The organism is Microbacterium sp. JZ31 (assembly GCF_016805985.1).
Taxonomy (GTDB): domain Bacteria; phylum Actinomycetota; class Actinomycetes; order Actinomycetales; family Microbacteriaceae; genus Microbacterium.
The window spans coordinates 3,110,129-3,165,424 of sequence record NZ_CP017661.1 but is presented as its reverse complement, the minus strand read 5'-3'; the positions used below and the strand labels follow the sequence as shown (position 1 = coordinate 3,165,424).

The 55,296-nt window shown below is 70.3% G+C and carries 54 protein-coding genes, 2 tRNA genes and 6 pseudogenes (2 of these 62 only partly in view); 32 read left to right on the top strand and 30 right to left on the bottom strand.

The window, feature by feature from the left end; all coding sequences use genetic code 11:
* Together BJP60_RS15035 and pknB are read left to right on the top strand one after the other, a co-directional pair.
* On the top strand, window positions 1–567 hold the 3' end of the coding sequence (locus BJP60_RS15035; RefSeq protein WP_203136716.1) for a serine/threonine-protein kinase. The gene continues 1,272 nt to the left of window position 1, outside the view; 567 of the gene's 1,839 nt are visible here — the last part of the coding sequence; its start codon lies off the left edge, out of view; its stop codon occupies window positions 565–567.
* Window positions 568–626: 59 nt separating this feature from the next.
* On the top strand, window positions 627–2,387 hold the full coding sequence (pknB, locus tag BJP60_RS15030; RefSeq protein WP_203136714.1) for a Stk1 family PASTA domain-containing Ser/Thr kinase: 1,761 nt from the start codon (window positions 627–629) through the stop codon (window positions 2,385–2,387).
* Here pknB and BJP60_RS15025 read toward each other — a convergent pair.
* Window positions 2,384–2,539, bottom strand: a complete 156-nt coding sequence (locus BJP60_RS15025) for a hypothetical protein (RefSeq protein WP_203136712.1) — start codon at window positions 2,537–2,539, stop codon at window positions 2,384–2,386. The two genes, pknB and BJP60_RS15025, sit on opposite strands and share 4 nt — an antisense overlap.
* Complete coding sequence (locus BJP60_RS15020; protein ID WP_203136710.1) at window positions 2,539–3,303, bottom strand: class E sortase; 765 nt, start codon at window positions 3,301–3,303, stop codon at window positions 2,539–2,541. The genes BJP60_RS15025 and BJP60_RS15020 overlap by 1 nt, the downstream gene beginning before the upstream one ends.
* 37 nt (window positions 3,304–3,340) lie before the next feature.
* Between BJP60_RS15020 and BJP60_RS15015 the strand changes: the two genes are divergently transcribed.
* Window positions 3,341–3,595, top strand: coding sequence for a cell division protein CrgA (locus BJP60_RS15015; RefSeq protein ID WP_203136708.1), 255 nt, complete (start codon window positions 3,341–3,343; stop codon window positions 3,593–3,595).
* A gap of 145 nt (window positions 3,596–3,740) precedes the next feature.
* Here the strand turns inward: BJP60_RS15015 and BJP60_RS15010 are convergent, their stop codons facing one another.
* Window positions 3,741–4,616 (bottom strand): rhomboid family intramembrane serine protease, encoded by an 876-nt coding sequence (locus tag BJP60_RS15010; RefSeq protein ID WP_203136707.1) that lies wholly within the window; start codon window positions 4,614–4,616, stop codon window positions 3,741–3,743.
* A gap of 37 nt (window positions 4,617–4,653) precedes the next feature.
* Window positions 4,654–5,211, bottom strand: coding sequence for a peptidylprolyl isomerase (locus tag BJP60_RS15005; RefSeq protein WP_203136706.1), 558 nt, complete (start codon window positions 5,209–5,211; stop codon window positions 4,654–4,656).
* A gap of 146 nt (window positions 5,212–5,357) precedes the next feature.
* Here BJP60_RS15005 and BJP60_RS15000 point away from each other — a divergent pair, with 146 nt between their 5' ends.
* On the top strand, window positions 5,358–5,870 hold the full coding sequence (locus BJP60_RS15000; protein WP_203136705.1) for a DNA helicase: 513 nt from the start codon (window positions 5,358–5,360) through the stop codon (window positions 5,868–5,870).
* Window positions 5,870–6,355: an aminoacyl-tRNA deacylase gene (locus tag BJP60_RS14995; protein WP_203136704.1), complete on the top strand. Its 486-nt coding sequence runs from the start codon at window positions 5,870–5,872 to the stop codon at window positions 6,353–6,355. The genes BJP60_RS15000 and BJP60_RS14995 overlap by 1 nt, the downstream gene beginning before the upstream one ends.
* Here BJP60_RS14995 and aroQ read toward each other — a convergent pair.
* Both aroQ and BJP60_RS14985 read right to left on the bottom strand, forming a co-directional pair.
* Entirely contained in the window at window positions 6,345–6,785 is a 441-nt protein-coding gene (gene aroQ, locus BJP60_RS14990) for a type II 3-dehydroquinate dehydratase (RefSeq protein ID WP_203136703.1), read from the bottom strand. The genes BJP60_RS14995 and aroQ overlap by 11 nt on opposite strands.
* A 13-nt stretch (window positions 6,786–6,798) precedes the next feature.
* Window positions 6,799–7,227, bottom strand: coding sequence for an NUDIX hydrolase (locus BJP60_RS14985; protein ID WP_203136702.1), 429 nt, complete (start codon window positions 7,225–7,227; stop codon window positions 6,799–6,801).
* 68 nt (window positions 7,228–7,295) lie between these two features.
* Here BJP60_RS14985 and BJP60_RS14980 point away from each other — a divergent pair, with 68 nt between their 5' ends.
* The 3 genes from BJP60_RS14980 to BJP60_RS14975 all read left to right on the top strand — a co-directional run bounded on the left by BJP60_RS14980 (window position 7,296) and on the right by BJP60_RS14975 (window position 9,595).
* Window positions 7,296–7,853, top strand: coding sequence for a TetR/AcrR family transcriptional regulator (locus tag BJP60_RS14980; protein ID WP_203136701.1), 558 nt, complete (start codon window positions 7,296–7,298; stop codon window positions 7,851–7,853).
* A 43-nt stretch (window positions 7,854–7,896) separates the two neighbouring features.
* On the top strand, window positions 7,897–8,019 hold the full coding sequence (locus BJP60_RS15430; protein ID WP_257793731.1) for a hypothetical protein: 123 nt from the start codon (window positions 7,897–7,899) through the stop codon (window positions 8,017–8,019).
* Between the two features lie 148 nt (window positions 8,020–8,167).
* A complete protein-coding gene (locus BJP60_RS14975) occupies window positions 8,168–9,595 on the top strand; it encodes an MFS transporter (protein ID WP_238439464.1) in 1,428 nt (475 codons plus the stop codon).
* Between the two features lie 63 nt (window positions 9,596–9,658).
* On the opposite strand, the gene BJP60_RS14970 is transcribed toward BJP60_RS14975, so the two are convergent.
* Entirely contained in the window at window positions 9,659–9,832 is a 174-nt protein-coding gene (locus tag BJP60_RS14970; protein WP_203136700.1) for a CsbD family protein, read from the bottom strand.
* A 172-nt stretch (window positions 9,833–10,004) separates the two neighbouring features.
* On the opposite strand from BJP60_RS14970, the gene BJP60_RS14965 reads away from it, so the two are divergent.
* Window positions 10,005–10,988 carry an endonuclease/exonuclease/phosphatase family protein gene (locus tag BJP60_RS14965; protein ID WP_238439463.1) on the top strand — a complete coding sequence of 328 codons (984 nt, stop codon included), beginning with the start codon at window positions 10,005–10,007 and terminating at the stop codon, window positions 10,986–10,988.
* Between the two features lie 5 nt (window positions 10,989–10,993).
* Here the strand turns inward: BJP60_RS14965 and BJP60_RS14960 are convergent, their stop codons facing one another.
* From BJP60_RS14960 to BJP60_RS14940, 5 genes are all read right to left on the bottom strand, one after another.
* Entirely contained in the window at window positions 10,994–11,560 is a 567-nt protein-coding gene (locus BJP60_RS14960) for an HdeD family acid-resistance protein (RefSeq protein WP_203139447.1), read from the bottom strand.
* A 141-nt stretch (window positions 11,561–11,701) separates the two neighbouring features.
* On the bottom strand, window positions 11,702–12,508 hold the full coding sequence (locus BJP60_RS14955) for a hypothetical protein (protein ID WP_203136695.1): 807 nt from the start codon (window positions 12,506–12,508) through the stop codon (window positions 11,702–11,704).
* Window positions 12,509–12,618: 110 nt separating this feature from the next.
* Window positions 12,619–13,581, bottom strand: coding sequence for a hydroxymethylglutaryl-CoA lyase (locus BJP60_RS14950; RefSeq protein ID WP_336244353.1), 963 nt, complete (start codon window positions 13,579–13,581; stop codon window positions 12,619–12,621).
* On the bottom strand, window positions 13,578–14,804 hold the full coding sequence (locus BJP60_RS14945) for a CaiB/BaiF CoA transferase family protein (RefSeq protein ID WP_203136692.1): 1,227 nt from the start codon (window positions 14,802–14,804) through the stop codon (window positions 13,578–13,580). The genes BJP60_RS14950 and BJP60_RS14945 overlap by 4 nt, the downstream gene beginning before the upstream one ends.
* Window positions 14,801–16,243: a GntP family permease gene (locus BJP60_RS14940; RefSeq protein ID WP_203136691.1), complete on the bottom strand. Its 1,443-nt coding sequence runs from the start codon at window positions 16,241–16,243 to the stop codon at window positions 14,801–14,803. Before BJP60_RS14940 ends, BJP60_RS14945 begins: the two co-directional genes overlap by 4 nt.
* A gap of 119 nt (window positions 16,244–16,362) precedes the next feature.
* Between BJP60_RS14940 and BJP60_RS14935 the strand changes: the two genes are divergently transcribed.
* On the top strand, window positions 16,363–17,136 hold the full coding sequence (locus BJP60_RS14935) for an IclR family transcriptional regulator (RefSeq protein ID WP_203136689.1): 774 nt from the start codon (window positions 16,363–16,365) through the stop codon (window positions 17,134–17,136).
* A 76-nt stretch (window positions 17,137–17,212) separates the two neighbouring features.
* On the opposite strand, the gene BJP60_RS14930 is transcribed toward BJP60_RS14935, so the two are convergent.
* Window positions 17,213–17,285: transfer RNA gene (locus tag BJP60_RS14930), tRNA-Ala, on the bottom strand.
* Window positions 17,286–17,402: 117 nt separating this feature from the next.
* On the opposite strand from BJP60_RS14930, the gene BJP60_RS14925 reads away from it, so the two are divergent.
* Complete coding sequence (locus tag BJP60_RS14925; protein ID WP_203136687.1) at window positions 17,403–17,786, top strand: META domain-containing protein; 384 nt, start codon at window positions 17,403–17,405, stop codon at window positions 17,784–17,786.
* A 66-nt stretch (window positions 17,787–17,852) separates the two neighbouring features.
* Here the strand turns inward: BJP60_RS14925 and BJP60_RS14920 are convergent.
* The 8 genes from BJP60_RS14920 to dnaA form a co-directional block, all read right to left on the bottom strand.
* Window positions 17,853–17,929, bottom strand: a tRNA-Ile gene (locus BJP60_RS14920).
* An 85-nt stretch (window positions 17,930–18,014) separates the two neighbouring features.
* Window positions 18,015–18,419 carry a DUF3566 domain-containing protein gene (locus BJP60_RS14915; RefSeq protein WP_203136686.1) on the bottom strand — a complete coding sequence of 135 codons (405 nt, stop codon included), beginning with the start codon at window positions 18,417–18,419 and terminating at the stop codon, window positions 18,015–18,017.
* On the bottom strand, window positions 18,416–20,986 hold the full coding sequence (gene gyrA, locus BJP60_RS14910; RefSeq protein ID WP_203136684.1) for a DNA gyrase subunit A: 2,571 nt from the start codon (window positions 20,984–20,986) through the stop codon (window positions 18,416–18,418). The genes BJP60_RS14915 and gyrA overlap by 4 nt, the downstream gene beginning before the upstream one ends.
* A 95-nt stretch (window positions 20,987–21,081) precedes the next feature.
* Window positions 21,082–23,139, bottom strand: coding sequence for a DNA topoisomerase (ATP-hydrolyzing) subunit B (gene gyrB, locus BJP60_RS14905; RefSeq protein WP_238439462.1), 2,058 nt, complete (start codon window positions 23,137–23,139; stop codon window positions 21,082–21,084).
* A gap of 122 nt (window positions 23,140–23,261) precedes the next feature.
* Complete coding sequence (locus BJP60_RS14900) at window positions 23,262–23,750, bottom strand: DUF721 domain-containing protein (RefSeq protein WP_203136682.1); 489 nt, start codon at window positions 23,748–23,750, stop codon at window positions 23,262–23,264.
* Entirely contained in the window at window positions 23,747–24,928 is a 1,182-nt protein-coding gene (gene recF / locus BJP60_RS14895) for a DNA replication/repair protein RecF (protein ID WP_203136680.1), read from the bottom strand. The genes BJP60_RS14900 and recF overlap by 4 nt, the downstream gene beginning before the upstream one ends.
* Before the next feature lie 78 nt (window positions 24,929–25,006).
* The gene (dnaN, locus tag BJP60_RS14890) at window positions 25,007–26,149 is read right to left on the bottom strand and encodes a DNA polymerase III subunit beta (RefSeq protein ID WP_203136678.1); all 1,143 of its coding nucleotides are present in this window, start codon (window positions 26,147–26,149) and stop codon (window positions 25,007–25,009) included.
* Window positions 26,150–26,712: 563 nt separating this feature from the next.
* Window positions 26,713–27,984 carry a chromosomal replication initiator protein DnaA gene (dnaA, locus tag BJP60_RS14885; RefSeq protein ID WP_442923427.1) on the bottom strand — a complete coding sequence of 424 codons (1,272 nt, stop codon included), beginning with the start codon at window positions 27,982–27,984 and terminating at the stop codon, window positions 26,713–26,715.
* Window positions 27,985–28,466: 482 nt separating this feature from the next.
* On the opposite strand from dnaA, the gene rpmH reads away from it, so the two are divergent.
* The 14 genes and pseudogenes from rpmH (at window position 28,467) to BJP60_RS14815 (ending at window position 37,351) form a co-directional block, all read left to right on the top strand.
* A complete protein-coding gene (gene rpmH, locus BJP60_RS14880) occupies window positions 28,467–28,604 on the top strand; it encodes a 50S ribosomal protein L34 (protein ID WP_043595303.1) in 138 nt (45 codons plus the stop codon).
* Window positions 28,543–28,965: a ribonuclease P protein component gene (rnpA, locus tag BJP60_RS14875; protein ID WP_336244352.1), complete on the top strand. Its 423-nt coding sequence runs from the start codon at window positions 28,543–28,545 to the stop codon at window positions 28,963–28,965. Before rpmH ends, rnpA begins: the two co-directional genes overlap by 62 nt.
* Window positions 28,962–29,312: a membrane protein insertion efficiency factor YidD gene (yidD, locus tag BJP60_RS14870; protein ID WP_203136672.1), complete on the top strand. Its 351-nt coding sequence runs from the start codon at window positions 28,962–28,964 to the stop codon at window positions 29,310–29,312. Before rnpA ends, yidD begins: the two co-directional genes overlap by 4 nt.
* Window positions 29,313–29,318: 6 nt before the next feature.
* Window positions 29,319–30,385: pseudogene (yidC, locus tag BJP60_RS14865) on the top strand (membrane protein insertase YidC).
* A gap of 49 nt (window positions 30,386–30,434) precedes the next feature.
* The gene (locus tag BJP60_RS14860) at window positions 30,435–30,926 is read left to right on the top strand and encodes a Jag family protein (RefSeq protein ID WP_203136670.1); all 492 of its coding nucleotides are present in this window, start codon (window positions 30,435–30,437) and stop codon (window positions 30,924–30,926) included.
* Window positions 30,923–31,563: pseudogene (rsmG, locus tag BJP60_RS14855) on the top strand (16S rRNA (guanine(527)-N(7))-methyltransferase RsmG). Before BJP60_RS14860 ends, rsmG begins: the two are co-directional and overlap by 4 nt.
* 281 nt (window positions 31,564–31,844) lie before the next feature.
* Window positions 31,845–32,334 (top strand): annotated as a pseudogene (locus BJP60_RS15575) (acylglycerol kinase family protein); the annotation flags it as partial.
* Window positions 32,316–32,993, top strand: a pseudogene (locus tag BJP60_RS15570) (hypothetical protein). The pseudogenes BJP60_RS15575 and BJP60_RS15570, both read left to right, overlap by 19 nt.
* Window positions 32,994–33,536: 543 nt before the next feature.
* Window positions 33,537–34,468: pseudogene (locus BJP60_RS14840) on the top strand (ParA family protein).
* Window positions 34,468–35,451 carry a ParB/RepB/Spo0J family partition protein gene (locus BJP60_RS14835; protein WP_203136665.1) on the top strand — a complete coding sequence of 328 codons (984 nt, stop codon included), beginning with the start codon at window positions 34,468–34,470 and terminating at the stop codon, window positions 35,449–35,451. The pseudogene BJP60_RS14840 and the gene BJP60_RS14835 overlap by 1 nt, the downstream one beginning before the upstream one ends.
* 107 nt (window positions 35,452–35,558) lie before the next feature.
* On the top strand, window positions 35,559–36,443 hold the full coding sequence (locus BJP60_RS14830) for an SDR family oxidoreductase (protein ID WP_238439461.1): 885 nt from the start codon (window positions 35,559–35,561) through the stop codon (window positions 36,441–36,443).
* Window positions 36,443–36,700 (top strand): DUF7218 family protein, encoded by a 258-nt coding sequence (locus BJP60_RS14825; protein WP_203136664.1) that lies wholly within the window; start codon window positions 36,443–36,445, stop codon window positions 36,698–36,700. The genes BJP60_RS14830 and BJP60_RS14825 overlap by 1 nt, the downstream gene beginning before the upstream one ends.
* A 99-nt stretch (window positions 36,701–36,799) precedes the next feature.
* The gene (locus BJP60_RS14820) at window positions 36,800–37,147 is read left to right on the top strand and encodes a tryptophan synthase subunit alpha (protein WP_203136663.1); all 348 of its coding nucleotides are present in this window, start codon (window positions 36,800–36,802) and stop codon (window positions 37,145–37,147) included.
* Window positions 37,148–37,168: 21 nt separating this feature from the next.
* Window positions 37,169–37,351, top strand: coding sequence for a hypothetical protein (locus BJP60_RS14815; protein WP_203136662.1), 183 nt, complete (start codon window positions 37,169–37,171; stop codon window positions 37,349–37,351).
* A 123-nt stretch (window positions 37,352–37,474) separates the two neighbouring features.
* On the opposite strand, the gene trxA is transcribed toward BJP60_RS14815, so the two are convergent.
* The 6 genes from trxA to BJP60_RS14785 form a co-directional block, all read right to left on the bottom strand.
* The gene (trxA, locus tag BJP60_RS14810) at window positions 37,475–37,798 is read right to left on the bottom strand and encodes a thioredoxin (RefSeq protein WP_203136661.1); all 324 of its coding nucleotides are present in this window, start codon (window positions 37,796–37,798) and stop codon (window positions 37,475–37,477) included.
* A 62-nt stretch (window positions 37,799–37,860) separates the two neighbouring features.
* Entirely contained in the window at window positions 37,861–38,829 is a 969-nt protein-coding gene (trxB, locus tag BJP60_RS14805) for a thioredoxin-disulfide reductase (protein WP_203136660.1), read from the bottom strand.
* A gap of 90 nt (window positions 38,830–38,919) precedes the next feature.
* Window positions 38,920–39,378 carry a DUF4383 domain-containing protein gene (locus BJP60_RS14800; RefSeq protein WP_203136659.1) on the bottom strand — a complete coding sequence of 153 codons (459 nt, stop codon included), beginning with the start codon at window positions 39,376–39,378 and terminating at the stop codon, window positions 38,920–38,922.
* Window positions 39,379–39,556: 178 nt separating this feature from the next.
* Window positions 39,557–41,152: a murein biosynthesis integral membrane protein MurJ gene (murJ, locus tag BJP60_RS14795; protein WP_203136658.1), complete on the bottom strand. Its 1,596-nt coding sequence runs from the start codon at window positions 41,150–41,152 to the stop codon at window positions 39,557–39,559.
* Window positions 41,145–43,370: a DUF6049 family protein gene (locus tag BJP60_RS14790; RefSeq protein ID WP_203136656.1), complete on the bottom strand. Its 2,226-nt coding sequence runs from the start codon at window positions 43,368–43,370 to the stop codon at window positions 41,145–41,147. The genes murJ and BJP60_RS14790 overlap by 8 nt, the downstream gene beginning before the upstream one ends.
* Before the next feature lie 121 nt (window positions 43,371–43,491).
* Entirely contained in the window at window positions 43,492–44,457 is a 966-nt protein-coding gene (locus tag BJP60_RS14785) for a LacI family DNA-binding transcriptional regulator (protein ID WP_203136655.1), read from the bottom strand.
* 86 nt (window positions 44,458–44,543) lie between these two features.
* Between BJP60_RS14785 and galT the strand changes: the two genes are divergently transcribed.
* Both galT and galK read left to right on the top strand, forming a co-directional pair.
* Entirely contained in the window at window positions 44,544–45,731 is a 1,188-nt protein-coding gene (gene galT / locus BJP60_RS14780; RefSeq protein ID WP_203136654.1) for a galactose-1-phosphate uridylyltransferase, read from the top strand.
* A complete protein-coding gene (gene galK / locus BJP60_RS14775) occupies window positions 45,728–46,936 on the top strand; it encodes a galactokinase (protein WP_203136653.1) in 1,209 nt (402 codons plus the stop codon). Before galT ends, galK begins: the two co-directional genes overlap by 4 nt.
* Window positions 46,937–47,126: 190 nt before the next feature.
* Here the strand turns inward: galK and BJP60_RS14770 are convergent, their stop codons facing one another.
* Window positions 47,127–47,561, bottom strand: a complete 435-nt coding sequence (locus tag BJP60_RS14770; protein ID WP_203136652.1) for an Hsp20/alpha crystallin family protein — start codon at window positions 47,559–47,561, stop codon at window positions 47,127–47,129.
* 198 nt (window positions 47,562–47,759) lie between these two features.
* Between BJP60_RS14770 and BJP60_RS14765 the strand changes: the two are divergent.
* Window positions 47,760–49,297 (top strand): annotated as a pseudogene (locus BJP60_RS14765) (DUF7059 domain-containing protein).
* Between the two features lie 16 nt (window positions 49,298–49,313).
* Here the strand turns inward: BJP60_RS14765 and BJP60_RS14760 are convergent.
* On the bottom strand, window positions 49,314–50,156 hold the full coding sequence (locus tag BJP60_RS14760) for an EamA family transporter (protein WP_203136651.1): 843 nt from the start codon (window positions 50,154–50,156) through the stop codon (window positions 49,314–49,316).
* A 79-nt stretch (window positions 50,157–50,235) separates the two neighbouring features.
* Here BJP60_RS14760 and BJP60_RS14755 point away from each other — a divergent pair, with 79 nt between their 5' ends.
* From BJP60_RS14755 to BJP60_RS14745, 3 genes are all read left to right on the top strand, one after another.
* Window positions 50,236–51,663, top strand: a complete 1,428-nt coding sequence (locus tag BJP60_RS14755) for a CCA tRNA nucleotidyltransferase (protein WP_203136650.1) — start codon at window positions 50,236–50,238, stop codon at window positions 51,661–51,663.
* 124 nt (window positions 51,664–51,787) lie between these two features.
* On the top strand, window positions 51,788–53,020 hold the full coding sequence (locus tag BJP60_RS14750; protein ID WP_203136649.1) for a glycosyltransferase: 1,233 nt from the start codon (window positions 51,788–51,790) through the stop codon (window positions 53,018–53,020).
* A gap of 18 nt (window positions 53,021–53,038) precedes the next feature.
* Window positions 53,039–54,247 (top strand): glycosyltransferase, encoded by a 1,209-nt coding sequence (locus tag BJP60_RS14745; protein WP_203136647.1) that lies wholly within the window; start codon window positions 53,039–53,041, stop codon window positions 54,245–54,247.
* 4 nt (window positions 54,248–54,251) lie between these two features.
* Here BJP60_RS14745 and BJP60_RS15425 read toward each other — a convergent pair whose 3' ends face one another.
* Window positions 54,252–54,377, bottom strand: a complete 126-nt coding sequence (locus tag BJP60_RS15425) for a hypothetical protein (RefSeq protein ID WP_257793730.1) — start codon at window positions 54,375–54,377, stop codon at window positions 54,252–54,254.
* A gap of 99 nt (window positions 54,378–54,476) precedes the next feature.
* Between BJP60_RS15425 and BJP60_RS14740 the strand changes: the two genes are divergently transcribed.
* Window positions 54,477–55,296: the 5' portion of a GlxA family transcriptional regulator gene (locus tag BJP60_RS14740; protein ID WP_203136645.1), read on the top strand. The gene runs 173 nt beyond the window's last position; the window shows 820 of its 993 coding nt (coding positions 1–820); its start codon is at window positions 54,477–54,479; the stop codon falls past the right edge of the window.

Sequence of the window (55,296 nt, the reverse complement as noted above, 5' to 3'; positions counted from 1 at the left end):
CGCATCCTGACCGAGGCCGGCATGGGCGTGAGCTGCACCACGGGTGATCCCGCTCCGGCCGCCGAGGACGTCGGGCTCGTCTACAGCGTCAGCAAGTGGGGAAACCTGCCCGCGGGCACGCAGATCGACCTGCTCGCCTACGGCGAGGTCCCGCTCGTCGAGATCGGTGCCCCGGCGGCTCCGACCTTCACGCTCGAGGACGGCACCGCGCCGCAGAGCGTCGAGCCCGAGACCGACGCGCTGGTCAACTGGTCGTTCACGTGCCCGGCGGGAACCGGCGAGGTCACCGGCTACCAGCTCAAGCTCAACGCCGCCCTGTTCCTCGGCCTCGGCAGCAGCAGCGCCGAGTTCGGTCCGGACGAGACGTCGGCGGGCATCCGGATCAAGGGCCAGCCCGGCCAGAACGTGACCGCAACCGTCGTGGCGACCTGCTCCGGAGAAGACGGCGCTGAGCCTCGCGCATCCGAGACGTCGCCCGAGGGCAGCATCCTCGTCGCCAACGCCCCGCAGGACGGCGGGAACGCTGGCGACGCCGAGGGCGAGGCGGACACCGGAGAGAACGGCTGACGCCGTCGGGAGCCTGCGGCTCCCGGGAGACGTAATTCATGTCCGATTCGGGGAGATTCATGACCGACGAGACGAGCTCCGCGCGAAATCGTCTCGGCGATGAGCGCGCGGATGGCGGCCGGGTCCTTGCCGGCCGGTATCGCGTGGGCGAGCTGATCGGCCGTGGCGGCATGGCGAGCGTGTACCGCGGCTACGACCAGACACTGGGACGCGACGTCGCGATCAAGATCCTGAAGCGGGATCTGGCGAGCGACAGCGGCTTCCGCACGCGCTTCCGCCTCGAGGCGCAGGCCGCCTCACGCATGGCGAACCAGGCGATCGTCCGCGTCTTCGATGCAGGCGAGGACGTCGCGGCCGACGTGAACGGCGAGCGGCCCGTGCCGTTCATCGTGATGGAGCTCGTGCACGGCACCCTGCTGAAGGACATCGTCGCGCGCGGGCCGGTCCCTCCGGCGGAAGCCGTCCGCTACGTCGACGGCATCCTGGAGGCCCTCGAGTACTCGCATCGCGCGGGTGTCGTGCACCGCGACATCAAGCCCGGCAACGTCATGATCACCGACGCCGGCCAGGTGAAGGTCATGGACTTCGGGATCGCGCGTGCGGTCTCCGACAGCTCGTCGACCGTCGCCGAGACCACGTCCATCCTGGGCACCGCCGCGTACTTCTCGCCCGAGCAGGCGAAGGGCGAGCCGGTCGACGCGCGCGCCGACGTCTACTCGACCGGCATCGTCCTCTACGAGCTGCTGACGGGCCGGCCGCCGTTCCGCGGCGACTCCCCCGTCGCCGTCGCGTACCAGCACGTGAGCGAGACGCCCACCCCGCCGTCGCAGGCGAACGAGGCGTCTCCGCGTGCGTTCGACCCCGTCGTGCTGCGCGCGCTCGCGAAGGACCCGTACCAGCGGTACCCGGATGCCGCGTCGTTCCGCGAGGCGCTCGACGCCGCCTCGGACGGCAAGGCGCCGTCCAAGCGCGAGCTCGGCGCGCTCACCAGCGAGCTCTACGGGCCCAACCCCCGCCAGGCGGCGGAGACGGCCCGGTCGCTGCGTCAGCTGTCGACCGACAACACCATGACGCGCACGCAGTCGGGCCCGCCCGTCGCCTGGATCTGGGCCGGGGTCGCGCTGCTCGCCGTGCTCGTCGCGTCCGTGCTGTTCTGGGTGGTCACGTCCCGACCGTTCGAGGCCGTGCCCGCCAGCAGTCGCATCGTCCCGGACGTCAGCGGGATGACGCTCGAGCGGGCGACGACGGAGCTTGAGGGCGAGGATCTGTCGGTCGTCTCAGAGGCCGAGCCGAGCGACACGGTCGCCGAGGGCATCGTGATCGAGACCGAGCCGGGGGCCGGCGAATCCGTGTCGCCGGAGACCGACATCACGGTCGTCGTCTCCGAGGGGCCGAGGGTCTCGACCGTGCCGGCCCTCGAGGGGCTGACCGAGGAGAGCGCGCGACGCGCGATCCAGGAAGCCGGGCTGGTAGTCGGCTCCATCACGCCTCAGAACGACCCCGAGCTGCAGGCCGACACGGTCATGGCAGCAGATGTCGCGGGCGAGGAGGTGGCCGAAGGCGAGGAGGTCCCGGAGGGGTCGACGGTCAACCTCACGGTGGCATCCGGCCGCGTCACGATCGTCGACTATCGCGAGAACGGCACGATCGAGTTCGCCAAGGGCGAGCTGGAGGCGCTGGGCCTCACGGTCGAGGTGATCGAGGACGCGTCCTGTCCCGCGAACGACGCCCAGGTGGTGAAGTCGCAGACGCCGAGCGCGGGCGACGTGCCGGTGCGATCGACCGTGGAGCTCACCTACTGCGTGGGCGAGGCCGGCTAGGAGACCGTGACCTCGTCCGGCACGAAGGTCATCGCGACCCACGGGTAGACGTAGACGAACAGCCCGTAGAGCACCGCCGCGACGAGCGCGAGCAGGATGAGGACGCGCACCCACCACGGTCCGGGCAGCACTCGCCACAGGGCGGCGTACATCAGATCAGCTCCTCGGACAGGGCCGCCGGCTGCTCGCCGGTCGCGCGGGGCAGGTAGGACTCGAACACGCCGTATCCGACGAGCCGCTCCGTCATCGCATAACGCGGCGAGCACGTCGTGAGGGTGATGTAACGCTCCCCCGCCGGCACGTCCGGCGAGCGCGGCACGTCGGCCAGGGCGTCGTACGCCGACGGTTCGACGTACTCCAGGGTGCGGAACCGGTACGTGTACCAGCCGTCCTCGGTCTCGATCACGATGGGATCGCCGATCCGCAGGCTCTGCAGATCCGAGAACGGCTTGCCGAACGTCGTGCGATGCGCCGCGAGGCCGAAGTTGCCGACCTCCCCGGGCATCTCCGTGTCGAGGTAGTGTCCGATGCCGATGCTGTCGAGCGTCCCCGAGCGCGTCACGCCGCCGGCGATGTTCACGGCGTAGTCGTCACCCCAGCGCGGAACCCGCATGATGGCGAACAGCTCCTGGTCGGCGGGCTGCGGAAGGATCACGGGCTCGTACTCCGGCGTGCCCTCCACCGGATCGACCGTCGGCTCGGGCGCCGGCGCGGCCGGCGCGGCCGATGCCCACTCCCGCGACTGCGCGGCCGCCTGGGCGTTGTGCTGCGCCGAGTAGATGACGTCGCCGATCCAGAGCTGCCACGCCACGTACAGGAGGACGACCGCACCGAGCGTGAGCAGGATCTCGCCGAGCACGCTCGTCACCGTGGCCCGGCTGCGTGGCCGGCGCCGGCGCATCTGCACCGTCGTCATCACAGTGTCAGGGTACCCGGGCCGATAAGATGTCCCCATGGCCCGATCCCACAAGCCCACCCGCCAGAACGGCGACGACGAGGGCGTCGAGCGCCCCGCCGCGGACGCCACACCGAATCCCGTCTGGTTCAAGCCGGTGATGATCGGCTTCATGCTCATCGGGCTCGTGTGGATCCTCGTGTTCTACCTCTCGGGCCAGGCCTTCCCGATCCCCGGCATCCAGGCGTGGAACCTGCTGATCGGCTTCGGCATCGCGTTCATCGGCTTCCTGATGACCACGCGCTGGCGGTAGCACTCTTCTCCTGCGCGAAGCGCCCGGCGACCTGGTCGCCGGGCGCTTCTGCATCCGATGTCCGAGCGGGAATTACACCCGTGTCATTCATCCCCAGCCGGGGATAAACCTGTGGATAACTCCGGTCGTGCGGCGGATGCCCGTGTCAGGCGTACAGGAAACCCGGCACGGCGAGCAGGGCGATCAGCGCGACGACGACCACGCCGAGCAGCACGAGCTGCCGACGGGACTGATCGGCTCGCCGCGTCACGCTGAAGACGAGTCCGACGGCCGTGCCGGCGAGCAGGCCGCCCACATGCGCCTGCCATGAGATGCCGCCCAGGAAGAAGCCCACGACAAGGTTGATGCCGAGGATGATCAGGATGCCGCGCACGTCGCCGCCCAGCCGACGACCGATCACCACGAGTGCGCCGAGCATGCCGAACAGCGCGGCCGACGCGCCCACCACGGGCGTGGTGAACGCGAGCAGCGCCGCGACCGCGGCACCGCCGAGACCCGAGATCAGGTACAGCGCGAGGAAGCGCCATCGTCCGAGCATGGGCTCGAGCAGCCGGCCGAGCATCCAGACGGACAGCAGGTTCAGCCCGACGTGGATGAAGGAGCTGTGGACGAGCAGCCACGTCACGACGCGCCACGGCTCGAATGCGCCGAACTGTGGATAGAGCCGCGGCGCGAAGAACGCCAGCCACTGCGCCAGCGAGACGCCGAACTGCTGCAGCAGCAGGTCGAGCAGGAACATGCCGCCCGTGATGCCGACGATCCAGTTGGTCAGCGGGGCGGAGCCCGCCCGCACGGCGACCGCACCGCCGCGCCCCCACCGGCGCTCGGCGCGCTTCTGCGCGGGCGTGCGCGACTTCTGCTGATCGCGCAGGCACTCCGGGCAGATCACCCCGACGGCGCCCTGCGTCTGGCACTCCGGGCAGATCGTGCGCTGGCAGCGCTGACACAGCGCGAAGCTCATCCGGTCCGGGTGCCGGTAGCAGAAGTTCTCGGGATTGCGGGAGAAGTCGGTGGTGGTCACAGCGGTGGCGGCGCCGATGCGGGGTGCGCGTCGGTCGTCAGACCGCGGCGATCTCGACCGACTGCAGGACGACCGGCTCGAGCGGCCGGTCCTGGGCACCGGTCGGAACCTGGGCGATCGCGTCCACGACGGCCTTCGAGGCGTCGTCGACGACCTCGCCGAAGATCGTGTGCTTGCCCATCAGCCAGGGCGTCGGGTCGGTCGTGATGAAGAACTGCGAGCCGTTCGTGCCGCTCAGGCGGCCCGTGATTGCGTTGGGGCGCTTGCCGGCGTTCGCCATGGCCAGCTTGTACGGCGCGTTGAAGTCGAGCTCGGGGCTGATCTCGTCGTCGAACGTGTAGCCGGGGCCGCCGACGCCCTGACCGAGGGGGTCGCCGCCCTGGATCATGAAGCCGGGGATGATGCGGTGGAAGATGATGTCCTTGTACAGCGGGCCTTCGCCCGGCTGACCCGTGGCGGGATCGGTCCAGGATCCGGATCCGTCGGCGAGGCCGATGAAGTTGCGGACGGTCTTCGGGGCGTGGTCGCCGAAGAGGTTGACGACGATGTCGCCGTGGTTGGTGTGCAGGGTGGCGACGGCGGTGTGCTGAGGCATTTCCTCATTCTCTCAGAGACCTGCGGAGGCGTGATCTTTCAGAGGGAACGCACGGTTGTCAAGACTCCGAGAACCCCCTGCCGCCCAGCGGGTGATCTGGCAGGATGAGGGGAACACCACACCCCGGCGACAGGGAGGGCACCAACATGAGCCTCAGCAGGAAGCGCAAGAAGGAACTCCACAAGCTGCAGAAGTCGGCCACCAAGCTGTGGGAGGCGCAGCAGGTCGTCATGGCCGGCGCTTCGGACGTCGCTCGTGAGGCAGGTCGCCAGCTCGGCCACCTCAACCGGGAGCAGGTGGCTCCGGTGATCGACCAGAAGTACCACCAGTACCTCGAGCCCGTCGTCGACCGGGTGTCGCCCTACGTGGACTCCAGCCGCAAGGCCTCGAAGCACTTCCTCGACCACACGGTCGTGCCGGTCGTCGGCGGCGCCGTGGGCAAGGCCCTGTCGGCCATCGACGCCGCGAACGAGGCGGGCGCGAAGTTCGTCAAGCGCAATGCGCCCGAGCCCAAAAAGAAGAGCAGCGCGGGCCCGATCATCGCCCTGGTCCTGGGCATCGCGGCCGCCGGCGCCGTTCTCTACGCCGCGTGGCAGACGCTGCGTGCGGACGACGAGCTCTGGGTCGCGGACGACCCGCTCGCCTCGCCCGACGCCTGATGACCCCGACTTCCCGCGTCAGGGAAGCTGCGGCGGCTCGCGGCCTCGACATCGAGGTCCTCGAGTCGCCGCGCGCGTCTTCCCTCGAGGAGGCGGCCGAGCTGCGCGGCATCACGCCCGCGGACATCGTCAAGACGCTGGTGGTCAAGGGACGCGGCGACGACAACTACCTGTTCGCGCTGATCCCCGGCGACAGGTCGATTTCGTGGCCCAAGCTGCGCGCGCTGCTCGGCGTGAACAAGCTGCGCCTGCCCGAGCCCGAGCTCGCGCTGCAGGCGACCGGATACGAGCGCGGCACGATCACGCCGCTCGGCAGCACGAACGACTGGCCCGTGTACGCGGATGAGCGGATCGTCGGGCGCCGCGTCTCGATGGGCGCCGGAGCGCACGGATGGACGCTGTTCGTCGACGCCGACGCGCTCGTCGCCGCCTACGGCGCGACGGTCGCGGACATCTCGGAGCCGGTGGAGTCGATCAGGCGCTGAGCAGCGTCACGAGTCGCCGGATCGCGAACTCGTATCCCTGCACGCCCGCCCCGACGATCACGCAGCTGGCGACGTCCGACAGGTAGGAGTGGTGCCGGAACGGCTCGCGCGCGTGCACGTTCGAGATGTGCACCTCGGCGAAGGGCAGGGCCACGCCCGTGAGCGCGTCGCGCAGCGCCACGGAGGTGTGCGTGAACGCGCCGGGATTGATGACGATGCCGTCGCAGTCGGCCCGCGCCTCGTGGATCACGTCGATCAGCGCGCCCTCGTGGTTGCTCTGGAAAGCGCGCAGGTCGAAGCCCAGCTCCTTCGCCACGGCGGAGGCTCTGTCGAAGACGTCCTCGAGAGTGTCCGAGCCGTAGATGCCCGGCTCGCGCGTGCCGAGCAGGTTCAGGTTCGGGCCGTTGACGAGCAGGATCCGGTTGTTCACGTGATGCGTCCCTTCAGTGTCCGAGGCCGGCCATGCCGAGCGCGATGTCCACGAGACCGGTGCGCTCGGTCGCGCGCACGCGGTTCAGCGGGATCCACTCCGCCATGTCGCTCGAGCCGTCGACCTCGTGCGTGAGCGTGCCGCCCGTGATGGTCGCGCGGTACACGATGCGCAGGGCATGGAGCGGCCCCGTGGCGCCCTGCGCGAGGCGGCGCTTTGCGGGAACGACGTGCGAGTCGACGCCCAGCAGCCCGTCGAGGCGCACCTCGTAGCCGCTCTCCTCCCACACCTCCCGGCGTGCGGCGACCGCCGGGTCCTCTCCCGGCTCCAGGCCTCCACCGGGAAGTGACCATGCGGGAGTCCGGCCCTCGATCCAGCGCGTCAGCAGCAGCCGATCCTCGTCGTCGACGATCACGCAGTAGGCAGCGACGCGCATGTCCATGGGGTCAGCCTAGCCATCCACCAGACGGTGCTTGCGTCTTGCGAATGAGTGAGTGTACAGTCACTCTCATGACACCTCGTGGATCGATCCTCTCCACCGCCGAGCAGCGGCGGCCGGTCGTGACCGATGCCGCGCTGCGGCGCTTCTCGCAGCGCGGCTTCCACGGAACGACCGTCGCCGATGTCGCGGGCGAGGCGAAGATCTCCCCCGCGTACGCGTTCAAGCTGTTCCCCCGCAAGGAGTCGCTGTTCGTCGCGGCGCTGGATCTGTGCTTCGACCGGATCCTCGACGCCCTCGGCGATGGCGCCGATCGTTCGGCCGATCGCACGCCGGACGGGATCCTCGACGCGATGGGCGCGGCGTACGCCGAGCTCATCCAGGATCGCGCGCTGCTCATGCTGCAGGTGCATGCTCAGTCGGTGGCGGATGTGCCTGAGATCGGATCCGCATTGCGGACGGGCCTGGCACGCATCACGATGTTCGCCAAGCAGCGCTCCGGGGCGGACGACGCCGCGGTTCAGCGCTTCGTCGCCTACGGGCAGCTGTGTCACCTCATCGTCACCTCCAGCATCGAGGAGCTGCCGGAGGCGTGGGCGGAGATCCTCACGCGAGGCATCCGCCACTGACCCCCTCCCCACCCGGGGTGGGTTTTTCTGTCCATCAAAGTGAGTGGTTAATCACTCAGCCATCGAATCCGAGGAGAACCACATGAAGAACGAGATCACCATCCGCTGGGTCGCCCTGGCGCCCCTCGCCGTCCTGGCCGTCGCGATGTTCAGCGCCTGGCGCTGACCGAGGAACCCGAAGGAGAAATCATGAACGACAGCACGGAGAACCGCTCGTCCCGCTGGAGTGCCGAGAAGACCGCCTGGTGGGTCGTCTTCGGCACGCTGACCCTCAGCATCGTCCTGATGCTGGGCCTGTGGAACTGAGGCCGACGATGACGACCACGCTCTCTCCCGCCCCACCCACGACACGCAGCTCCCGTCGATGGATCGCGCTCGGCGTCCTGGCCCTCGCGCAGTTCCTCGTCGTGCTCGACGCGTCGATCGTGAACATCGCCCTGCCCGTACTCGGGCAGCAGCTTGGGATGTCCACCGCCGCCCTCGCCTGGGTCGTCACGGCGTATGTCCTCGCCTTCGGCAGCCTTCTGCTGCTCGGCGGCCGGCTGGCCGATCGCTACGGGCACCGCCGGGTGTTCCTCATCGGCACCGCGGGCTTCGCCGCCGCATCCGCACTGGCGGGCCTGTCGGTCGGCCCCGAGATGCTGCTCGCCGCGCGTGCGCTCCAGGGAGCATCCGCGGCGCTTCTCGCCCCGGCCGCTCTCGCCCTCCTGACCCATCTCTTCCCCGCACCCCGAGACCGCGCCAAGGCGCTCGGCGTGTGGGGAGGCGTCGCGGGCATCGGCTCGGCAGCCGGAGTGCTGCTGGGCGGAGTGCTCACCGCCGGCCTCGGCTGGCAGTCGGTGTTCTTCGTCAACGTGCCGGTGGCCGTCCTCGTGCTGGTCGCTGTTCCGCTGCTGATCACACGCGACGTCGCCGCCGCCCGAGTGCGGCTCGACCTTCCGGGCGCAGCGAGCATCACGGCGGCTCTCCTGGCTGCCGTCGCCGCGGCGAGCGCGATCGAGCTGCTCGGCCTGCTGCATCCGCTCGTCTGGGGGCTCGCCGCCGTGGCCGTGGCACTGGGCGTCGTGTTCGTCGCGGTGGAGCGTCGCGCCGCCGACCCCCTCGTGCCGCTCGGCGTCTTCCGCAACCGCAGCCTGACCGACGGCAACATCGTCATGGTCCTGATCGGCGCGGCGATGGTGGCGCTGTTCTTCGCACTGTCGGTCTACATGCAGGCGGTGCTGCACTACGACGCGCTGACGACGGGACTGACGCAGCTGCCGCTCGCCGGAGCGCTCGTGATCGTCGCCGGCCTGGTGCCGGCCGCGATCGCGAGGATCGGCACGCGCAGGGCGCTCGCCTCCTCGCTGGTCCTGCTCGCGGGCGGCCTGGTCTGGCTCGCGGCCGCGCCGCCCTCCGCGGACTTCGTGGTGCACCTGCTCGGCCCGACGCTGCTGATCGGCGTCGGCATGGGCGGCGCGTTCGTCACCGCCACCCAGCTCTCGGTGCACGGCGTGGAGGGCGGCGAAGCGGGACTCGCCGGTGGTCTCGTGAACACGAGCCAGCAGGTCGGCGGCGCGCTGGGCCTCGCCGTGCTCGCGGCGGTCGCGACGACGCGGACCGAGGCGCTGACCGCATCCGGCGTGGCGGAGGCCGACGCACTGACGGGCGGCTTCTCGTGGCTGTTCCTCGGCGCCGCCGCACTGTCCGTGGTCGGCGCGCTCGTGGCGCTGCGCGGGCCGCGCACCGGAGACGACCTCTGAGCCGACGCGCGAGGAGGGCCGCCCCCGATGGGGCGGCCCTCCGTTCGTGCGAGCGGGATCAGATCATCCCTTGAAAGCGTCCTTGATGTCCTCGCCGGCCTTCTTCAGCTTGGCGGAGGTCTGGTCTCCGTGACCCTCGGCCTCGAGGCGCTCGTTGTCGGTCGCCTTGCCGGTGGCCTCCTTCGCCTTTCCGGAGAGGTCCTGGGCGCCGTGCTCGATCTTGTCGTCGAGTCCCATATGCGGCTCCTTCCGTGACAGTTGCGCCGGGGTTGTCCCCGGGTGCTTTCACGCTAGAGATGCGAGTGAGATCACGCACGGGGGTCGCGCACGAGGCGATCTTGCGCTACGACGTCCGCGCATCCGCCGCCGGGAGAGAATCGTCGAAAGGATCGCCGACGTGAGGGGTCGCATGACGAGCAGGAACCGGACTCCGCTGATCTTCCTCGCGACCCTCCTCGTCGGTGCGCCGATAGCGCTGCTGTTCTCGTGGCCCCAGGCCCTCGGGGCGCAGACCGCGCCACTGATCGCCCATGCGCTGTCGTTCCGCGCGCTGCTCGCGATCGGGTTCGGGGTGTCCGCCGCGATCGCCGCGGCCGTGGCGCTCGTCCGCCGCCGCTGGGGGCTCGCGGCCGGCCTCGCTCTCGTGCTCGGGGCGGCGTCCCTCGCGAACGGCGCGGTCCTGCTCGCCCGCGGGTCCTCGACGTCCCTGCCAGAGTCGGAGCTCACGGTCGTCACCTGGAACACGTACGGCACCGCGACAGCCGAGACGATCGCGCGTCTCGTGCGCGAAACCGGGGCGGACGTCATCAGCCTCCCCGAGACCCACGCGGAGACGGCGGCGGAGGTCGCACGGATCGTCTCGCTCGAGGGCAGGGCCATGAACGCCGACACGGCCCACGGAGCCACGGGCTACTCCGAGATGCCGACGTCGCTGCTCGTCGCAGACGAGCTGGGCGAGTATCGGATGGACGCCGCGTCAGGCTCGACCCCCGCGCTTCCCAGCGCCGTCTGGGTCCCCGTCGACGGCAGCGGCCCGACGCTCGTGGCGGCCCATCCGATCCCGCCGCTGCCCGGGTCGATCGGAGACTGGCGCGCCGGCATGGAGTGGATCGAGGAGCGCTGCGCCGATCCCGAAGTCATCCTGGCGGGCGACCTGAATGCGACGGTCGACCACCTGTCCGCGCATCTGGGCGCCTGCCGCGATGCCGCGACCGAGGCCGGCGGCGGGGCCGTCGGAAGCTGGCCGTCGTTCGCGCCGTCCTGGATGGGATCCCCGATCGATCACGTCCTCGCCGGGCCGGCGTGGGACGTGCGCGGCGCGGCGGTCCTGACGACGTTCGACGACGCCGGCAGCGATCACCGGCCCGTCGTCGCGGTGCTCTCGCGGCGATGACGGCGTCAGCGCCGCAGTCGAATGCCGCGGATGATCTGGACGATCCCGAAGCCGACGAGCGAGAGACCGATGAGCAGCCACAGGGCCGCCGCGGTCAGCAGCGGAGAGAGGATGACGAGCGTGCCCGCGACGATGCTGAGGATGGCGTACGCGATCGTCCATCCCCGGGAGGACCGCGGCAGCTCCCGCGTGATGCTGCTCCGTCGCGGCAGCGCGAAGAGGCTGACGAACCCGTCGAAGATCCAGGTCACGCCGAGCATGATGGCGACGAACACCCCGAGCAGGACCGTCGTCGACTCGAGGTTCACGAACGCCGCGATCGAGGCGGCGATGAACAGCAGGCCGAGAACGGCGGTGCCGATCCGCAGCCACGTGCCGAGGCCCTTCGACATGATCGCCAGCACGATGTCGACGATGCCCGCGATCAGCGTGTAGATCGCGATGAAGAGGGTGATCGTCGCCGCCGACTTCAGCGGCCAGAGCAGGATCGCGATGCCCATGATGATCGCCACGCCACCCGTCACGATCGTGAGGGTGCGCAGCGATCGGACGATGTCGAGCGGCTCGCTCATCTGACTCACGGGTCCTCCTGCCCTTCTCGGCCGATGTCCTCCCCCATCCTGCCGATCCGGTGCCACGCCGCATAGGGGCTCGGCGAACCTGCTCCCGTCGAGGCGAGGTTCGCGGCGCCGCGCCACTCGAGAACTGAGGGGTCAGCCGTCGGCCAGGAACACGCCGATCCGGTCGCCGTCCTTGACGAACTGCAGCGCCCTGTCCGGGTACTCGTCGCGCAGGTCCTCGGGTGCACCGCTGTCGACGAACAGGCTCAGGGTGGCCGGGAAGGGACCGACGCGGCAGCCGGAGTACATGTTGCCGCTGATCGAGTAGGACGACAGGTCGGCGTCCGGCTCCGGCAGCTCTTCCGCGGCGACCGCGGTGATGCAGTCGCTGCCGTTCGACGACATCCCGAAGTTCGATCCGCTCTCGTAGATGAGAAGCCCGTGGAACTCGTACGCGACCGAACTCGGGCCGGCTCCCATCCACCCGGCGGGGATGTCGATCGTCCGCGAAGGCTCGAGCGTCGCGATCTGCGGCGCACCGCTCGAGGTCGACACGGGAGTCACCTGCGCCAGTCCATAGGTCAGCCCGCCCGACACCGCGGCCGCCGCGATGACCGACAGCGCCCACATCCCACGGAGGTGCTGAGAGAGCTCGCGAGGTCGCCGGGCCGGCGGCGTCTCGGGCAGCGCGGCCTCCGCGGGAGAGGGATTCGCGGGCGCAGGAGGCGCGACGGCGGGAACCGCCGGCGCCTCCAGGACAGCGGCGGCCATCGGCGCGGGCGCGGCGTACGGCTCGGGCGCCGCCGGCGCCGCATCGACCTGCGGCGCGGGCCGTGCAGCGGCCAGCGCCTCCAGCTCGCGAAGACGTCGGAGGGCGGCCGGATCCTGAGCGATGTCGGCCTCGGGTCCGAAGGCTCGTGCTCGCAGGATGCGCAGTTCGTCGCGCAGATCGGTGTCCATCAGGTGCATGCTCTCACGGTGCCGCGGCACTCGCGCCGATCGCGGCCGTCATGCCTGAACGAGCGTCGGCACGCCGTCCAGCACGCCGGCTGTCAGGTCGAGCCTCTCAATCAGATCACGGCAGTCCCCGATGGCGGCCGGCAGCCCCGCCCGGCGGGGTCACGCCGCGACGACCCAGGGGAAGGCCTTGGCGTTGCTGCGTGCGCCGCTCCGAGAGCGGGCACGGTCGGGCTCGCCGAGCGTGTCCGTGATCTCCTCACCCAGTCGCACCAGGGTCGCGAACACGTCGACGTCGAGCCAGTCCGGACGGAAGGCGAAGGCGAGGTCCTCGGTTGCGGTGTTGCCGGATGCACCGGGGGCGAACGGGCAGCCGCCCAGACCCCGAGGGCGCCGTCGACCACGTCGGCACCTGCATCGACGGCGGCCGCGGCGTTCGCCACTCCGAGGCCCCACGTGTCGTGCCCGTGAAAGACGATTCCGAGCTCGGGCCGCTCCTGCTTCGCGAGGCCGACGCGTCGCGCGACCTCTCCGGGATGGGCCTGGCCGAGCGTGTCGCACACCACGACGTCGACAGCCCCCTGTGTGCGGGGATCGACGAGGATGCTGCGGAACCGTTCTATCGGGATCTCGCCCTCGAAGGGACACGTCAGCGACGTCGCGATGCACAGCTGCACGCTGCCGCCGACCGCCTCCGCCGCCGCGATCGCGTCCGGCATGGCCGCGAGCGAGGTCTCGGTGGTGCGTCCGATGTTGGCCTTGTTGTGGCTGTCGGACGCGGAGAAGCAGTACTGGAAGCGGCGTGCTCCCGCCGCGGCGGCCTTCTCGATGTGGCGTGGCGTTGCCACCCACACCCAGACGCGCTCCCGCTGATCCTGCGGCAGACCGGCGAGGACGTCGAGCGTGTCCGCCAGCGTCGGCACGAGATCGGGTCGCGCCATGGAGCCCACCTCGATGTGCTCGACGCCGAGCCCGTACAGCTGGTCGACGAGCTGGATCTTTCGTGCCGTGGGCAGGTTCTTGCCCGCGAGCTGCAGCCCGTCGCGCAACGTCACGTCGCGGAACTTCACGGTCATCGCATTGCCTCCTCGTAGGCGTCGATGCGCTCGGCCGTCCAGCCGAGCTCGGTCAGGATCTCTCGGGTGTGCTCGCCCAGGTCGGGGCCGACCGAGCGGATGGGAAGGGAGCGTCCGCCGAACACGGGCACGATCCCGGGGAACCCGACGTCCTTCTTCACGCCTGCGCCGGTGTCGACGTCGAACCGCTGGATCATGTCTCGCGCGGCGTACTGTTCGTCGGCGACCACGTCCTCCGCCGTGTAGATCGGGCCCGATGGCACCCCGGCACCGTCGAGACGCTCGAGGGCCTCCGCCGACGTGAGGGTCGCCGTCCATGCGCCGATCGCCGCGTCGAGCAGCTCCCGGCTCTCCCAGCGCCCCTCGTTCGACTGCAAACCGGGGTCCTCGCCCAGGTCGGGGCGGCCGATGATCTCCATGAAGCGACGGTAGATGCCGTCACCGTTCCCGGCCACCACGATGCTCTTGCCGTCCGCGCACATGTACGCGTTGCTCGGCGCGATCCCCTGCATGCGCCCACCCGTGCGCTCGCGGCGCACGCCGTACGCGCCCCAGTCGGGAACCAGCGACTCCGTGACCGAGAGCATCGCCTCGTTGAGGGCGACGTCGACGACGCGATCGGCGAGGCTCGCCGCCTCCGCTCCCCGCCGCTCGCGGTCCAGGAGCGACATCACGACCCCGAACGCGGCGTAGATGCCCGCGATGGTGTCGCCGATCGAGAAGCCGGTGCGGCTCGGCGGCCTGCCCGGCTCGCCAACCAGCTCTCGGAATCCGCCGTAGGCCTCGGCGACCGCGGCGAACCCCGGCCGCGCGGAGAGTGGACCGCTCTGCCCGAAGGCCGAGATCCGCGCGACGACGAGCCGGGGGTTGATCTCCTCCAGAGCCTCGGGCGTGAGGCCCCACTTCTCCAGCGTGCCCGGCCGGAAGTTCTCGAGCAGGACATCCGCGTCGCGCAGCAGATCGAGGACGATGGCGCGCCCCTCTTCCTCGCGGAGGTCTGCGACCAGCGACCGCTTGCCGCGGTTGATCGTGCGGTACAGCATCGAGGTGTCTCCCTCGTAGAGCCGCCATCGGCGCAATTCGTCCCCGGTGCGCGGGCGCTCGATCTTAATGACGTCCGCACCGAAGTCCGCCAGCAGCCGGCCGGCGGTGGGCGCGGCGATGTAGTTGCCGAGCTCGACCACGCGGACGCCGGTCAGGGGGGTGTGCAGCTGCTCGCTCATCGGATGAAGACCGCCAGGATCAGGGTCATGCCGAGGGCGATGACCGACGCGAGCGAGACGCCGACGGTGACGGTCTTGAGGGCGCCCCGCACCGACTGGTCCAGGAAGGTCTGCAGCAGCCAGAAGGTGTTCGACGTGACGTGGATGCAGAACAGCGCACCGGCTCCCGCTGCCAGCGCGATCAGCACCGGAGGCAGTCCGAGACTCGCCGCGACGGGGGCGATGATGCCGGCCGCGGTGATCGCCGAGAGGGTCACGGAGCCGACCGCGACGTGGAGCACCGCCGCCATGGCCCAGACGACCAGGAGCGGAGCGAAGGTCGTCGCCTGGAAGTACCCCTGGAGGACGTCGCCGAGGTCGCCCTCGGCGATGACCGCGGCCAGCGAGCCGCCGATGCCGGTGAGGACGAAGATCTGGCCGCCATCCTGGAAACCCTTCACCAGCGACTTCTCGATCCGCTTGGTTCCCACGGTGGCGCGTCCGATGACACCCGTCGCGATGACGGCCAGCAGCAGGGCGATCACGGGCGACCCGAGGAACTGCATGACGGGGACCTCGGTCTCGGTGACCGTGAGCACCGCCTGGGCGGCGATGAGGAGCAGCGCGGAGAGCATGGGCGCGAAGAGCAGCAGAAGGGGCCGCTGGCGCTCGGCGACGGCGAGCGCCGGACCGCTGCCGCGCGGCACGCCGCCGAGGCTGGTGCGCACGGTGCCGGTCCGCGTCCGATCGACCTGGGGCCCGGCGGTCTCGACCGCGGGCGGCGCGGTGATCGATTCCTCCTCGTCGCGCACGACGGTCTGCTCGTCCGTCTCTGGCTTCCAGAAGCCCATCCGGAGCACGATGCTCATGAGGAGGATCGACAGGATGATCGTGGGCACGACGACGGCGAGGCCGCAGAGCAGCATGACGCCCAGCGGCACCCCGAGGAGGCCGGCGAGCGCGACCGCCGCGAATCCGGGGACCATCAGGACGATGCCGATCTCGAGCGAGACGGCGAAGGTGACGCCGATGATGCCGGTGCCCGTCTTCCCGAGGCGCGGGGCGATGCGGCGAGCGAGCGGCGCGGCGATGACGATCATCACGTCGATGAAGATGGTCTGCAGGTAGGTGCCCAGCGAGAGCCCCAACGCGTACGGGATGCCTCGCCTGCCGAACGTGCGCATGAGCGACTCGACGAGCCGCGTGATCGCGCCCATCTCGTTGAGCATCGCGCCGATCAGCACTCCCCACGCGATGAGGAGACCCGCCTCCATCATCACGTCGCCGAAGCCCTGGGTCATGACGGTGACGGTGTCGACGGGGCCGAGACCCGTCAGCAGGCCGATCGCGGCAGCGCCGAGACCGAGCGCGATCACCGGGTTGATCCGGAACTTCACGATGACGATGACGACGACGACGATCACCGCGCCGACGACCGCGAGCGTGTACCACTCGGGCATATCGTCTCCTCTCCTCTGCGCGCATCGTTGCGCGTCGCGCCTCGATGCGCTTCCCACATCGTAGGCACTTTCCTGCACTTCGGGAAGCAGGAGTCGGCGACGAAACCTAGGATCGACGCATGAATGAACAGCCGCTGCTCGTCCTCGGCAAGATCGCGGCGATCCTGGATGCGTTCACGCTCAGCGAGCCGACCCGCACCGCGCCGGCCATCCGCGCGGCCACCGGACTGCCCACCTCGACCACGCATCGCCTTCTCGCCAACCTCGTCGAGTACGGCTTCCTCGAGCGCATCGACGACGCGTACCGCATCGGGGCGCGCCTGGCGTATTGGGCCGGTCCGGCGGCACGCAGCCGCGACTTCGCCGAACTCCTCAGTCCGCAGCTCAAGGCGCTGCGGGACGAGCTGGGTGAGACGGCGTGCTTCTTCCGAGCCGAGCAGGGCAAGCGCGTGTGCATCGCGGTCGCCGAGACGCCGCACGGCCTGAAGCAGGAGATGTACGTCGGCAAGATCCAGCCCCTGCATGTGGGCAGTTCGGGACGGGTCATCCTCGCCTGGAGCGAAGCGCTCCTGGACGAGATCACCTCCTCCCCCTTGCCCGCCCTGACCGGCGCGACCATCACCGACCCCGACCAGCTGCGACGCGCGGTGGCGGAGACGCGTGCCGCCGGCTATGCCATCACGGTCGGCGAACGTCTGGAGGCCGCGTCCGGGCTCGCGGCACCCGTGTTCGACTCGCATGGCGCGCTCGTCGGAGCGATGACGGTGATGGGACCGACGCTCCGGATGCCCCGCGAGGTGTGCGAATCGATGGTCGATGCGGTGATCAACGCCGCGGACAATCTCACCGCCACCATGGGCGGCCGCAAGCCCGCCGCGGAGGCGGTCCGCTAGAACGAGCTCTCCTCGTCCATCCGGAAACGACGAGAGTCCCGCTGCACCGGAGGGTGTGACGGGACTCTTGCTGCTGTGGAGCCTAGGAGATTCGAACTCCTGACATCCTGCTTGCAAAGCAGGCGCTCTACCAACTGAGCTAAGGCCCCGAAGGGCGGATCTCGCCGGGAGACCCTCGGGAGAGTTTACATGGGCGGGGCGGGCGCCCTCTCGCCGTGCTGTCAGGATCCGTTGCCCCTGGCGGATGTCGGTGCCATGATCCCAGCATGCGCACCCGCCTCGTCGCCCTCCCCTCCCTGGCCGCCTCCGCGCTCGTCCTGCTCGCGGCGTGCGCCGGGCCGGACGGCTCGGCGTTCGCCGGCGAGTGGGGCGGTCCGGCTCCGAGCGCGCACGTCGCGATCTCCGAGGACGGCAGCTTCTCGGGATCCGACGGCTGCAACATCGTCTTCGGCACGGGCGAGTTCTCCGGCGACCGCTTCGAGTTCGGCGACGATGTCGCCCGCACGCTCATGGCCTGTCCCGACAGCACCGTGACCATCGATCCCTGGCCCGAAGCGGCCCGCATCGAGGGCGAGGAGCTCATCCTGCTCGACGACGAGGACGCCGAGCTCGGTCGCCTGCCGCGCATGGGCGACGTCGAAGAGGACTGAAGCGGAAGATCCCGGTCGACTGGAGCCGGAGACCAGAAAAGCCTCCGCGTGTGCGAAGGCTTTCGATGGTGGGGGTACCAGGACTTGAACCTGGGACCTCTTCATTATCAGTGAAGCGCTCTAACCGCCTGAGCTATACCCCCAGAGGTGTCGGACTCGCGTCCTCAACCTCAGAGACTTTACCCGATCCGTTCGACGTTCGCGAATCGGTGCCGGTCCCCGCGAGTGTCAGTTCGAGGTGAAGCCGACGAGCAGCCCGCCCGTGACCTTCACCGCGAGGTTGTAGATGCCGGCGACGACCGCGCCGAGCACCGTGACGACCACGAGGTTCAGGATCGCGACGATCGTGGCGAACGCCATCACCTGCGGCAGACCGATGAACTGCGAGATCGACAGGCTGCCGTCCGTGAAGCTGGCGAGGAACTCGTCCATCTGCGCGATCAGGCCCGTCGTCTGCACGACCATGTAGACGAGGAAGAACGACACGATCGTCACGATCGCGAGCGCCACCGCGGCGAGGAACGACAGCTTCACGGCCGACCAGAAGTCGACGTAGACCAGCCGCAGGCGCACCTGCTTGGCGTTGGTCTTGTGAGTGGATTTCTTGGCGAGCTTGTCGGCTACCGTGCTCATGCGTTCTCTCCGGGGGTGTCGGGCGCGGTCTCGGGCGCCTCATCGACCGCGGCCTCGCCGTCGGTCTCGTCCAGGGCCACCGCCGCGCGCTCGGTGTTGCGCGCGATGGCGAGGATGCGGTCGTCCTTGTCCGGACGCGCAAACAGCACGCCCATGGTGTCGCGGCCCTTGGCGGGGACCTCGGCAACGGCCGAGCGTACCACCTTGCCCTTGGCGAGAACCACGAGGACCTCGTCGTCCTCCGAGACGATCAGGCCGCCGGCGAGGCCGCCCCGCTCGTCCGACAGCTTCGCGACCTTGATGCCGAGGCCGCCGCGGCCCTGCACCTTGTACTCGTCGACGCGGGTGCGCTTGGCGTAGCCGCCCTCCGTCACGACGAACACGAAGCCCTCGTCGCGCACGACCGAGGCCGACAGCAGGCTGTCGTCCTCGCGGAAGGACATGCCCTTGACGCCGCTCGTCGAGCGGCCGAGCGGCCGGAGCGCCTCATCGGTCGCCGAGAACCGCAGCGACTGCCCGCCGCGGCTGATCAGCAGGATGTCGTCGGACGAGTCGACGAGCAGCGCGCTGATCAGCTCGTCGTCCTCGCGCAGCTTGATCGCGATGATGCCGCCCTGGCGGTTCGAGTCGTACTCGGCGAGACGCGTCTTCTTCACGAGTCCCGCGCGCGTGACGAGCACCAGGTTCTCGGCCGCCTCGTAGTCCTTGAGCTCGATGATCTGCGCGATCTGCTCATCCGGCTGCAGGGCGAGCAGGTTCGCGACGTGCATGCCCTTCGCGTCGCGTCCGGCCTCGGGCAGCTCGTACGTCTTCGTGCGGTAGACGCGTCCCTTGGTCGTGAAGAACAGCAGCCAGTGGTGCGTGGTCGTGACGAAGAAGTGCTCGACCACGTCGTCCGCGCGCAGCTGCGCGCCGCGCACGCCCTTGCCGCCGCGGCGCTGCGACCGGTAGTTGTCGCTGCGGGTGCGCTTGACGTAGCCCTCGCGCGTGACCGTGACGACCATGTCCTCCTCGGCGATGAGGTCCTCCATGGAGACGTCGCCGTCGAAGCCGTGCAGGATGTGCGTGCGCCGCTCGTCGCCGAAGCGCGACACGATGTCGGTGAGCTCCTCGCGCACGATGGCGCGCTGGCGGGACTCGTCGGCGATGATCGCCTTGTAGTCCTCGATCTGCGCCTCGAGCTCGGCCGCCTCGTCGATGATCTTCTGACGCTCGAGCGCGGCCAGGCGGCGCAGCTGCATCGACAGGATGGCGTCGGCCTGGATCTCGTCGATCTTCAGCAGGTCCTTCAGACCCTCGCGCGCCTCGTCGACCGTGGGCGAGCGGCGGATCAGCGCGATGACCTCGTCGAGTGCGTCCAGCGCCGCGAGGTAGCCGCGCAGGATGTGCATGCGCTCCTCCGCCTTGCGGAGGCGGAACTTGGTGCGGCGCACGATGACGTCGAGCTGGTGGGCGATCCAGTACCCGATGAAGCCGTCGAGCGAGAGCGTGCGCGGCACGCCGTCGACGATGGCGAGCATGTTCGCCCCGAAGTTGGTCTGCAGCTCGGTGTGCTTGTACAGGTTGTTCAGCACGACCTTCGCGACCGCGTCGCGCTTGAGCACGACCACGAGACGCTGGCCGGTGCGGCCGGAGGTCTCGTCGCGGATGTCGGCGATGCCCGTGACCTTGCCCTCGCGCGCGAGCTCGCCGATCTTGACGGCGAGGTTGTCGGGGTTGACCTGGTAGGGCAGCTCGGTGATCACGAGGCACGTGCGGCCCTGGATCTCCTCGATCTCGACCACGGCGCGCATCGTGACGGACCCGCGACCCGTGCGGTAGGCCTCGTGGATGCCCTTGGTGCCGAGGATCTGCGCGCCGGTCGGGAAGTCCGGGCCGGGGATGCGCTGCATCAGGCCCTCGAGCAGCTCCTCGCGCGGCAGGCCGGGGTTCTCGAGCGCGAACAGCGCGCCGTCGGCCACCTCGCGCAGGTTGTGCGGCGGGATGTTCGTGGCCATGCCGACCGCGATGCCGACCGATCCGTTGACGAGGAGGTTGGGGAACCGCGCCGGCAGGACCGCCGGCTCCTGCGTCTCGCCGTCGTAGTTGTCGTGGAAGTCGACCGTGTCCTGCTCGATGTCGCGCACCATCTCGAGCGCGAGCGCGGCCATCTTGGTCTCGGTGTACCGCGGGGCCGCGGCGCCCTGGTTGCCCGGCGAGCCGAAGTTGCCCTGTCCCTGTGCGAGCGGGTAGCGCAGGGACCACGGCTGCACGAGGCGGACGAGGGCGTCGTAGATCGCCGAGTCGCCGTGCGGGTGGTACTGACCCATGACCTCGCCCACGACGCGGGCGCACTTCGAGAACTTCTTGTCGGGACGGTAGCCGCCGTCGTACATCGCGTACACGACGCGGCGGTGGACGGGCTTGAGACCGTCGCGCACGTCGGGCAGCGCGCGCCCGACGATCACGCTCATCGCGTAGTCGAGATAGCTGCGCTGCATCTCCGACTGCAGGTCGACCTGGTCGATCCGGCCGTGGTTGTGCGACGCCGTGATGTCGGGGCGCTGCTCGTCGTTGTCGTCAGTCATCTTGTTCTCTATCCCGTGGTTCGTCTGGACCGTTTCGACTCGCTCGCTTCGCTCGCTCGCTCAACGACCGGGTCGTGGGAGCAGAGCGCGACGAGCTAGATGTCCAGGAACCTCACGTCCTTGGCGTTGCGCTGAATGAACGAGCGGCGGGACTCGACGTCCTCGCCCATGAGCACCGAGAAGATCTCGTCGGCCGCGGCCGCGTCGTCGATCGTGACCTGACGCAGCGTCCGGGTCTCCGGATTCATGGTGGTGTCCCACAGCTCGTGGTCGTTCATCTCGCCGAGACCCTTGTAGCGCTGGATGCCGGCGTCCTTGGGCAGGCGCTTGCCGGCCGCGGTGCCCTCCTTGATCAGGGCGTCGCGCTCGCGGTCGCTGTAGACGTACTCGTGCGACGCGTTCGACCACTTCAGGCGGTACAGCGGCGGCATCGCGAGGTACACGTAGCCGGCCTCCACGAGACCGCGCATGTAGCGGAACAGCAGCGTCAGCAGCAGCGTCGTGATGTGCTGACCGTCGACGTCGGCATCCGTCATCAGGACGATCTTGTGGTACCGCGCCTTGTCGATGTCGAACTCCGGCCCGATGCCCGTGCCGAAGGCCTGGATCATCGCCTGGACTTCCTTGTTGCCCAGCGCCTTGTCGATGCGCGCGCGCTCGACGTTCAGGATCTTGCCACGCAGCGCGAGGATCGCCTGCGTGTGCGGGTCGCGGCCGCCGACGGCCGAGCCGCCGGCCGAGTCGCCCTCGACCAGGAAGATCTCCGAGATCGACGGGTCCTTCGACGTGCAGTCCTTAAGCTTGTCGGGCATCGCCGCGGACTCGAACACGCTCTTGCGGCGGGCGGTCTCGCGGGCCTTGCGGGCCGCGAGGCGCGCGGTCGCCGCGTCGATCGCCTTGCGGATGACGTTCTTCGCCTGCGCGGGGTTGCGCTCGAACCAGTCGGAGAGCTGGTCTCCGACGACCTTCTGCACGAATGCCTTGGCCTCGGTGTTGCCGAGCTTGGTCTTGGTCTGACCCTCGAACTGCGGCTCCGACAGCTTCACGGAGATGACCGCCGTGAGGCCCTCGCGCACGTCGTCGCCCGTGAGGTTGTCGTCCTTCTCCTTGAGGAGGTTGTTCGCGCGCGCGTACTTGTTCACGAGGGTCGTGAGCGCCGCGCGGAAGCCCTCCTCGTGCGTGCCGCCCTCGTGCGTGTTGATCATGTTCGCGTAGGTGAAGACGTTCTCGCTGTAGGAGGTCGTCCACTGCATCGCGATCTCGACCGACATCCGGCCGTCCGCCTGCTCCTGCTCGAGCACGACGATGTCCTCGTTCACGCGCTCGGCCTTGCGCACCTTGTTCAGGTATTCGACGTAGTCGACCAGGCCGCGCTCGTAGTAGAAGACGTTGTGGCGCTTGACCATCTCGGTCGAGCCGTCCTCGCGCTCGACCTCTTCGGCCGAGTCGGGACGCTCGTCGTACAGCTCGATGCGCAGGCCCTTGTTCAGGAACGCGGTCTGCTGGAAGCGCGTGCGCAGCGTCTCGTAGTCGAAGTCGACGCCCTCGGTGAAGATGTCCGGGTCCGGCCAGAACGTGATGGTGGTGCCGGTCTCGTCGGTCGCCTCGCCCTTGTCCACGGGCGCGAGCGGCACGCCGCCGCCCTGGAACGACTGGCGCCACACGTGGCCCTGGCGCTTGACGACCGCGTCGAGCCGCGTGGAGAGCGCGTTCACGACGGACGAGCCGACGCCGTGCAGGCCGCCGGAGACCGCATACCCGCCGCCGCCGAACTTGCCGCCGGCGTGCAGCACGGTCAGTACGACCTCGAGCGTGGACTTGCCCTCGGTCTTGTGCATGTCCACGGGGATGCCGCGGCCGTTGTCGACGCAGCGCAGCCCGCCGTCCTCGAGCAGCGTCACGACGATCGAGTCGCAGTAGCCGGCGAGGTGCTCGTCCACCGAGTTGTCGACGATCTCGTACACGAGGTGGTGCAGTCCTCGGGGGCCCGTCGAGCCGATGTACATGCCGGGGCGCTTGCGGACCGCCTCGAGACCCTCCAGGACCTGGATGGCGTCTGCGCCGTACTCTCCCCCGACCTTCTTCCCGTTCTGGGATCCGTTCGGGGTCGGATCGATCGGCGCGTTCTGCTCGTCCTGGTTGTCCATCGTCATGTGAGAAGGCGCTCCACATCTGTATTCGGGTGCACCGCCATCCTATCAAGCGGGAGCGATCCGACTGCCCGTGACAGGCCCGCAGACGCACGAAAAAGGATCGGGTGACCCCGGATCGTGGGCTAGCCGTAGGTATCGCGCGGGCCACGCCCTGGAATCGATCTGCGACCCCATTTCCAGGTGGGGACGTCCGGCCCCACGAAGCGCACCGACGACACGCCCGCCTCCGGGTACCGCGTGACGATCTGCGTGAGGATCTGGGCGCGCATGTACGACAGGTTCTTGGCCCAGGCGGTCGAGTCGCACTGGATCGTGAGCATGCCGTCCGTGAGGGACACCGGGCTCGCATGCTGCGCCGTCTCGGCGCCCGCCACGTCCTCCCACTGGCGCACGAGGTCCTCGCGGGCCAGCTGCGGCGCCCATCCGTGCGCGGTGGTGAGCTTGTCGAGCGCGTCGCCGAGCGAGCCGGGATCGCGCCCCGGCGTGAACGGCTGGTTCTCGTCGTCCTCGGAGCGGCGCTTCTTGTTGCGCCACTGCGCCCGGCGGCTCGGCTCGAGCCCGCGCAGCCGCAGGTAGGTCGAAATGGTCTCGGGGATCTCGTCGCCGGTCACGCCTCGCCTCCCGCCGGGACGAGCGGATGCTCGCTCAGGGGGCCCAGGACGCGGCCGCCCTCGATGCGCACCGCATTGGCGCGCAGCGCCTCGGGCACGTCGTTCGCCACCGCGGCCGTCACGACGACCTGCTCGTAGTCGGCGACCACGCCGGCGAGGCGGGCGCGACGGTCGGCGTCGAGCTCGGCGAAGACATCGTCGAGGATCAGCACCGGATCGCCACCGGGCGACTCCGCGCGCAGCAGCTCGGCGGATGCGAGCCGCAACGCGAGCGCGACCGACCACGACTCGCCGTGCGAGGCGTACCCCTTCACGGGAAGACCCCGCACCCGCAGGACGAGGTCGTCGCGATGCGGCCCGACGAGCGTGAGCCCGCGATCGAGCTCGGCCGCGCGCTTGTCGGCGAGTGCCGCCCGGAACAGCTCGGCCGTCGCTCCCGCGCCCGCCTCCTGATGGTCGTCGCCCTCCTCGGGATCGCCGCCGCGCACCGACAGCGCCCACTCGAGCTGCGGCCGGTGGTCCTCTCCCGCGATCGCGGCATACGCCGCCGAGACGGGAGCGCTCAGATCCTGCGCGAGTCGCGTGCGCGCGTCGATGATCTCGGATCCCAGGGCGACGAGCTTGTCGTCCCACACGTCGAGGGTCGGCAGCTGCGCGGCCTTGAGGCCGCGCGCCCGCGCGGACTTCAGCAGCGCGGTGCGCTGACGGAGAGTCCGGTCGTAGTCGGCCAGCACCGCAGACATCCGCGGCGTGCGCTGGATCAGCAGCTGGTCGGCGAACCGGCGGCGCGACGACGGGTCGCCGCGCACGATCTGCAGGTCCTCGGGAGCGAACAGCACCACCTGCGCGTACCGCGGCAGCTCGTTCGTGCGCACGGGGGACCCGCCGATGCGCGCCTTGTTCGAGCCCTGCTTGTTGAGCTGCAGCTCGAGCGTCACGCGCCGCTCGCCGTGCGCGAGCCGGGCCCGCACGAATGCGGCGTCGCAGCCCTCGCGGACGAGGGGCGCATCCGCGGAGACGCGGTGGGAGCCGAGCGTGGCGAGGTAGGCGATCGCCTCGGCGAGGTTCGTCTTCCCCTGGCCGTTGCGTCCGACGAGCACATTCGGCCCGGGGCGGAGCGCGAGCTCGGCTTCCGCGTAGTTGCGGAAGTCCTTCAGGCTCAGGTGCTCCACGATCATTGTTCGAGCCTAACGAGCGGCACTGTCAACGCCCCGGGCGTCGAGCAGAGCGACCGGTCGACGGTCGCCGCCGGATGATTACCGCAGCAGCAGGTTGGGCTGCAGCAGGTACTTGAACGAGTCGTTGCCCGCCTGCTCGACGGAGGTCTGGCTGGTGATCAGCACGGGGCTGAGCTTGTTGGCGTTGTCGCTCGAGGTGAACGTGATCCGCACGAACTCGCTGCGGACGGCAGCGAGCGACTCGAGCAGGTACTGCGGGTTCAGTCCGAGCGTGACGTCCTCGCCCTGCAGGTGGGCGTCGACCGACTCGGACGCGCGTGCCTGCTCGCCGCCCGAGGCGTCCATGGTCACGGACGACGTCGAGAACGTGAAGCGCAGCGGCGCCGACCGGTCGAGCACGAGGGCCACACGACGGACGGCCTCGGTGAGGTCGGCAGTGCTGACCACCGCGTAGTGATCGGTCTGCTCGGGGAACAGGCGACGGACGGGCGGGAAGTTGCCCTTGATCAGCAGCGACGTGACGGTCTTGTTGCCGGCCGTGAACGCGATGATCTCGCGGTCGCCCGATCCCGAGAACGCGATCGAGATGTTGCCGCCGTGCGAGAACGTCTTGCCGACCTCCTGCAGCGTGCGCGCCGGCACGAGCGCGTGAGCCTCCTGCTGCCCACCGTCCCAGTCGATGTCGCGCAGCGCCACGCGGTAGCGGTCGGTCGCGACGAGGCTGAGCTGCTGACCGGTCACCTCGAGCTGCACACCCGTGAGCACGGGCGTCACGTCGTCGCGCGACGCGGCGAAGGCCACCTGCGAGATCGCGGTCGCGAAGTCGTCCGCCGGCACGAGTCCCGACTCGCCCGTGACCTCGGGGATCGCGGGGTATTCCTCGACGGGCATCGAGGCCAGCGCGAACCGCGCCGAGCCGCAGGTGAGCGCGATGTTGCCGTCTTCCTCCGTCGCCATCTGGATGGGCGCATTGGGCAGGCGGCTGGCGATGTCCGACAGCAGACGACCGTGGACCAGGATCGTGCCGGGCTCGTCGACGGTCGCCTCGATCGTCGTACGCGCCGACGCCTCGTAGTCGAACGCCGACAGCGCGAGCGCGCCGTCCTCGGTGGCCTCGATCAGCACGCCGGCCAGGATCGGCTGGGGATTGCGCTGGGGCAGCAGCTTGACGACGAACGACACGGCCTCGCTGAACACGTCGCGGTTCACGTGGAACTTCACTTGTGCTTCCCCTCGAATCACACACTGCGGTGCCGCCCCGGGTTCCGCGGACAACACGTCACGGACCTCGGCGCCCGTGGGCCTCCCATGCTAGTGCCCACGTCGGATTCGACGTGATTCCACGCATTTCGCCGGTCACGGTGATCGGAGTCCCTGTGAAGAGAAGTGATCTCTTAGTCGTAGTAACACCTGTGGAAAATGTGGATAACTCTGTGGATCCCGGTCGCGCGTAGGGAACTACAAGATTGTGAGATGTGGATCCGGTGCGGATGAGCGGGGGAGGATCCGGCGGCCGTGTCACCTCCCTTGACATGCGCATCCACATCGTGTTCGCGTGTCGTTCACATCACCGAAGGCGTGTCTCAACAGTTATCCCCAAGTTATCCACAAGTGGGGAAAGTCTTATAGAGGCACTTCCGGAGGGGTGTCAAGCGCGGATCGCGGCATACGTGGTGGGCGAACCGAAGCCGTCAGCGGAATGTCGAGGGGCGTCGGCGAAGCCCGGGGGGGACGCACGACGCCGCCCCCACGCGGAGCGCGTGAGGGCGGCGAGGAGGAGCGGGTCAGCGACGGCCGAGCTGCGTGGTGATCTCGGTGACCTGGTTGTAGATCGAGCGGCGCTCCTTCATGAGGTCGCTGATCTTCTTGTACGCGTACATCACCGTCGTGTGATCGCGCCCGCCGAACAGCTGTCCGATCTTCGGGAGCGACAGGCTCGTGCGCTCGCGGCACAGATACATCGCGATCTGACGCGCCTGCGCGACCGCCTGGGAACGGCTGGAGCCGTACAGGTCGTCGACCGTGAGCTTGAAGTAGGCGGCGGTCGCCGTGATGATGTCGTTCTCCGACACCACGTTGTCCTCTGTCTGGTCGACGATGTCGCGCAGCACGTTCTGCGCGAGCTGGATGTCGACCTCCGAGCGGTTCAGACTGGCGAAGGCCGAGACGCGGATCAGCGCGCCCTCGAGCTCGCGGATGTTCGTCGAGACGACGGTGGCGATGTACTCCACGACGTCGTCGGGGATGTAGAGGCGCTCGGACTGCGCCTTCTTGCGCAGGATCGCGATGCGGGTCTCGAGGTCGGGGGCCTGCACGTCGGTGATCAGACCCCACTCGAAGCGGCTGCGCATCCGGTCCTCGAAGCCGGTGAGGTGCTTGGGAGCGACATCCGACGTGATGACGACCTGCTTGTCATGGTCGTGCAGCGTGTTGAAGGTGTGGAAGAAGGCCTCCTGGGTCTCGGCCTTCCCCTGCAGGAACTGGATGTCGTCGATCAGCAGGATGTCCACGTCGCGGTAGCGCGCGTTGAATGCCGCTCCCCGGTTGTTGGCGATCGAGTTGATGAAGTCGTTCGTGAACTCCTCGCTCGAGACGTACCTGACGCGGACGCCGGCGAACAGGCTCTGCGCGTAGTCGCCGATCGCGTGCAGCAGGTGCGTCTTGCCGAGGCCCGAGTCGCCGTAGATGAACAGCGGGTTGTACGCCTTGGCGGGCGCCTCCGCGACCGCGACGGCCGCGGCATGCGCGAATCGGTTCGACTGGCCGATCACGAAGTTGTCGAACGTGTACTTCGGGTTCAGCCGGGTGTCGCTGCGGCTGGGGGTGTGCGCGTCCGTCGGGGCCTCGACCGGGCGCTGCTGCGGAGGCGGGTTCTCGATCGGGGGAAGCGTGGTCGGCAGCTGGGCCTCGGAGAGGTCGGGGCTCACGGTGACGCGGAACGACTGGGCATCGCCGCCCACCCGGGCGAGCGCCTCCATGATGGGCTCGCGCAGGCGCTTGGTGATCTGCGCGGCGGTCAGGTCGTTGGGAACCGCGAGATAGAGCGTCCCGCCCATCACGCCCTCGGCGACGACGAGGCTGAGGAAGCCCTTCATGGGCGGCGTGACGCGCGGGTCGTGCTCGAGCTCGCCGAGCACGGATCGCCAGGCAGGCACCTCCGGGAACTGCTGCGCCGGAGGAACGTCGTCTGGAGTGGTCATGGGCCCCCCTCGTGAAGTCCGAGCCATCCACAGGGCATCCTCTCGGGTGAGGGTGCCGCCGCGCGATCATGCGCTTCAGCCTGTGGATAACTGGTGCCACGCTAGTCACCGAGGGGGCCGACAGCAAACCCTGTCGCGCTGATTCGGACGGCTCGACGCGTGTCCCTGCACGGGCGGGCGCGGGGCTGTGGAGATACTGTCAGGTTGCCGCGCCAGTTTGCGCGAATCACAAGGCCGGACGTAACCTAAGTCGGTTGACTTATGCCCTCGCGGCATTCCCGTACCGTCTACGTCCCCGGCAGCATCCATCCCGGTGACACCTTCTCCGGAGTGATCCCATGAGCAAGCGCACCTTCCAGCCCAACAACCGTCGTCGCGCCAAGAAGCACGGCTTCCGCGCCCGCATGCGCACGCGTGCCGGCCGCGCGATCCTCGCCGCGCGCCGCGGCAAGGGCCGCACCGAGCTGTCGGCGTAACGCCGCCGCTCTGCAACGGACCGTGCTCGCGCGGCCGAGACGCCTCACCCGCGGCGACGACTATCGGTTCGTCGTCCGCAGGGGCGCTCGGTGCGCGGGTGCGAACACGGTGACCCACGTGATCCTGACAGCCGAACCGCGCGCCGCGCGGTTCGGCTTCATCGTGAGCAAGGCCGTGGGCAACGCCGTCACGCGCAACACGGTGCGGCGGCGTCTCAAGGCCGTGTGCGCCGAAGCGCTCCCCGACGTGCGCGAGGGCGCCGACGTGGTGATCCGTGCGCTGCCGTCGGCCGCGACCGCCTCGTTCCAGGATCTGCGCGCCGAGGTGGCGCGCTGCCTTGCGCGGAGGGCGGCGGCATGAGCGTGCTGCCGGCGTCGGCTCGCGGAACCGGGCACCTGCACGCCGCGGATGCGCTCGCGGCGGTGCCGCTGCTGCCCCGCAACGCAGGGCTCGCCCTGCTTCACGGCTACCGGGCCGTGATCTCTCCGCTCTACGGAGAGGTGTGCCGGTACTACCCCTCCTGCTCGGCGTACGCGGTGACCGCGGTTCAGCAGCACGGGCTCCTGAAGGGCTCGGTGCTCGCGGCGGCGCGCATCGCCCGATGCAATCCTTGGGCGGCCGGCGGGCAGGACGACGTGCGTCCGCATCCGGCCTTCCGCCATGACCTCACCCCCCACGGCTTCGTCGTGCCCGCTCGAAAGGACTGATCCTTCGTGGATTTCTTCGGAACCATCCTCTGGCCCCTGAAGTGGGCCGTGGAGGCCATCCTGGTCGCCTGGCACTGGCTGTTCACCTCGATCGGGCTGCCTGCGGCCGGCGGCATCACCTGGATGCTCGCGCTGCTGGGCGTCGTGATCGTCGTGCGTGCGGCGCTGATCCCGCTCTTCGTGCGCCAGATCAAGAGCCAGCGCGCGATGATGGAGCTCGCTCCGCAGATCCGGAAGATCCAGGAGCGCTACAAGGGCAAGCGCGACCAGCTCTCTCGTGAGGCCATGAGCCGCGAGACGATGGACCTGTACAAGAAGCACGGCTCGAGCCCGCTCAGCGGCTGCTGGCCGCTGCTCGTGCAGATGCCGATCTTCTTCTCGATGTACTACACGCTGTCGGACGTCAAGCTGCATGCGGCCAAAGACCGCGGCGGTGTCGGGCTGCTCAATGCCGAGCTGACGCAGCAGTTCAACGACGCCAAGCTGTTCGAGATCGCACCCTTCCACCAGACGCTGGGCGACGCGTGGGCCGCGGGCTCGACCGCGACGATCATCATCCTGGCCGTGCTCGTGGTGCTGATGATCGCGTCGCAGTTCTACACGCAGCTGCAGATCATCTCGAAGAACCTCTCCCCGAGGCCAAGACCGGCCAGGCCTACCAGATGCAGCGCATCATGCTGTGGGTCCTCCCGCTCGGCTTCATCTTCTCGGGCGTCTTCTTCCCGCTCGGCCTGGTGCTCTACTGGTTCTTCAGCAACCTGTGGACCATGGCGCAGCAGTTCGTGATCATCCGCGAGCTGCCGACGCCCGGCTCCGAGGCCGCCAAGGCCCGCGAGGAGCGTCTCGCCCGCCGCGGCAAGGCACTGAACTCTCAGGGCAAGGTCGTCCCGATGGCCGTTTACGAGGAGGAGCAGCGTCGCCTGCTCGCCGAGTCCGAGAAGCGCAAGGCGCAGCAGCCCAAGCGGCAGCAGCCCATGGGCAAGCAGCGCGCGAAGAAGCAGGCGCAGCAGCGCACGGATGGTCCGTCCGGTCCGTCGAAAGACGACGGCACGGCCGGCGCTCCGGTCAAGTAAGCGCCTCTGACCTGGCCTTTGCTTCTCACGACATCGAGGACCCCCGCATATGACCACCACTGACGCCACCGGCGACACCCCCACCGTGGCCGAGCTCGAGACCGAGGGCGACATCGCCGCCGATTACGTCGAGGGGCTTCTCGACATCACCGACATCGACGGCGACCTGACGCTCGACGTCAAGCAGGGGCGCGCCTATGTGTCGGTCGAGTCGGACGACGACTCGCTAGCGGTGCTGACGAATCCCGACACGGTGCAGGCGCTGCAGGAGCTCACGCGCCTCGCGGTGCAGGCGAAGACGGGGCGCTTTTCGCGCCTGATCCTCGACGTGGGCGGATCTCGCGATGCCCGGCAGCGTCAGCTCGAGAAGCTCGTCGACGCCGCGGTCGCTCGCCTCGACGAGGGGGCGTCGCAGGCGTCGCTGCCCGCGATGTCGAGCTACGAGCGCAAGCTCGTGCACGACATCGTCGCCGACCGCGGCCTGGTCTCGGAGTCCTACGGCGACGGCGCCGACCGCCACACCGTCATCCGCCGGGGCTGAGCGTGGAGGGCCTCGAACCGGAGCCCGCGGCGGCCGCCGATCTCTTCGGGGACCGCATCGCACTCGCGCGGCAGTTCACCGCGGCGCTCGCGGACAGGGCGAGGAGCGCGGGCTGATCGGGCCGCTCGAGGTGCCGCGGCTGTGGACGCGGCACATCCTGAACAGCGCGATCGCCGCTCCCCTGTTCCCCGCGGGTGGTGTCGTGGGAGACGTCGGTTCGGGTGCAGGGCTCCCCGGGCTGGTGCTCGCGATCGCGCGTCCGGACGTGCGGTTCGTGCTCATCGAGCCCATGGAGCGGCGCGTGACCTGGCTCGAGGAGCAGGTGACGGCGCTCGGATTGACGAACGTCGAGGTGCTGCGGGCTCGGGCCGAGGAAGCCGGCCGGTACGAGGGCATGCTCGATGCCGTCACCGCTCGCGCGGTGAGCGCGCTGCGCACCCTGATCCCGTGGGTCGCTCCCCTCGCGCGTGATGGCGGCGAGCTGATCCTGCTCAAGGGCATGGGTGCTCCGGCCGAGATCGAGGCCGCACAGAAGGCCATCCGCAAGTACAAGCTGTCGGACGTGCGCGTCGAGGTGTTGGGCGAGGGCCTGCTCGCTGAGGAGACACGCGTCGTTCGAGCGATCGTGCGCGCCTGAGCGGAAGCCTCTGCGCCGCGTTTCACGTGAAACATCCGCGGCGCCGGCTGAGACGCCACGTGTGTGGTCGGTCGCTCTCGGCTTGTACCGCACGAGGCGCGTGGCGACTTCACGGCCGTGGCTGACTGTTGTCGGCTGTCGCCCGGTGGTGTCTCCTGTGGTCGCGTTCGCTCCCCACTGCTTATGAGGACGCCCGTGGCGAGGGTTCTGCGCCCGATCGGCGCGCGGGATACGCCGGGTGTCTTGGTCGGGCTCACGGCCTGCTGCACGTCCGATCCGGCATGGCGGGCGACGGTCGTTTCACGTGGAACACCGGCGTCCACGTGACGATCGCGGCCCCCGCGGGCTGCGCGTTTCACGTGAAACATCGTCACGGCTCCTCCGCCCCGTTTCACGTGAAACCGGGCGCGACCCCGGACCAGCGTGGCAGTGCGGACGTCGCTCGCCGGCACGGACTCGTGGTCATCCCCTCGGCCGGCGGAGGCGCGGCCAGGGGCCTGGGCGCGCGTCTGGCGCACCAGCTTGCCGAACGGGGTGTGGAGGTCGTCGGGCTCTCCGCGCTCACTGCGGAGGTCGCGCTTGCGAACGTGCGTCGCGAACTCTCCGGACTCGACGCGTTGGTGGTCGTCGGCGGAGACGGAATGGTGCACCCGGCGATCCAAGCGCTTGCCGAGTCGGCCGTTCCTGGGCATCGTGCCGGTCGGCACCGGCAACGACTTCGCGGCGGCAGTGGGCGTGCCGCGCGACGCCGTGTGCGCGGGGGCGGACGTGATCGAGCGGTCGACGACGCGCAGGCCCCCGAGCGATGTCGACTCGCTGCGCGTGACCGGTGCCGGGGTGGAGGGCTGCGTGACCGGCAGCGACCCCGTGCGGTGGTGGCAGGCGCGGTCTCCGCAGGGCTCGACGCGGCGGTCAACGCGCGAGCGCACGGCGTGCGCTTCCCTCGTGGTTCGTCACGCTATGTCGCGGCTGCGCTGCGCGAGATCCTCGCGTACCGCTCGTGGCGAAACCGCGTGACCGCGGACGGAGCCTAGACCACTCCCCCACAACGCGCGCACCTGAAGACTTTCGCCGGGCTGCACGTGATCGACGCCGACCTGGGTGCGGGACGCGACTTCACGTGGGTGGACCGCGAAGCGCTCGTGACCGTCGCGAATGCCCCGGCATTCGGTGGCGGAATTCGGGTGGCACCGCACGCCCGGATGGACGACGGCCTGCTGCAGCTCGTCCTCGCACGCGACGTCGGCCGACTCTCCGCGGCGCAGCTGTTCCCGCTGATGGCTCTCGGCGCGCACTTGCGGTCGCCGAAGCTGCGCGCGGTCACCGTGCGCGATGGCGATCGAATCGCCGGGCCACCCCGCCGTGTATGGCGATGGCGAGCGCATTGGAACCACTCCCGTACGGTTCGAGGTCGTTCGCGGCGGCCTTGACCTGCTGCGTAGATGTTTCATGTGAAACAGCTGCAATGCGCCGCGGCGTGCACGCAGCCGCACCAGCCGTAGTCGCCCCCGCAGCGGTCGGATAGGCCATCCTCGTGTGGTCCGACCCTGCTCGTCACGTCGCTGACAGGAGGCGGGGGTAGCGCGGGCGGAGCAGACCATCTGTCGAACTCGTCATGAGGTGAGAGTGCCCTCCATCAACGCGCTCCTAAGGCTGCGCCCACGGATGTGTGACGGTGCTGATCGGCGCAGATGTTCGTAGTCGGAGCGGTGCCATCCACGCGGGAAGGTATGTTTCACGTGAAACATCTTGCAAGGCGCCCCGGGCGTGAGGTGTGGCACCGCGACGACACCTGGCTAGACCCAGTACGCCGCCCGCATTCGCGCCCATCCGAGGCGGGTGCCCACCACTTCGGGACTCAACGCTGAAGTGGGACATCGAGCGGCGCCGCGCGCACCGCATCGGTCGGTCGTGTCGGTGCGGGCGGTTAGAGTAGGGGAGGCCAATCGCTCGCGAAGGGAAGAGTGTTTCACGTGAAACAGTCCGAGAAGGCGGCGTCGTTCGCACTCCCCGACGACACCCCTCTCGCTCGCGAGCTGGCCGATCTGTCGGCTCGACGCCGGGCGCTCGAGGGTGTCGAGGTGCAGTTCCCGGGACGCACCCGGATCATGACGATCTCGAACCAGAAGGGCGGCGTCGGCAAGACCACCACCACGGTCAATGTCGCCGCGGCTCTCGCATCTCTCGGCGGGCGCGTGCTCGTGATCGACCTGGATCCGCAGGGCAACGCGTCCACCGCTCTCGGCATCCCCCACAGCGCCGACACCCCGAGCATCTACGACGTCCTGATCGACGGCTTCCCCCTGTCGGACGTCGTCCAGACCAGCCCAGAGTCGGAGACGCTGTTCTGCGCTCCCAGCAACATCCACCTCGCGGGGCGGAGATCGAGCTGGTCACGCAGGTCGCGCGCGAGCAGCGCCTGAAGACCGCGATCGACGACTTCGTTCGCGAGCAGGAGAAACCGCTCGACTTCATCCTGATCGACTGCCCGCCGTCCCTCGGGCTGCTGACGATCAACGCCTTCACGGCGGCGGAGGAGGTCTTCCTCCCCATCCAGTGCGAGTACTACGCGCTCGAGGGCCTGAGCCAGCTGCTCGGCAACGTGAAGATGATCCAGAAGCACCTGAATCCGCGGCTGCATCTGTCGACCATCCTCCTGACGATGTACGACGGACGGACGAAGCTCGCCCAGCAGGTCGCGGACGAGGTGCGCAACCACTTCGAGACCGAGGTGCTGCGCACGATGATCCCCCGGTCAGTGCGGATTTCCGAGGCGCCGAGCTTCGGCCAGACGGTGATCGCATACGACGGCAATTCGGCGGGCGCGATCGCGTACCGCGAGGCCGCGGTGGAGATCGTGCGGCGGGGTCGCGATGACGCCGCGGAGACGGGAGAGGAAGATTGATGGCGAAGCGAACGGGATTGGGACGGGGTATCGGCGCGCTGATCCCCACGGCGGACTCGAGTGAGGCACGCCCCGTGGACGTCTTCTTCCCCGGCGCCCCGACCAAGAAGGCTGCCGAGGCCGCGGACCGGGCGACAGCAGAGGCGGAGATCGCCGAAGACGACCTGGTCGCGGTGCCCGGTGCGCGACTCGTGCACATCGATCCGCACAGCATCGTTCCGAACCCGCGGCAGCCGCGCACGCACTTCGACCCGGAGGACCTCGCAGAGCTCGTGCACAGCGTGCGGGAGTTCGGCGTGCTGCAGCCCGTCGTCGTCCGCGACAAGGGTGACGGCACGTACGAGCTCATCATGGGGGAGCGCCGCACCCGCGCCTCGCGCGAGGCAGGGCTTACGGACATCCCCGCGATCGTGCGCGACACGTCGGACGAGAACCTCCTGCGCGATGCGCTGCTCGAGAACCTCCACCGGTCCGAGCTGAACCCGCTGGAAGAAGCCTCCGCCTATCAGCAGCTGCTCGACGACTTCGGCATCACGCAGGATGAGCTTGCGAAGCGGATCGGCCGGTCGCGCCCGCAGATCAGCAACACCATCCGCCTGCTTCGCCTGCCCGTGCCCGTGCAGCAGCGCGTCGCCGCCGGTGTCCTGAGCGCCGGTCACGCGCGCGCGATCCTGTCGCTCGACGACGCCGACGTGATGCAGCGCCTGTCGGACAAGATCGTCAACGAGGACCTGTCGGTGCGCGCCGCCGAGGCGGCCGCCAAGACGGTCGCGGCGGAGAGCGGCCCCCGCTCCCCCAAGCCTCAGCCGGGCGCGCGGCGGGCGTTCCTCAACGACGTCGCGGACCGCCTCGGCGACCGCCTCAACACGAAGGTGAAGATCGACCTGACCTCGCGGAAGGGACAGATCAAGATCGACTTCGCGACGATTCAGGACCTCAACCGCATTCTGACCGAGCTCGGCGAAGAGGGCTACGGCAACTAGCGCCCTTCCGTCGTTAGGGGCAGGTGCCCACCTCCGTCAAGGGGGTGGGGTCCGTCGGCGGCCCTTCGTAGCGTGGAGGCACAGACCAACCACGCTAGGAGGACTTCGTGAGCGACACTCAAGCACAGGACCCGCGTGAGCCTTCGGGGAGCTTCCCCGAGCAGGAGCAGCCGGACCAGCCCGGACTGACAGACGACATGGCCCCCACGCCCGATCATGGCGAGAACAGCTGGGTCGGACGCGGGCGTCTGGAGGGTCGCAAGGCGCTCATCACCGGCGGCGACTCCGGGATCGGCCGTGCCGTCGCGATCGCGTATGCGCGCGAGGGCGCGGACGTCGCCATCGTCTACCTTCCGGAAGAGGAGAAGGACGCACAGGAGACCGAGCGCTTCGTGACCGAGGCCGGCCGCAAGTGCGTGCTGCTGCCCGCAGACCTGACGGAAGAGCAGGCCTGCATCGACGTGGTGTCGCAGGCGCGTGAGCAGCTCGGCGGTCTGGACATCCTCATTCCGAATGCGGCATATCAGCGTCAGCGCGAGGGCGTCGACACCCTCCAGGCCTCCGAGATCGAGAAGACGTTCCACACCAACCTGGTCTCGACCATGCTGCTTGCCCGCGAGGCGGTGCCACACATGTCCCCCGGCGCATCCATTATCGTCACGTCGTCCATCCAGGCGTCGCAGCCGTCTTCGGGTCTGCTCGACTACGCCATGACGAAGGCGGCTCTCGTGGCGTTCGCGCAGGCGCTCGCGGAGGAGCTCGGTCCGAAGGGCATCCGCGTGAACGCGGTGGCGCCCGGGCCGATCTGGACGCCGCTGATCCCTGCCACGGGCTTCCCCGCGGACAAGGTGAAGGAGTTCGGGCAGGACACCCCGCTCGGCCGCGCGGGTCAGCCGAGCGAGCTCGCGGGCGCGTACGTGTATCTCGCGAGCGACGAGGCGTCCTACACCTCGGGCGCGGTCGTGCCGGTCACGGGCGGGAAGCCGTTCTGATGCCGAACAACAGCATCAAGGACGAGGAGCTGTACGAGAAGCTCCGTGACGAGGGCAACTCGAAGGAGAAGGCCGCGCGCATCTCCAACGCCGCGGCGCGCGACGGACGCGACGAGGTCGGCGAGCGCGGCGGCAACGCCGAGAACTACGAGGATCGCACGGTCGACGAGCTGAAGAAGCGCGCGAAGGACGTCGGCATCGAGGGGTACTCGAAGCTCAAGAAGGATGAGCTGATCGACAAGCTGCGCAACCACTAGTCGGACGCGGCGACCCGCGGACGAGCCCCGCGCCTCTGAGAGGCGCGGGGCTTTTCCACATCCGGATCCCACTCAGCCGCACGCGCGTAGCCTTGATGGGTGAGCGATCCGATCGAACTCCCCGGCCGACGCGCGAGCGTCGAGGTGCTGCGCGCCGAGGCTGCCGATGAGCTCGCGACGCTCGTGCATGAGCGGCTTCGGGCGGGTGAGGATCCGTGGGAGTTCATGGAGGACCTGCCGACGGTCGACGAGCTCGTCGTCTTCACGCTGCGCGCGGAGCACATCGAGGCCGACGGCGGCCTGCGCCCCACAGCCGCGCGCAACCAGCGCCTGCTGCGCCTCATCGCACAGGAGTATCCCGAGCTCACCAAGGCGGTCTGGCGCCTGATCGGCCAGGAGAACACGCACCGCCGCTGGGACGCCGTCGTACGCGTCGTCGGGCCCTGAGGACCGCGGTAGGGTGAGCGCATGCTCGCCGGCCTGCATCTGCTGATCGTCCTCCTGGTGTGGCTAGCGGCGTTTGTCGTCATCGGCCTCGCTCTGTACGCGATCGTGCGACTTGCTGTGACCCATGCGCTGCGTGCACACGCCGCTTCGACGCGCCGGGAGGCCGGCGGTCCATCGTTCCCCGAGGCGACGCCCGGAGCCTGACGCGACGAGCGGCGCACGCACTGCCCACCGTTCACGGGGCGGCGCCACACGACCCGTGACGCGACGAAGCCCCCGACCCGAGGGCCGAGGGCTTCGTGAGAGCGGAAAGCGCTGAGGCGACGGTTACTTCAGGAACTCCGCGAGGTCCTGCTCGAGCGCGAACTTCGGCTTGGCGCCGATGATCGTCGTGGCGACCTCGCCGCCCTTGAACACCTTCATCGCCGGGATCGACGTGATCTGGTACTTCATCGCCAGATCGGGGTTCTCGTCGACGTTGAGCTTGAGGATCGTGATCTTGTCGGGGTTCTCGGCCTGGATCTCGTCGAGCACGGGCGAGACCATGCGACACGGGCCGCACCACGCGGCCCAGAAGTCGACGAGCACGGGGCCGTCGGCCTGCAGCACGTCCTGCTCGAAGGTGGCCGAGGTGGTTGCCTTGGCGGTCATGTGTGTCTCCTGTCGTGAAGATCGTTCTCCACCCGTAACGCGGGTGGCGTGGATGTTGTTCCTCAGGCCTCGACCAGCTGGTCCACGGCCGGGGCCGGCTCGCCCGCGTCGCCGCGCGCCGCCAGGTAATGCTCGGCGTCCAGCGCCGCGACTGTGCCGCTGGCGGCGGCCGTGCTCGCCTGGCGGTACGTCGGGTCGATCACGTCGCCCGCGGCGAAGACGCCCGGAGCCGACGTGCGCGACGAACGACCGTCGACCCAGATGGTGCCGTCCTGCGTGAGGTCGAGCTTGTCGTGCACGAGGTGCGTGCGCGGGTCGTTGCCGATCGCGATGAACAGACCCTCGACAGCCAGGTCGCGCGCCTCGCCCGTGACGGTGTCGCGCAGGGTCACTCCGGCCACGGCCGTGTCGCCCAGGATGTCGGTGACCTCGGCGTTCCAGATGAACTCGATCTTGTCGTTCGCGAAAGCGCGGTCCTGCATGATCTTGGAGGCCTTGAGGCTGTCGCGGCGGTGGATCACGTAGACCTTGGACGCGAACTTCGTCAGGAAGTTCGCCTCCTCCATCGCCGAGTCGCCGCCGCCCACGACGGCGATCGTCTTCTCGCGGAAGAAGAAGCCGTCGCACGTGGCGCACCACGAGACGCCGTAGCCCGAGAGGCGATCCTCGCCCTCGATGCCGAGCTTGCGGTAGGCGGATCCGGTGGCGAAGATGACGGCCTCCGCCTCCTCGGTCTTCCCGCTGCCCAGCGTGACCTTCTTGACGTCGCCCGACAGGTCGAGCTCGGTGACGTCGTCGTAGGCGATCTCGGCGCCGAACCGCTCGGCCTGCTGCTGCATCTTGGCCATGAGGTCGGGACCCATGATGCCCTCGGGGAAGCCGGGGAAGTTCTCGACCTCGGTCGTGTTCATCAGCTCACCGCCGACCTCGACGGAGCTGGCCACGACGAGGGGGTTCAGGTTCGCACGCGCGGCGTAGATGGCGGCCGTGAAGCCGGCCGGTCCCGATCCGATGATGATGAGCTGTCGCACGTGCGCCTCCTAGGTTCTGACTGCCAGAACACATGGTACGTCCGCCGTATTCCATAGACGTGAATCTATGGAATACGGCGGACGGAGTCGTCAGGCGCGCAGGGCGTCGCGCGCGCCGCGGCCCAGCAGGATGCCGAGACCGATCATGGTCACGGCGAGCGCGAAGTGCAGCCAGTTGTCGGCCGTGTTGAGCGGCACGAAGTTGGCGGCACTGTCGTGCGGGATGAACAGTCCGTACAGCCACAGCAGGGCGTAGACCGCGCCACCCCAGATCAGGTAGGCCCGGGAGAAGCCGAACGCGCGGGCTGCGAGCAGACCTACGACGCCGTAGAGGATGTGGACGATGTTGTGCAGGATCGAGACCTGGAAGATGCCGAGCAGCATCGCCTCCGACGTGTGGCCGGCGAACTGCAGCGACTCGATGCCCGTCGTGAGGCCCGGGATGAAGCCTCCGACGCCGACGATGAGGAACACGATCCCGTAGATCAGTGCAACCTTCTGGACCGGCGTCTCGGCGTAGGTGCCGTTGGTGCGATTTGCGGTGGTCATGGTGTGCCTCTCTCCGCGCGGCAGCGGGACCGCGCGGATTCTCAGAGAATCAGTCCTGATCCCGCGTCAGAAAGTGGCTTGACGCGGGACGGGTGGAAGTGCGTAGGGGATCAGCGAGCGAAGAGCCGGTTCCCGCTCAGCGGGAGAGCGGCGATCGTGCGGAGGATCGGGGCGGGCCTCAGCGTCCGACGAGGCGGCGCACGAGCCCGAACGCGGCCCGCAGCTCCGGGGCGCGGAAAATCGCGAGGATCGCGACGTAGACGAGGAGGGCGACGGCGCCGACGACGCAGACCCCGACGGCTCCCTGGAACATGCCCGCCGTCATCCATCCGGCCTCGGCCCCCGAGAGCAGGTAGACGCCCCAGCCGGCCGCCCCGGCCGGAACCGCCGCGAGCGTGAAGCGTGCGAGGGCCCAGAGGTTCCCCGCCATGCCGAGCGATCCCAGCCGGCGGTGCAGCAGCCAGCTGGCGAGGATCACCTGGGCCAGGCTCGACAGCGACTGCGCTGCCGCGACGGACGCCGCGAGCAGCTCCTGCGGGACGAACAGCGGCATCAGCAGGGCGAGGCCGATGGCGATCGCGGCCTGGAACACCGTGAAGAAGAACGGCGTGCGGGTGTCGCCGTACGCATAGAACGCGCGCTGCACGACGAACTGCACGGCGAGCGGCACGAGACCGACCAGGAAGCCGATCAGCACGGGCGCGAGGGCGACCGCCTGGCCGGGGCTGTTCGCGATGATCCGGGCGGCGGGGACCGCGGCCACGATCACGGCGGTGGCGGCGATCACGACGAGCAGGCCGAGCGTGCGCACCGCGCGCCCGATGTCGGCGCGGACCTCGCTGTCGCGACCGGCGCTCGCGTGCTCGCTGAGCTGGGTGAAGTAGGGGGTGCCGATCGACATCACGATGATCGAGTACGGGAGCATGAAGATCAGCCACGCGTTGTACCAGGCCGCCGTCGCGGCGTTCTGGCCCGAGGCGCCCGAGATCACGTTCTGCTGCACGCCCGACACGACGAGTCCGACGAGCAGCATCGCGACCGTCCATCCGGCGAGGTTCCGGATCTCGCCGAGGCCCATGCCGCGCCAGCCGAAGTCCAGCCGGACCCGTAGGCCCGTGCGACGCCAGAAGAACAGCAGCAGGGCCGTCTGCGACACGATGCCGAGGGTCGTGAGGCCGCCCAGCACCGCGATCATCGTGGCGTCCCAGTACTCGACCTCGTTGCGGTTGCTGCCGAACAGGGCCATGAAGAGGAGGAAGCCCGCGATCGAGACGACGTTGTTCGCGATCGGCGCCCACGCGTAGGGGCCGAAGACGCGCCGCGCATTGAGGGTCTCGCCCAGCAGCGCGAACATCCCGTAGAAGAGGATCTGCGGCAGGCACCACAGCGCGAACGCGGTCGCCAGGGCGTGCTGCTCCGGGATGAACCGCGCGGAGAACGCCGTCACCAGCAGGGGTGCGCAGAGCATGGCAAGTGCCGTGACGCCGAGCAGGATGACCGCCGCGAGCGTGAAGAACTTGGAGATGTACGCCTGCCCGCCGTCCTCGTGACCGCTCCACTTGACCACCTGCGGCACGATCACGGCCGTCAGGACGCCGGCCGAGATCACCTGGAAGATGTAGTTGGGCAGCTGGTTCGCGATCGCGAACGCGTCCGAGGCATGACCGATCGAGCCGATCGCGAGCACCAGCACCGTCGCGCGCAGCAGGCCCGTCACGCGGGAGACGAGCGTGCCCGCGGCAATCATCGCGCTCGCGCGCCCGATGCTATGCATCCGGGTCCTTCCGGTCGGTGTCGGCCGCGTCCTGTGCGCGCGGCCCGGCGACGTCCTGTGTCTCGGAGTCGGTGTCGGCGCCGTCCGGCGCCGCGGCATCCTGCGGACGGCGGCGACGGCGCTCGCGGCGGACGGTCCGCACGATGCCGATGCCGATCAGTCCGACGACCAACGCGCCGAGCACGACGATGCCGATCCGCTCCCAGTCGGCGCGCACCGTGACCTCGACGGTCTGGCGCGGCCCGATGTCCGCGAGCGTCGGGCTCTTGAGCGACAGCTCGATGTCGACGTCGCCGCTGCCGACGCGGGCCTCGACGGGCACCTGCACCGCCTGCACGCTGCGCGGCTGGATCGTCACCGGCACCATGTCGGCGACGTCGAGGCGCGGATCCGTCGGCCGGGCCAGCAGCGTGACCGTCGCCGGGTACGGCAGATCGTTGCGCACCCAGACCGGCAGATTCGCGCCGGCGCTGATCAGGTTGACCGGCTCCGGGTCCTGGATGCCGACGGCATTCGCGCGTTCCCGGGTGTTCTCACGGAACTGGCCCAGCACGTCTCGCCACTGCGGGCCCCGCCCGTCCCAGCCGACGCCGAGCACCTGCAGGGCCTCGGCCCGCACGAGTCCGGTGAGGGTCTCGGGTTGCTCGAGCACGGTGGCGGTGACGCCCACGCGCTCCTCGGCGTCCGCGAGCTCCGCGACGAAGTCGACGCGCTCCTCGTCCGGCGCCGTCTCGTCGGGCGTGATGGCGGCGGGCTCGCCGCCCAGCAGATCCTCCAGGCCCTGCGGATCGACCGCCGTGCTCAGCGTGACGACGTCCAGCGCGTCGCTCAGCCGCACGCCGAGCGGCGACGTGACCTCCTCCGCGCCCGCGTCGGCCTCCGCCTCGTTCTGCGCGTCCAGGTACCCGGTCGTGAGATCCCGGTCCAGCGCGACGAGCACGGGTGCGTCGCCGGCCTCGCGGCCCGCGAACCACAGCTCGGCGCTCGCGGCCGCGGCGGCGGCGTCCCGCTCCTGCGCGCCGTCGGTGCGGGCGACGGCGTCGATCGCGCGCGACGCCTCGGCGTCGTAGACCAGCCCCACGCCGCCCCCGGCCGTCTCACCGAAGGCCGGGACGGTGCCTCCGTCCGCCCCCTCCGCGGTCGCGCTGGAGGGGGTCAGGGCGACGGCCTCGGGATCCGCGGCGCGCAGGCCGTCGATCACGTCGGCGGTCGCGTGCCCCGGAGCGGGCCAGTAGAGAGACGTCTCCGCGTCGCCGATGTCGAGCAGGTCCTCGAGCGCCAGCTCCGACGTCTCGTCGTCGGGAACGCTGGCGGGCGACTCGGTCGGGGTCGGCGACGGATCCGGCGCGGTCTCGCGCTGCACGTATCCCTCGAGCGACAGCGGCTGCAGCGGCGCGGAGAGACCGGCCTGGAGCTGAGCCGCGACATCCGCGTCGCCGAACTGGAGCGCGAAGCGGTCGTTCGACACCAGGATCAGGTCTTCCAGCCACTCGACGGCGCTGAGGGGCGCGTTGTCGCCCAGGGCGCGGATCGCAGCGGGGATGGCCGGGTCCACGGCGAGGATCGCCTCGGATCCGGCCGCGGCCTCCAGCTGTGCGGTGAGCGCGCCGTCAGGTGCGGTGAGGGTCTCGAGGGCCGAGCCGTCGAGCATGCCGCCCCCGGCGAGAGGGGCCGTGATCGGCATGACGACGCCGACGGGCTCGGCCTCGTCCGCGACGACGACCACGCTCTCGGCCGTGGCGCCGTCGAAGCGGGCACGGAGCGGGTAGACGCCGGGACCGAGCTCGCCGAGCTCGTCGTGCCCCGCGGCGATCGTGACGCCGACGGTTCCGGTCTCGCCCGGGGCGACGTCCTCGGCCGTCCCCGAGCCGATGGGCGTGAGCTCGACATCCGCATCGTCGCCGCCGAGCCATGCCCGCAGGTCCTCACGGCCGTCGAGCGGCGTGCGGCCCAGCTCGATCACCGCGGTGGACCCCTCCAGCGCCTGATCCGAGACGTTCTCGATCGTGAGGGTCGTCGTCAGGGCGGTTCCGGGCCGCAACACGCCGCGGGAGGCGGCGGCGAGCGAGAGCTCGGGAGGCTCCTCCTCGGTCACGGCGGCCTGCACGGGCGGCGCGCACGTCAGCCCCAGGAGCACGGCGAACGCCGCAGCGGGGAGGGGGGCGAGGAAGCGCCGCCTGCTGTGGGCGGCCCGGCGCCGGGGGAGATCCGTCGTCATGGTGATTCTGATCGCGGCCCTGCCGGGGGCGGTCCGGCCGCGGATCCTCTCGATTCTACGGAGGAGGCTGTGGATCATCCGGATGCGACGGGCCGGAGCGATCCGCACCGGGTGCGCCGGCTCAGGCGCTGCGGCGTATCACGAGGCGTGTCGGGATGACCGTGCGGGCCGGGGTCTCGCCGCCCTCGACGCGGGTCAGCAGCAGGGCGACCGCCTCCCGTCCCAGCGCGTCGAAGTCCTGCGCGACGGTCGTGAGCGGCGGCTGGAACTCGGCCGCGTCCGCAACGTCGTCGAAGCCGATCACGGCCACGTCGGGGCGTTCCGCCTCGCGCAGCGCACGCAGCAGCCCGAGCGCCATCTGGTCGTTCGCGGCGAACACCGCGCCGACAGCGGGATCGGCCGCGAGTTCGCGGCCCACGGCGAAGCCCGACGCCGACGTCCAGTCGCCCCGGACCGGATCGGGAAGCACCGCCCCCTCCTGCGCCGACCGCCAGCCGTGCTCGCGCTGGTCGGCGGCGTAGGAACCTGCAGGTCCCGCGAGGTGATGGACGATCGGGTGACCGGATGACCGCAGGTGCGCGACGGCGGAGGCCGCTCCCCCGGCGTGATCCGACGCGATCACGGCGATGCCCTCGGTCGGCGCCGCGTCGACCGCGACGAGCGGGAATGCGGGCGCGGCGGCGGCGCGCACCGTGGGCGTGGCCTCGTTAAGTGCGATGACGCCGTCCACGCCCTGGTCGGCGAGCGCCGCGTACGCCGCAGAGAGCGCGTCGACCGTGTCGTCCCCGAGCGTCAGCACGAGCACCGCGTGGTCGCGTGCGGCTCCCGCCGCGACCACGGCTTCGAGCATGCGGGCGTTGCCCACCGACGTGAGCGTGCGCACCAGCACGCCGATCGTGCGCGTGCGCCCCGTGCGCAGCGCGCGCGCCGCCCGATGGGGTCGGTAGCCGAGCTCCGCCATGGCGGCCTCCACGCGGGCGCGGGTGTCCGGATCGACCCTCGCCGAGCCGTTCGCGACGCGCGAGACCGTCTGTCCGGACACGCCCGCGCGCCGCGCGACGTCCGCGGCCGACACGCTGCGCGCCATCCGATCACCCCTTGCTGTTGCGGGCACCGCAACCTCAGCACCTATCATGCATGTTGACGTCAACACGCGCACGCCGAAGGATTCCGATGACCTCCTCCCCGAATCAGACGACGCCAGAGCCGGTCGAGCTCGGTGCCGGCGTCGTGCGGCGCGCGACGACGCTCGCCGACGGTCGCGAGCTGCTCTACTACGACGACCCCGGCACGACCCTGCCCCCCGAGCGCCACGTCGACGAGCGCGACCTGCCGCCGCGTCCCGAGACCGCGACGATGCGCCGCGACGTCCTGACGGGCGACTGGATCTCGGTGGCCGCCGCGCGGCAGAGCCGCGTCGTGATGCCGCCCGCGGACCTGGATCCGCTCGCGCCCCAGTCGCCCACGAACCCGTCCGAGCTGCCGAGCCTGTACGACGTCGCGGTCTTCGAGAACCGCTCCCCCTCGTTCGGACCCGCGCTCGACAAGGCGGTCGGCACCGCGCCCGCGGCCGCCGATCCGGCGCGCGGACTCGACGACCTCGTCGCTCCGGGCCTCGGCCGCTCGCGCACCTCGGTCGGCCGCTGCGAGGTCGTGTGCTTCAGCCCCGAGCGCACGGGATCCTTCGGCACGCAGTCGGTCACGCGTGCGCGCACCGTGATCGAGGCGTGGGCCGACCGCACGGCGGCGCTGTCGGCGCTGCCGGGCGTGCGGCAGGTGTTCGTGTTCGAGAACCGCGGTGCCGAGATCGGCGTGACGCTGCAGCACCCGCACGGCCAGATCTACGCGTACCCGTACGTCACGCCGCGCACCAGCCTGCTGCTCGCCGCGATCGAACGCGAGGGCGCCGACCTGTTCTCGCGCATCATCGAGTTCGAGGCCGCAGGGCCCCGCGTGCTGCTGGAGGGCGAGCACTGGATCGCGTACGTGCCGTTCGCGGCGCGCTGGCCCATCGAGGTGCACATGGCACCCCGACGCCACGTCGCCGACTTCGCGGCGCTGAGCGACGCCGAGCGCGACGAGCTCGCCCCGCTGTACCTGCGGCTGCTGCGCGGCGTCGACGCGCTCTACGGGACGCCGACGCCGTACATCGCGGCCTGGCATCAGGCACCGGTCGACCTCGGGCGCGACAGCGCGCGGCTGCACCTGCAGCTGACGTCGCCGCGCCGCGGGGCCGACAAGCTCAAGTTCCTCGCCGGATCGGAGGCCGCCATGGGCGCCTGGATCGGCGACATCCCGCCCGAGCAGAGCGCCGATCGACTGCGTGAGGCCCTCGCAACCATCACGGAGGACGTCGAGTGACCGCGTCGCAGACCGCGCTGCAGGATGCCGCGCACCTCTTCACCGAGCTCGTCGGCGGGGAGCCGGAAGGGGTCTGGTCGTCCGCGGGCCGGGCGAACCTCATCGGCGAGCACACGGACTACAACGAGGGCTTCGTCCTCCCCTTCGCGATCCAGTACCGCACGTACGCGGCCGCGCGCCTCCGTCGGGACGGCGTGCTGCGCGTCGCGTCGACGTTCGCGCCCGGTGCCGTCGAGCTGCCGGTCCCCGCGCTCGCGGACGCCTTCGGCGGATCCGCGGGCGCCGCGGTCGCGGCAGGCACGGTGCCCGAGTGGGCGGCATACCCGCTCGGCGTGGCGTGGGCCGCGCTCGCCGCGGCCGGCCGCGCGGGAACGGACGTGCCGGGCGTCGACATCGCGATCGCCTCCGACGTGCCGGTCGGCGCGGGACTGTCCTCCTCGGCGGCCATCGAGGGCTCCGTCGCGGCCGCGCTGAACGACCTGTGGCGGCTCGACCTCGCACCGCTGGACCTGGCGAAGGCCGGTCGCCGCGCGGAGAACGAGGCCGTCGGCGCCCCGACCGGGATCATGGATCAGGTCTCGTCGATCATGGGCCGGGCGGATGCCGCGACGTTCCTCGACTGCCGGAGCCTCGAGACCCGCTCGGTCGATCTCGGCCTGGAGCGCGAGGGCCTCGTGCTGCTCGCGATCGACACCAAGGTCGAGCACGCGCATGCCAGCGGCGGCTATCGCGACCGTCGGGCCGCGTGCGAGCGCGGCGCCGCGGCGCTGGGCGTGCCGTCGCTGCGCGACGTCGGGGCAGCGGACCTCGACCGCGCTCGCGACCTCCTGGACGAGGTCACGTTCCGCCGGGTGCGGCACATCGTCACCGAGAATCAGCGCGTGCTCGACACCGTGGGGGCGCTCGGCGCGTCCGGACCGCGCGCGATCGGCGAGCTGCTCGTGGCGTCGCACGCGTCGATGCGCGACGACTTCGAGATCTCGGTCCCCGAACTCGACACGGCCGTCGAGGCCGCGCTCGGGGCCGGCGCGATCGGCGCGCGCATGACGGGCGGCGGCTTCGGCGGCTCCGCCATCGCGCTCGTCGAGGCGAGCGCTGCCGACGCGGTGGCGGACGCCGCCGCGCGGGCGTTCGCCGACCGCGGCTACACGGCGCCGCACGTCTTCGCCGTCGTGCCGTCGGAGGGCGCGCGGCGCGACAGCTGACCCACCGGGTCCGCCTTCGCGTGCTCCGTCATCCGCACAACGCAGGAGCCGATGGCGCCGACACGCCGAGGCGCCGGCGTGTCCCGGCGTGTCGGACGTGCCGATCCTGCGTCATGCGGACGGCGGGCATGAGAAGGGGGACCCGGACGGATCCGGATCCCCCGTGGATCGGCTCAGCGCGGCACGGGCGTCAGCTCGTCAGCTCGGGCGTGACGTCCTGCGCGCCGGTCACCGAGCGCTGGACCTCCACCTTGCGGGGCTTCGCCTTCTCGGTGATCGGGATGAGCACGCTCAGCACGCCGTTGTCGTACGTCGCCGAGATGCCGGCCGTGTCGATGCCCTGCCCCAGATTGAGCTGGCGCAGGAACGATCCCGTCGTGCGCTCGCGCGTGATCCACTTCACTCCCTCGGCGCTGCGCGCCGTGCGCTCCGCGCGGATTGTCAGCAGCTGGCCGTCCACGTCGATGTCGACGCTGCCCGGGTCGATCCCCGGGAGGTCGGCGCTCAGGACGTAGTGGTCGCCCTCGCGGTAGAGGTCCATCGGCATCAGCCGCGGACCCTGACGGTCGAACAGCTGCTCGGCCATGCGGTCGAACTCGCGGAACGGGTCGAAGAACATCGCCATCGTGATCTCCTCCTCTTGTCTGTTCGTGGCGCTTCAGACCTGAGTCGTGAGGACTCGCTATATGAATTAGCACTCTGGCGGTGAGAGTGCCAGATCCGATGGTTAAGAGTTCGCTGGAAGGCTGTTCGCACAGCGGACGGGCGCCGTCCTGCCGTCCTGAACCCGGCGACAGCCGGATGCGCGGGGTTGAATGGGAGCGTGACACCGCACCCCGACGCCGAGCTCTGCGCCGCCCTCGCGACCGATCTGCGCGCGGCGCGCTTCCGATCCGAAGCCCTGCGCGCCGCCTGGGGCGTCGAGGCGGACGATGCGATCGGCCGCGGCCTGCGCGTCCCGGCGCTGCGCGGTCTCGGGGACCGACAGGATGCGCTCGCCACGCTCGGCCGCCTGCTCGTGCTCGGCATGCCGCAGCCGCGGGCGACGGTCGACGCCGCGCTGCCGACGCTCGGCGCCGACGGGCTGCACGCGCTCGGGCTCGCCGAGCGCGCCGATCCCGTCGTGCCCCGCGCCATCATCCGGCCCCAGTCGTACCTCGACAGCGAGGGAGCCGGCGAGTGGTGGCTGGCGAGCGACCTCGACGAGATCGCCATGGGAGGGGGCGCGCTGGCCGAGGACCACGTGCTCGGGGTGGGCGGCGCCTCCCTCACGCTCGCGGCGCTGCAGCTGCCGACACCCGCGGAGCGCGTGCTGGATCTCGGCACGGGATGCGGCATCCAGGCGCTGCGGGCGCGGCGGTACGCCGCGTCTGTGGTGGCGACCGACCTGTCCGAGCGGGCGCTGGCGTTCACGCGGCTGAACGCGCTGCTCAACCACGACGAGGGCATCGAGACGCGTCTGGGCAGCCTGTTCGAGCCCGTGGCGGGAGAGACGTTCGACAGGATCGTGACCAATCCGCCGTTCGTCATCACGCCGCGTGCGGCCGGCGTGCCCGGTTACGAGTATCGCGACGGGGGCTGGTGGGCGACGCGCTCGTGGAGCAGGTCGTGCGCGGCGTCGGTGCGCATCTGCGGGAGGGCGGGCCCGAGCGCCCCGGCGGGACCGCGCAGCTGCTCGGCAACTGGGAGACCCGCGACGGCGTCGACGGACTGGAGCGCGTGCGCGCGTGGGTGGCCTCCTCCCCCGTGCCGCTCGAGGCGTGGGTGGTCGAGCGCGAGCAGCTGGATCCGATCCAGTACGCCGAGATGTGGATCCGCGACGGCGGCACGACGCCCGGCACGCCGCGTCACGACGAGCTGCTGGCCGCGTGGCTCGACGACTTCTCCGCGCGCGGCGTCACGGCGATCGGCTTCGGCTACGTGCTGCTGCGCCGCGCGACCGGCGCGCCTGCTCTTGCCCGCTACGAGCGCGTGACGCACCCGATTCCCTCGGAGGGCGGGCTCGGCGATCACCTCGCGCAGGCGCTCGCTGCGCACGACCGGCTGGCGGACATGGACGACGACGCGCTCGCCGCGGCGACGCTGCGCGCGGCCGCGGACGTCACGGAGGCACGGCACCACCTGCCCGGCATGGGCGACCCGCAGGTGATCGAGCTGCGCCAGGGCGCGGGGTTCGGCCGCGCCATCCAGGCGGATCCGGGGCTCGCGGCGCTCGTGGGAGCGTGCGACGGCGACCTGCCGGTGGGCCCGCTCATCGCGGCCATCGCCGACCTGCTGGAGGCGGACGGATCCGCCCTGCGCGCCGAGCTGCTGCCGCGCGTGCGGGAGCTGCTCGTCGACGGATTCCTGACGTTCGCCTGAGCCTGCGCCGGCGCGGCTACCCCACCGCGACCAGCGCGACCGCCGCCGCGCACGCGGCGAGCCCGACGGCCTGGCCGCGGTGGATGCGCTCGTGCAGCACGGCGGCGGCGAGGATCACGGTCGCGGCGGGGTAGAGCGACGCGATCACCGCGACCACGGTGAGCAGGCCCGCCTGCGAGGCGAGCAGGAACAGCGTGAGCGCGACCGCGCCGAGAACGCCGGGCAGCAGCGCCAGACCGGCGCGACGCGGCGGCAGCCGCAGCGGTGCGCGCACGGCGAGCAGGACGCCGAGCAGCACCAACGCGGCGACCACCATGCTCGCCGCGTTGGGCCACAGGCCGGCTTCCTCGCGCACCTGACCGATCGCGGCGAAGTAGGCGCCGAAGCCCGCGCCCGCGATCACGCCGTCGCGGACGGATGCCGCCGCGCCCTCGCGCGTCCCGCCCGCGGGATCCGGAGCCCGCGCCACGAGCCAGATCGCCACGAGCCCCACGGCGATGCCGACCCACGTGAGAGCGGCCGGCCGCTCCCCCGTCGCGACGCCGACGACGATCGGCACGGCTGCGCTCACCACGGCCGAGATCGGGGCGACTACGCTCATCCGGCCGCCGGCCAGTCCGCGATACAGGAACGCCGTGCCGAGCGCCGACCCGACACCGGCCACGCCCGCCCACAGGAAATCCGGCGGCTGGGGGCGGCCGCCGACCCACAGCGCCAGCAGCCCCGCGGTGAGCAGAGCGCCGAGCTGCCCCCAGAACGCAATGGTCCAGGCGCTGTGGCGCTTCGAGAAGAGTCCTCCGAAGAAGTCGGAGACGCCGTATGCGGCGGCGGATGCGAGCGCGAGCAGGATCGCCGTCATCCCGCCAGGCTAGCGGTGGGCCCACCCGTGGCGACGCGGGGTCGGCTCGGCACGACGCGGCCTCTCTAGACTGGAACCCATGCTCAACATGGCCGACGGTGTCGCGCGTCTCGGCGACCTGGCGGCCTCGCCGGTGGTGTCGGCGCTCGCCCGCGCGTTCGCCGACGCGGGGCACGATCTCGCGATCGTCGGCGGTCCGGTGCGCGATGCGCTGCTCGGCCGCGCGACGCACGACCTCGACTTCACGACGGACGCGCGTCCCGACGACATCCTGCGGATCATCACGCCGATCTCCTCGGCGCAGTGGGACATCGGCCGCGCGTTCGGCACGATCGGCGCCCGCGTGCGCGGCGAGCAGGTCGAGATCACGACCTACCGCGCCGACAGCTACGACGGCGTCACGCGCAAGCCCGCCGTGGAGTTCGGCGACACGCTCGAGGCCGACCTCGTGCGCCGCGACTTCACGGTCAACGCCATGGCGCTGCGCGTGCCCGAGGTCAAGCTGATCGACCCCACCGGCGGTGTCGAGGACCTCGTCGCCGGCGTCCTGCGCACTCCGATCGACCCGCGCATCAGCTTCGGCGACGATCCCCTCCGCATGCTGCGCGCCGCGCGCTTTGCATCCCAGCTGAACTTCGAGGTCGAGCACGGCACGCTCTCCGCGATCGAGGCGCTGCGCCAGACGCTGTCGATCGTGAGCCCGGAGCGGATCCAGGGCGAGCTCACGCGGCTGCTCGCGACGGACGATCCGGTGTCCGGCATCCGCGTGCTCGTCGAGACGGAGTTGATCGAGGAGTTCCTTCCGGAGGTGTCGGCGCTGCGCCTCGAGGTGGACGAGCACCATCACCACAAGGACGTGTACGAGCACTCCCTCACGGTGCTGCGCCAGGCGATCGACCACGAGCACGAGCGCTTCCCGGGGAAGGATCCGGATGTCCCGCTGCGCCTGGCCGCGCTGCTGCACGACATCGGCAAGCCCCGCACCCGCAAGCTCGAGAAGGGCGGCGTCGTCACGTTCCACCACCACGACATCGTGGGGGCGCGGATGGCGCGCAAGCGCCTGCAGGCGCTGCGGTTCGACGGCGACACGATCGACGCGGTGACGACGCTGATCGAGCTGCACCTGCGCTTCTTCGGCTACGCCGAGGGCGCCTGGACCGACTCGGCCGTGCGCCGGTACGTGCGCGACGCGGGTGCGCAGCTCGAGCGCCTGCACATCCTGACGCGCGCCGACGTCACGACGCGCAACCGGCGCAAGGCGCAGCGGCTCGCGACGGCGTACGACGACATCGAGGCCCGCATCGTGACCCTGCGCGAGCAGGAGGAGCTCGACGCCATCCGGCCGGAGCTCGACGGCAACCGCATCCAGGAGGTGCTCGGCATCACTCCGGGGCCCCAGGTGGGCAAGGCGTACCGCTTCCTCCTCGACCTGCGCCTGGACGAGGGCGTGCTCGGCGCCGACGAGGCCGAGCGGCGCCTGCGCGAGTGGTGGGCGGCGCAGGGCTGATCCGGCACGCCTTCCGGGGCGCGCGCGCCCGTTCGGCTAGGCTCGGCTCTCGACTTCCCGTCGCCTCGTGCCCGATCCCGTGCCGAGAGACGGTGCCGCCACGAACAGCACTGCGAGGCCGAACGTGACAGACTCCCCCGCTCCCGACGCCCCCCGAAGCCCGCTGCGCATCCTGATCGGGGCCGACACCTTCGCGCCCGACATCAACGGCGCCGCGCGCTTCGCCGAGCGGCTCGCGGCCGGTCTCGTCCAGCGCGGCCACGACGTGCACGTCGTCGCGCCGAACAGGCGGTATGCCGACGAGCCGAACCGCACCGAGACGATCGAGGGCGAGGCCATGACGCTGCACCGCCTGCCGTCGGTGCGGCTGTGGTGGCACGAGTGGCTGCGCTTCGTGTGGCCGTGGCGCGCCAAGCACCACGCGCGGCGCGTGCTCGACCGCGTCAAGCCCGATGTCGTGCACATCCAGTCGCACATCGTGATCGGGCGCGGGCTCGCGCGCGAGGCGCGCAAGCGCGGCATCCGGGTCGTCGCCACGAATCACGTGATGCCGGAGAACATCCTGGATCACACGGCGCTGCCGGACTGGGCGAACGACCTCTTCGTGAAGCTCGCGTGGAAGGACGCGGCGCGCACCTTCCGCCTCGCGTCGGCGGTCACGACGCCGACGCGTCGCGCGGCCGACTTCCTCGAGTCGGCGATCGACATGCCAGGGGTCATCCCCATCAGCTGCGGCATCGATCGCACGCAGTACAGCGCTGACCTCGAGCCGCGCGCGGAGAACCGGATCGTGTTCGTCGGCCGGATGACGGCCGAGAAGCAGGTCGACGTGATCCTGCGCGCGCTGGCGAAGCTCGACCCGGCACTGGACGCGAAGCTCGACCTCGTCGGGCAGGGCGACCAGGAGCACGCGCTGCAGGCCCTCGCCGCCGAGCTGGGGGTGCAGGACCGGGTGACGTTCCACGGCCTGTCGACCGATGCCCACCTGCGCGCGACCCTCACCCGCGGCAGCGTGTTCGCCATCGCGTCGATCGCCGAGTTGCAGTCGATCGCGACGATGGAGGCGATGGCGTCGGGTCTGCCGATCGTCGCCGCGAACGCCGTCGCGCTGCCGCACCTGGTGCACGAAGGCGAGAACGGATACCTGTTCGAGCCGGGCGACGCCGACGACCTCGCCGCGAAGCTCACGACCGTGCTCACCGCCTCCCCCGAGGAGCGCCTGCGTCTGCAGCGCGCATCGCTCGAGGGCGTGCTCGTGCACGACATCAACCGCACGCTCGACACGTTCGAGGCGCTGTATCGCGGCGCGGCGCCGCATGTCCTCCTGGATCGCCGCGGCGAAGCGCAGCCGGCCTAGCGATCGGGAGCACCGCGCGTGCACATCGTGATGTTCGCGGATCAGCACGTCGAGACGCTCGGCGGCGCCCAGGTGTCCACGCGCCTGCAGCGCCGGTACCTCGAGCGGGCGGGGCACACCGTGACGATCGTCGCGCCCCGCCGGCATGGCGCCCGCGCCGCGATCAAGGCGGACGACCCTGGCTATCTCGATCTGCCGTCGATCCCCGTCACCCCGGACCGGGAGTACGCGCTCTCCTGGCCCGGACGCGCCGCCGACCGGGTCGTGGACGCGGAGATGGCGCGGCGACCGCAGGCGGATCTCGTGCACGTGCAGGCCGACTTCTGGGGCGCATTCCTCGGCTACCGCTATGCCGCCCGGCACGGGCTGCCCGTCGTGCACACGATGCACAACCGCGTCGACGTGGGGATCGAGGCGACCGCGCCGTTTCCCGGTCTCGTGCTGCGTGCGCTGAACGGATGGCGCCGCGCGGCGCTGCGTGGTCGCGCGGGCGGGGCGCCGACGGGCGTGGACGGGTGGGCGTACCTGCGCGGCCTCGCGCGCGGAGCCGAGGCCGTGACCGCTCCCTCCGGCCACTTCGCGCGGCGCCTGGAGGCGCACCGCGTGTTCTCCCCCGTCGATGTGGTGTGGAACGGGATCGACGACGACCTCCTCGACCGCGTGCGCGCCGAGGCGCCCGACGTCCGCGCCCCCGGTGTCCCGCGGTTCGTCTGGCTGGGCAGGATGAGCCCGGAGAAGCGCCTGCTGCCGTTCCTGGAGGCTCTCGCCGAGGCAGATGTCGCCTGCGAGGTCGAGGTGATCGGCGGCGGTGCGCAGCTCGCGGCGGCGCGCAAGCTCGTGGCGCAGCACCGTCTCGCGGTGCGCTTCGCGGGCAAGCTGCCGTACGACGAGGTGCTGCGGCGCATCGCGGCGGCGGACGCGCTGGTGCAGACGTCCATCGGATTCGAGACGCAGGGCATGACCCCGTTCGAGGCGGCGTCGCTCGGGACGCCGGCCGTGATCAGCGACCCTGACATCGCGGACGAGATCGGCACCGGGGTGTGGCGCGTCGACGCGCCCGCGGACGAGCCGGGACGGATCCGCGCGCTCGCCGCCACCCTGCGTCGAGCCGCGGCCGACATCGCGGCGGGCACCGCGCCCGCGCCGGATCCGGAGATGCCGGCGAAGTTCCGGCAGTCGTCCCGCACGGCGGCGATGGTCTTGGTGTACGAGCGGGTGGCCCGCTAGCGCCTCAGTCGCGCTCGGGGACGCGCAGGGCGTCGGTGTGCACGCGGCCGTAGCCGTCGATGCGCACCTCGTGCAGCGTGGCTGCGATGGCGGCGATCGAGAGGATTGCGAAGAGGATGAGAATGAACATGGCAGTCATCCTGCGCTTGTGCTGATCCTGCCAACAGTGGCAGGATCGTCATATCTCGCAGGAAAACTGCCACGTGTCCGCCCCGTCCCGAGGAGCCCCATGAGAACCGTCGCGTGCATCGTGCAGGAGGGCTTCGCGCCGTTCGAGTTCGGCGTCGCGTGCGAGGCGTTCGGCCTCGACCGCACGGCCGAGGGGATCGAGAAGTTCGACTTCCGCATCGTCACGCCCGAGCCCGGCGCCGTGACCTCCAACCTCGGCTTCTCGGTCAACGTCCCCGACGACCTGCAGTTCGCGGAGACGGCCGACATCGTCGTCGTGTCCACGCAGCCGAAGTCGGCCTGGGGCCGGATCGACACGCGCGTGGCGGCGATCATCCGCTCGGCCGTCGAGCGCGGCGCGTGGGTCCTGAGCGTCTGCAGCGGCGCCTTCGTCCTGGCCGCGGCCGGCGTGCTCGACGGGCGCCGCGCGACGACGCACTGGCTGTACGCCGACACCATGGCCCGGATGTACCCGCGCATCGAGGTGGATCCGGACGTGCTCTACGTGCAGGACGGGCGCATCATCACGAGTGCGGGCACCGCCGCGGGACTGGACGCGTGCCTGCACCTGCTGCGCCAGGAGCTGGGAGCCGAGGCCGCCAACCGCATCGCGCGCCGGATGGTCGTCGCGCCGCAGCGCGAGGGCGGGCAGGCCCAGTTCATTCTGAAGCCGATGCCGGATCAGAGCGGCCTGTCGCTCGCACCGGTCGCGGACTGGGCGGTCGAGAATCTCGACCGCGACCTCACCGTCGAGCAGCTCGCGAATCGCGCGCACATGTCTCCCCGCACGTTCGCGCGGCGGTTCAAGGCCGACTACGGCACCACGCCCGCGGCATGGCTCGCGCGGCAGCGCATCATCCACGCGCAGCGCCTGCTCGAGG

Excerpts from the sequence above, each read along its gene's own strand:
- pknB (WP_203136714.1), top strand. The coding sequence starts at position 627 with ATGACCGACGAGACGAGCTCCGCGCGAAATCGTCTCGGCGATGAGCGC.
- gyrA (WP_203136684.1), bottom strand. The coding sequence starts at position 20,986 with ATGACTGACGACAACGACGAGCAGCGCCCCGACATCACGGCGTCGCAC.
- BJP60_RS14970 (WP_203136700.1), bottom strand. The coding sequence starts at position 9,832 with ATGGGACTCGACGACAAGATCGAGCACGGCGCCCAGGACCTCTCCGGA.
- BJP60_RS14940 (WP_203136691.1), bottom strand. The coding sequence starts at position 16,243 with ATGCCCGAGTGGTACACGCTCGCGGTCGTCGGCGCGGTGATCGTCGTC.
- BJP60_RS15425 (WP_257793730.1), bottom strand. The coding sequence starts at position 54,377 with ATGTTCATTCTCATCCTCTTCGCAATCCTCTCGATCGCCGCCATCGCA.
- BJP60_RS14965 (WP_238439463.1), top strand. The coding sequence starts at position 10,005 with ATGACGAGCAGGAACCGGACTCCGCTGATCTTCCTCGCGACCCTCCTC.
- BJP60_RS14755 (WP_203136650.1), top strand. The coding sequence starts at position 50,236 with ATGCTCAACATGGCCGACGGTGTCGCGCGTCTCGGCGACCTGGCGGCC.
- BJP60_RS14760 (WP_203136651.1), bottom strand. The coding sequence starts at position 50,156 with ATGACGGCGATCCTGCTCGCGCTCGCATCCGCCGCCGCATACGGCGTC.
- BJP60_RS15015 (WP_203136708.1), top strand. The coding sequence starts at position 3,341 with ATGGCCCGATCCCACAAGCCCACCCGCCAGAACGGCGACGACGAGGGC.
- BJP60_RS14935 (WP_203136689.1), top strand. The coding sequence starts at position 16,363 with ATGAATGAACAGCCGCTGCTCGTCCTCGGCAAGATCGCGGCGATCCTG.
- BJP60_RS14945 (WP_203136692.1), bottom strand. The coding sequence starts at position 14,804 with ATGAGCGAGCAGCTGCACACCCCCCTGACCGGCGTCCGCGTGGTCGAG.
- BJP60_RS14835 (WP_203136665.1), top strand. The coding sequence starts at position 34,468 with ATGGCGAAGCGAACGGGATTGGGACGGGGTATCGGCGCGCTGATCCCC.
- BJP60_RS14825 (WP_203136664.1), top strand. The coding sequence starts at position 36,443 with ATGCCGAACAACAGCATCAAGGACGAGGAGCTGTACGAGAAGCTCCGT.
- BJP60_RS14815 (WP_203136662.1), top strand. The coding sequence starts at position 37,169 with ATGCTCGCCGGCCTGCATCTGCTGATCGTCCTCCTGGTGTGGCTAGCG.
- BJP60_RS15005 (WP_203136706.1), bottom strand. The coding sequence starts at position 5,211 with ATGCCTCAGCACACCGCCGTCGCCACCCTGCACACCAACCACGGCGAC.
- recF (WP_203136680.1), bottom strand. The coding sequence starts at position 24,928 with ATGATCGTGGAGCACCTGAGCCTGAAGGACTTCCGCAACTACGCGGAA.
- BJP60_RS14770 (WP_203136652.1), bottom strand. The coding sequence starts at position 47,561 with ATGGCGATGTTCTTCGACCCGTTCCGCGAGTTCGACCGCATGGCCGAG.
- BJP60_RS14860 (WP_203136670.1), top strand. The coding sequence starts at position 30,435 with ATGACCACCACTGACGCCACCGGCGACACCCCCACCGTGGCCGAGCTC.
- BJP60_RS14995 (WP_203136704.1), top strand. The coding sequence starts at position 5,870 with ATGACCCCGACTTCCCGCGTCAGGGAAGCTGCGGCGGCTCGCGGCCTC.
- BJP60_RS14955 (WP_203136695.1), bottom strand. The coding sequence starts at position 12,508 with ATGGACACCGATCTGCGCGACGAACTGCGCATCCTGCGAGCACGAGCC.
- BJP60_RS14960 (WP_203139447.1), bottom strand. The coding sequence starts at position 11,560 with ATGAGCGAGCCGCTCGACATCGTCCGATCGCTGCGCACCCTCACGATC.
- rpmH (WP_043595303.1), top strand. The coding sequence starts at position 28,467 with ATGAGCAAGCGCACCTTCCAGCCCAACAACCGTCGTCGCGCCAAGAAG.
- BJP60_RS14985 (WP_203136702.1), bottom strand. The coding sequence starts at position 7,227 with ATGGACATGCGCGTCGCTGCCTACTGCGTGATCGTCGACGACGAGGAT.
- BJP60_RS14925 (WP_203136687.1), top strand. The coding sequence starts at position 17,403 with ATGCGCACCCGCCTCGTCGCCCTCCCCTCCCTGGCCGCCTCCGCGCTC.
- BJP60_RS14915 (WP_203136686.1), bottom strand. The coding sequence starts at position 18,419 with ATGAGCACGGTAGCCGACAAGCTCGCCAAGAAATCCACTCACAAGACC.
- BJP60_RS14975 (WP_238439464.1), top strand. The coding sequence starts at position 8,168 with ATGACGACCACGCTCTCTCCCGCCCCACCCACGACACGCAGCTCCCGT.
- dnaA (WP_442923427.1), bottom strand. The coding sequence starts at position 27,984 with ATGGGCGGGACGCTCTATCTCGCGGTTCCCAACGACCTGACCGCCGCG.
- trxA (WP_203136661.1), bottom strand. The coding sequence starts at position 37,798 with ATGACCGCCAAGGCAACCACCTCGGCCACCTTCGAGCAGGACGTGCTG.
- gyrB (WP_238439462.1), bottom strand. The coding sequence starts at position 23,139 with ATGACGATGGACAACCAGGACGAGCAGAACGCGCCGATCGATCCGACC.
- galT (WP_203136654.1), top strand. The coding sequence starts at position 44,544 with ATGACCTCCTCCCCGAATCAGACGACGCCAGAGCCGGTCGAGCTCGGT.
- BJP60_RS14980 (WP_203136701.1), top strand. The coding sequence starts at position 7,296 with ATGACACCTCGTGGATCGATCCTCTCCACCGCCGAGCAGCGGCGGCCG.
- BJP60_RS14950 (WP_336244353.1), bottom strand. The coding sequence starts at position 13,581 with ATGACCGTGAAGTTCCGCGACGTGACGTTGCGCGACGGGCTGCAGCTC.
- BJP60_RS15025 (WP_203136712.1), bottom strand. The coding sequence starts at position 2,539 with ATGTACGCCGCCCTGTGGCGAGTGCTGCCCGGACCGTGGTGGGTGCGC.
- BJP60_RS14790 (WP_203136656.1), bottom strand. The coding sequence starts at position 43,370 with ATGACGACGGATCTCCCCCGGCGCCGGGCCGCCCACAGCAGGCGGCGC.
- BJP60_RS15000 (WP_203136705.1), top strand. The coding sequence starts at position 5,358 with ATGAGCCTCAGCAGGAAGCGCAAGAAGGAACTCCACAAGCTGCAGAAG.
- yidD (WP_203136672.1), top strand. The coding sequence starts at position 28,962 with ATGAGCGTGCTGCCGGCGTCGGCTCGCGGAACCGGGCACCTGCACGCC.
- BJP60_RS14800 (WP_203136659.1), bottom strand. The coding sequence starts at position 39,378 with ATGACCACCGCAAATCGCACCAACGGCACCTACGCCGAGACGCCGGTC.
- murJ (WP_203136658.1), bottom strand. The coding sequence starts at position 41,152 with ATGCATAGCATCGGGCGCGCGAGCGCGATGATTGCCGCGGGCACGCTC.
- BJP60_RS15020 (WP_203136710.1), bottom strand. The coding sequence starts at position 3,303 with ATGACGACGGTGCAGATGCGCCGGCGCCGGCCACGCAGCCGGGCCACG.
- BJP60_RS14785 (WP_203136655.1), bottom strand. The coding sequence starts at position 44,457 with ATGGCGCGCAGCGTGTCGGCCGCGGACGTCGCGCGGCGCGCGGGCGTG.